General features: G+C 71.7%; 50 protein-coding genes and 2 pseudogenes. 23 read left to right on the top strand and 29 right to left on the bottom strand.

The annotated features are described in order from the left end of the window. Both nthA and C3488_RS22405 read left to right on the top strand, forming a co-directional pair. Window positions 1–549 (top strand): nitrile hydratase subunit alpha (nthA, locus tag C3488_RS22410; protein WP_103842098.1); only part of this gene is annotated, 549 nt, incomplete at its 5' end. Further along, the gene (locus C3488_RS22405) at window positions 546–914 is read left to right on the top strand and encodes a nitrile hydratase accessory protein (protein ID WP_103842096.1); all 369 of its coding nucleotides are present in this window, start codon (window positions 546–548) and stop codon (window positions 912–914) included. The genes nthA and C3488_RS22405, both read left to right, overlap by 4 nt. On the opposite strand, the gene C3488_RS22400 is transcribed toward C3488_RS22405, so the two are convergent. After that, on the bottom strand, window positions 889–1,362 hold the full coding sequence (locus C3488_RS22400) for a VOC family protein (RefSeq protein ID WP_181139140.1): 474 nt from the start codon (window positions 1,360–1,362) through the stop codon (window positions 889–891). The genes C3488_RS22405 and C3488_RS22400 overlap by 26 nt on opposite strands. Window positions 1,363–1,604: 242 nt before the next feature. Continuing rightward, a complete protein-coding gene (locus C3488_RS22395) occupies window positions 1,605–2,264 on the bottom strand; it encodes a TetR/AcrR family transcriptional regulator (protein WP_103842092.1) in 660 nt (219 codons plus the stop codon). Window positions 2,265–2,418: 154 nt separating this feature from the next. Here C3488_RS22395 and C3488_RS22390 point away from each other — a divergent pair, with 154 nt between their 5' ends. Then, entirely contained in the window at window positions 2,419–3,669 is a 1,251-nt protein-coding gene (locus tag C3488_RS22390) for a YncE family protein (RefSeq protein WP_103842090.1), read from the top strand. Here C3488_RS22390 and C3488_RS22385 read toward each other — a convergent pair. The 6 genes from C3488_RS22385 to C3488_RS22360 form a co-directional block, all read right to left on the bottom strand. After that, window positions 3,662–5,530 carry a cellulase family glycosylhydrolase gene (locus C3488_RS22385; RefSeq protein ID WP_103842114.1) on the bottom strand — a complete coding sequence of 623 codons (1,869 nt, stop codon included), beginning with the start codon at window positions 5,528–5,530 and terminating at the stop codon, window positions 3,662–3,664. The genes C3488_RS22390 and C3488_RS22385 overlap by 8 nt on opposite strands. Window positions 5,531–5,599: 69 nt before the next feature. Beyond that, complete coding sequence (locus tag C3488_RS22380) at window positions 5,600–7,612, bottom strand: translation factor GTPase family protein (protein WP_103842088.1); 2,013 nt, start codon at window positions 7,610–7,612, stop codon at window positions 5,600–5,602. Window positions 7,613–7,747: 135 nt separating this feature from the next. Beyond that, window positions 7,748–8,671 (bottom strand): aminoglycoside phosphotransferase family protein, encoded by a 924-nt coding sequence (locus tag C3488_RS22375; protein WP_181139139.1) that lies wholly within the window; start codon window positions 8,669–8,671, stop codon window positions 7,748–7,750. 17 nt (window positions 8,672–8,688) lie between these two features. Then, window positions 8,689–9,210: a metallophosphoesterase gene (locus C3488_RS22370; protein WP_103842086.1), complete on the bottom strand. Its 522-nt coding sequence runs from the start codon at window positions 9,208–9,210 to the stop codon at window positions 8,689–8,691. A gap of 21 nt (window positions 9,211–9,231) precedes the next feature. After that, the gene (locus C3488_RS22365; protein WP_103842084.1) at window positions 9,232–11,655 is read right to left on the bottom strand and encodes a SpoIIE family protein phosphatase; all 2,424 of its coding nucleotides are present in this window, start codon (window positions 11,653–11,655) and stop codon (window positions 9,232–9,234) included. Between the two features lie 276 nt (window positions 11,656–11,931). Next, on the bottom strand, window positions 11,932–13,380 hold the full coding sequence (locus C3488_RS22360; RefSeq protein WP_181139138.1) for a S1 family peptidase: 1,449 nt from the start codon (window positions 13,378–13,380) through the stop codon (window positions 11,932–11,934). 663 nt (window positions 13,381–14,043) lie between these two features. Here C3488_RS22360 and C3488_RS22355 point away from each other — a divergent pair. From C3488_RS22355 to C3488_RS22340, 4 genes and pseudogenes are all read left to right on the top strand, one after another. Continuing rightward, window positions 14,044–14,259, top strand: a complete 216-nt coding sequence (locus C3488_RS22355; RefSeq protein ID WP_103842082.1) for a type A2 lantipeptide — start codon at window positions 14,044–14,046, stop codon at window positions 14,257–14,259. 92 nt (window positions 14,260–14,351) lie between these two features. Then, window positions 14,352–15,158, top strand: a complete 807-nt coding sequence (locus C3488_RS22350) for an HlyD family efflux transporter periplasmic adaptor subunit (protein ID WP_103842080.1) — start codon at window positions 14,352–14,354, stop codon at window positions 15,156–15,158. Continuing rightward, on the top strand, window positions 15,155–17,389 hold the full coding sequence (locus C3488_RS22345; protein WP_103842078.1) for an NHLP family bacteriocin export ABC transporter peptidase/permease/ATPase subunit: 2,235 nt from the start codon (window positions 15,155–15,157) through the stop codon (window positions 17,387–17,389). The genes C3488_RS22350 and C3488_RS22345 overlap by 4 nt, the downstream gene beginning before the upstream one ends. A 2-nt stretch (window positions 17,390–17,391) precedes the next feature. Further along, window positions 17,392–20,209 (top strand): annotated as a pseudogene (locus tag C3488_RS22340) (NHLP bacteriocin export ABC transporter permease/ATPase subunit). 3 nt (window positions 20,210–20,212) lie between these two features. Here the strand turns inward: C3488_RS22340 and C3488_RS22335 are convergent. Further along, entirely contained in the window at window positions 20,213–20,743 is a 531-nt protein-coding gene (locus C3488_RS22335) for an SRPBCC family protein (RefSeq protein WP_103842076.1), read from the bottom strand. A 92-nt stretch (window positions 20,744–20,835) separates the two neighbouring features. After that, window positions 20,836–21,318 (bottom strand): VOC family protein, encoded by a 483-nt coding sequence (locus C3488_RS22330; RefSeq protein WP_103842074.1) that lies wholly within the window; start codon window positions 21,316–21,318, stop codon window positions 20,836–20,838. 122 nt (window positions 21,319–21,440) lie between these two features. Between C3488_RS22330 and C3488_RS22325 the strand changes: the two genes are divergently transcribed. The 3 genes from C3488_RS22325 to C3488_RS22315 all read left to right on the top strand — a co-directional run bounded on the left by C3488_RS22325 (window position 21,441) and on the right by C3488_RS22315 (window position 23,995). Next, window positions 21,441–22,640, top strand: a complete 1,200-nt coding sequence (locus tag C3488_RS22325) for an epoxide hydrolase family protein (RefSeq protein ID WP_103842108.1) — start codon at window positions 21,441–21,443, stop codon at window positions 22,638–22,640. Window positions 22,641–22,752: 112 nt separating this feature from the next. After that, the gene (locus C3488_RS22320) at window positions 22,753–23,391 is read left to right on the top strand and encodes a ClpP family protease (RefSeq protein WP_103842072.1); all 639 of its coding nucleotides are present in this window, start codon (window positions 22,753–22,755) and stop codon (window positions 23,389–23,391) included. A gap of 1 nt (window position 23,392) precedes the next feature. Then, on the top strand, window positions 23,393–23,995 hold the full coding sequence (locus C3488_RS22315) for a ClpP family protease (RefSeq protein ID WP_103842070.1): 603 nt from the start codon (window positions 23,393–23,395) through the stop codon (window positions 23,993–23,995). A gap of 80 nt (window positions 23,996–24,075) precedes the next feature. Here C3488_RS22315 and C3488_RS22310 read toward each other — a convergent pair whose 3' ends face one another. Continuing rightward, window positions 24,076–24,507: a helix-turn-helix domain-containing protein gene (locus C3488_RS22310; RefSeq protein WP_103842068.1), complete on the bottom strand. Its 432-nt coding sequence runs from the start codon at window positions 24,505–24,507 to the stop codon at window positions 24,076–24,078. Between the two features lie 396 nt (window positions 24,508–24,903). Between C3488_RS22310 and C3488_RS22305 the strand changes: the two genes are divergently transcribed. After that, on the top strand, window positions 24,904–26,190 hold the full coding sequence (locus tag C3488_RS22305) for a streptophobe family protein (RefSeq protein ID WP_219822329.1): 1,287 nt from the start codon (window positions 24,904–24,906) through the stop codon (window positions 26,188–26,190). Window positions 26,191–26,209: 19 nt separating this feature from the next. Here C3488_RS22305 and C3488_RS22300 read toward each other — a convergent pair whose 3' ends face one another. Then, window positions 26,210–26,620: a hypothetical protein gene (locus C3488_RS22300; RefSeq protein ID WP_103842104.1), complete on the bottom strand. Its 411-nt coding sequence runs from the start codon at window positions 26,618–26,620 to the stop codon at window positions 26,210–26,212. Between the two features lie 368 nt (window positions 26,621–26,988). Here C3488_RS22300 and C3488_RS22295 point away from each other — a divergent pair, with 368 nt between their 5' ends. Continuing rightward, a complete protein-coding gene (locus tag C3488_RS22295) occupies window positions 26,989–27,378 on the top strand; it encodes a nuclear transport factor 2 family protein (protein ID WP_103842066.1) in 390 nt (129 codons plus the stop codon). Window positions 27,379–27,412: 34 nt separating this feature from the next. Here C3488_RS22295 and C3488_RS22290 read toward each other — a convergent pair whose 3' ends face one another. Both C3488_RS22290 and mgrA read right to left on the bottom strand, forming a co-directional pair. After that, window positions 27,413–29,944 (bottom strand): ATP-dependent Clp protease ATP-binding subunit, encoded by a 2,532-nt coding sequence (locus C3488_RS22290; RefSeq protein WP_103842102.1) that lies wholly within the window; start codon window positions 29,942–29,944, stop codon window positions 27,413–27,415. A 351-nt stretch (window positions 29,945–30,295) separates the two neighbouring features. Beyond that, window positions 30,296–31,285, bottom strand: a complete 990-nt coding sequence (mgrA, locus tag C3488_RS22285; protein WP_103842064.1) for an L-glyceraldehyde 3-phosphate reductase — start codon at window positions 31,283–31,285, stop codon at window positions 30,296–30,298. Window positions 31,286–31,410: 125 nt separating this feature from the next. Between mgrA and C3488_RS22280 the strand changes: the two genes are divergently transcribed. After that, the gene (locus tag C3488_RS22280; RefSeq protein ID WP_103842062.1) at window positions 31,411–32,310 is read left to right on the top strand and encodes a LysR family transcriptional regulator; all 900 of its coding nucleotides are present in this window, start codon (window positions 31,411–31,413) and stop codon (window positions 32,308–32,310) included. 58 nt (window positions 32,311–32,368) lie between these two features. Further along, window positions 32,369–32,884 (top strand): DUF664 domain-containing protein, encoded by a 516-nt coding sequence (locus C3488_RS22275; RefSeq protein WP_103842060.1) that lies wholly within the window; start codon window positions 32,369–32,371, stop codon window positions 32,882–32,884. Here C3488_RS22275 and C3488_RS22270 read toward each other — a convergent pair. From C3488_RS22270 to C3488_RS22255, 4 genes are all read right to left on the bottom strand, one after another. Then, window positions 32,866–33,936 carry an adenosine deaminase gene (locus C3488_RS22270; RefSeq protein ID WP_103842058.1) on the bottom strand — a complete coding sequence of 357 codons (1,071 nt, stop codon included), beginning with the start codon at window positions 33,934–33,936 and terminating at the stop codon, window positions 32,866–32,868. The genes C3488_RS22275 and C3488_RS22270 overlap by 19 nt on opposite strands. Before the next feature lie 48 nt (window positions 33,937–33,984). Continuing rightward, a complete protein-coding gene (locus tag C3488_RS22265) occupies window positions 33,985–34,377 on the bottom strand; it encodes a VOC family protein (RefSeq protein WP_103842056.1) in 393 nt (130 codons plus the stop codon). 130 nt (window positions 34,378–34,507) lie between these two features. Then, window positions 34,508–35,437 carry a M56 family metallopeptidase gene (locus C3488_RS22260; RefSeq protein WP_103842054.1) on the bottom strand — a complete coding sequence of 310 codons (930 nt, stop codon included), beginning with the start codon at window positions 35,435–35,437 and terminating at the stop codon, window positions 34,508–34,510. Further along, window positions 35,434–35,805, bottom strand: a complete 372-nt coding sequence (locus tag C3488_RS22255) for a BlaI/MecI/CopY family transcriptional regulator (RefSeq protein WP_103842051.1) — start codon at window positions 35,803–35,805, stop codon at window positions 35,434–35,436. The genes C3488_RS22260 and C3488_RS22255 overlap by 4 nt, the downstream gene beginning before the upstream one ends. A gap of 175 nt (window positions 35,806–35,980) precedes the next feature. On the opposite strand from C3488_RS22255, the gene C3488_RS22250 reads away from it, so the two are divergent. Continuing rightward, window positions 35,981–36,661, top strand: a complete 681-nt coding sequence (locus C3488_RS22250; protein WP_103842100.1) for a phosphatase PAP2 family protein — start codon at window positions 35,981–35,983, stop codon at window positions 36,659–36,661. 48 nt (window positions 36,662–36,709) lie between these two features. Here C3488_RS22250 and C3488_RS22245 read toward each other — a convergent pair whose 3' ends face one another. Both C3488_RS22245 and C3488_RS22240 read right to left on the bottom strand, forming a co-directional pair. Then, window positions 36,710–37,621, bottom strand: a complete 912-nt coding sequence (locus tag C3488_RS22245; protein WP_103842049.1) for an aldo/keto reductase — start codon at window positions 37,619–37,621, stop codon at window positions 36,710–36,712. Between the two features lie 42 nt (window positions 37,622–37,663). Continuing rightward, the gene (locus C3488_RS22240; RefSeq protein ID WP_103842047.1) at window positions 37,664–39,028 is read right to left on the bottom strand and encodes an RICIN domain-containing protein; all 1,365 of its coding nucleotides are present in this window, start codon (window positions 39,026–39,028) and stop codon (window positions 37,664–37,666) included. 179 nt (window positions 39,029–39,207) lie between these two features. Here C3488_RS22240 and C3488_RS22235 point away from each other — a divergent pair, with 179 nt between their 5' ends. Further along, a complete protein-coding gene (locus tag C3488_RS22235; RefSeq protein ID WP_103842045.1) occupies window positions 39,208–40,266 on the top strand; it encodes an acyl-CoA dehydrogenase family protein in 1,059 nt (352 codons plus the stop codon). On the opposite strand, the gene C3488_RS22230 is transcribed toward C3488_RS22235, so the two are convergent. The 5 genes from C3488_RS22230 to C3488_RS22220 all read right to left on the bottom strand — a co-directional run bounded on the left by C3488_RS22230 (window position 40,243) and on the right by C3488_RS22220 (window position 43,105). Next, the gene (locus C3488_RS22230) at window positions 40,243–41,385 is read right to left on the bottom strand and encodes an LLM class flavin-dependent oxidoreductase (protein ID WP_103842043.1); all 1,143 of its coding nucleotides are present in this window, start codon (window positions 41,383–41,385) and stop codon (window positions 40,243–40,245) included. The two genes, C3488_RS22235 and C3488_RS22230, sit on opposite strands and share 24 nt — an antisense overlap. Before the next feature lie 112 nt (window positions 41,386–41,497). Continuing rightward, entirely contained in the window at window positions 41,498–41,647 is a 150-nt protein-coding gene (locus C3488_RS40685; RefSeq protein ID WP_181139137.1) for a hypothetical protein, read from the bottom strand. An 11-nt stretch (window positions 41,648–41,658) separates the two neighbouring features. Then, a complete protein-coding gene (gene ssuE, locus C3488_RS22225; RefSeq protein WP_103842041.1) occupies window positions 41,659–42,213 on the bottom strand; it encodes an NADPH-dependent FMN reductase in 555 nt (184 codons plus the stop codon). A 222-nt stretch (window positions 42,214–42,435) separates the two neighbouring features. Next, the gene (locus C3488_RS42665) at window positions 42,436–42,513 is read right to left on the bottom strand and encodes a putative leader peptide (RefSeq protein WP_374955448.1); all 78 of its coding nucleotides are present in this window, start codon (window positions 42,511–42,513) and stop codon (window positions 42,436–42,438) included. A gap of 403 nt (window positions 42,514–42,916) precedes the next feature. Next, window positions 42,917–43,105, bottom strand: a complete 189-nt coding sequence (locus tag C3488_RS22220; RefSeq protein ID WP_103842039.1) for a hypothetical protein — start codon at window positions 43,103–43,105, stop codon at window positions 42,917–42,919. Window positions 43,106–43,262: 157 nt separating this feature from the next. Between C3488_RS22220 and C3488_RS22215 the strand changes: the two are divergent. The 5 genes and pseudogenes from C3488_RS22215 to C3488_RS22195 all read left to right on the top strand — a co-directional run bounded on the left by C3488_RS22215 (window position 43,263) and on the right by C3488_RS22195 (window position 48,614). Then, window positions 43,263–44,755: pseudogene (locus C3488_RS22215) on the top strand (SDR family oxidoreductase). Window positions 44,756–44,810: 55 nt separating this feature from the next. Further along, entirely contained in the window at window positions 44,811–46,187 is a 1,377-nt protein-coding gene (locus C3488_RS22210; protein ID WP_103842037.1) for a deoxyribodipyrimidine photo-lyase, read from the top strand. 124 nt (window positions 46,188–46,311) lie between these two features. Next, a complete protein-coding gene (locus C3488_RS22205; RefSeq protein WP_103842035.1) occupies window positions 46,312–46,752 on the top strand; it encodes an SPW repeat protein in 441 nt (146 codons plus the stop codon). Window positions 46,753–46,857: 105 nt separating this feature from the next. After that, a complete protein-coding gene (locus C3488_RS22200; RefSeq protein ID WP_181139136.1) occupies window positions 46,858–48,078 on the top strand; it encodes an aminoglycoside phosphotransferase family protein in 1,221 nt (406 codons plus the stop codon). Between the two features lie 5 nt (window positions 48,079–48,083). Continuing rightward, window positions 48,084–48,614, top strand: coding sequence for a hypothetical protein (locus C3488_RS22195; protein WP_103842030.1), 531 nt, complete (start codon window positions 48,084–48,086; stop codon window positions 48,612–48,614). A gap of 183 nt (window positions 48,615–48,797) precedes the next feature. Here C3488_RS22195 and C3488_RS22190 read toward each other — a convergent pair whose 3' ends face one another. Further along, window positions 48,798–50,258, bottom strand: coding sequence for a hydrolase (locus tag C3488_RS22190; protein WP_103842028.1), 1,461 nt, complete (start codon window positions 50,256–50,258; stop codon window positions 48,798–48,800). Window positions 50,259–50,537: 279 nt separating this feature from the next. On the opposite strand from C3488_RS22190, the gene C3488_RS22185 reads away from it, so the two are divergent. Both C3488_RS22185 and C3488_RS22180 read left to right on the top strand, forming a co-directional pair. Beyond that, window positions 50,538–50,804, top strand: a complete 267-nt coding sequence (locus C3488_RS22185; protein ID WP_103842026.1) for a GlsB/YeaQ/YmgE family stress response membrane protein — start codon at window positions 50,538–50,540, stop codon at window positions 50,802–50,804. Window positions 50,805–50,830: 26 nt separating this feature from the next. Continuing rightward, window positions 50,831–51,172, top strand: a complete 342-nt coding sequence (locus C3488_RS22180) for a WHG domain-containing protein (RefSeq protein ID WP_146067906.1) — start codon at window positions 50,831–50,833, stop codon at window positions 51,170–51,172. 57 nt (window positions 51,173–51,229) lie between these two features. Here the strand turns inward: C3488_RS22180 and C3488_RS22175 are convergent, their stop codons facing one another. From C3488_RS22175 to C3488_RS22165, 3 genes are all read right to left on the bottom strand, one after another. Beyond that, entirely contained in the window at window positions 51,230–52,006 is a 777-nt protein-coding gene (locus tag C3488_RS22175) for a GNAT family N-acetyltransferase (protein WP_103842022.1), read from the bottom strand. 198 nt (window positions 52,007–52,204) lie between these two features. Further along, window positions 52,205–53,059 carry a GNAT family N-acetyltransferase gene (locus C3488_RS22170; protein ID WP_103842020.1) on the bottom strand — a complete coding sequence of 285 codons (855 nt, stop codon included), beginning with the start codon at window positions 53,057–53,059 and terminating at the stop codon, window positions 52,205–52,207. A gap of 441 nt (window positions 53,060–53,500) precedes the next feature. Next, a partial coding sequence (locus C3488_RS22165) for a chaplin (protein WP_146067905.1) occupies window positions 53,501–53,842 on the bottom strand: 342 nt, incomplete at its 5' end.

Raw genomic sequence — 53,842 nt, 5'->3', positions numbered from 1 at the left:
GAGGCACTCGAGCAACTGCTCACCGAGCGGGGCCTGATCGACCCGAAGGTGGTGGACGGGATCATCACCACCTATGAGACCATCGTGGGCCCACTCAACGGCGCCAAGGTCGTCGCCAAGGCGTGGACCGACCCGGAGTACCGGCGGCGGCTGCTCGAGGACGGCACCGCGGCCATCAAGGAGCTGGGATTCTCCGGACCTCAGGGCGAGCACATCGTCGTGGTGGAGAACACCGCGACCACCCACCACGTGGTGGTGTGCACGCTGTGCTCCTGCTACCCCTGGCCGGTGCTCGGGCTGCCGCCGAGCTGGTACAAGGACCCCGCCTACCGTGCGCGCGTGGTGAAGGAGCCGCGCACGGTGCTGGCCGAGATGGGACTCGAACTCGACGACGACGTGCAGATCATCGTCCACGACTCCACCAGTGAAGTCCGTTGGCTGGTGCTGCCCGAACGGCCGGCCGGCACCGAGCACCTGTCCGAGGACGAGCTCGTACCCCTGGTGACGCGGGACGCGATGGTCGGGGTGGCCAAGGTGACGGCACCATGAGCGCGCCGCTGGACATCGAGGGGCCGGCCGCACCGCCGCGCTCCAACGGCGAGCTGGTGTTCGCCGAGCCGTGGGAGAGCCGGGCCTTCGGCATGGCCGTCAGCTTGTACGAGGCGGGCGCTTTCACCTGGCCGGAATTCCAAGCCGCGCTGATCGCCCGCATCAGAGCGTGGGAGACCACATCGGCGCCGAAGGAGTCCTACAACTACTACCGCCTCTGGCTGGCCGCCCTGGAGGACGTGCTCGTCCGCCGGTGCGCGGTGTCCACGGACGAAGTCACCGCACGGACCCGAGCCCTGGCGCGACGCCCCTCAGGCCACGACCACCGGGACGATCCTGTCACCGGCCGGGCAGACGTTCCGTGATCTCCTGCAGCAGCCAGCCGTTGCCGTCCGGGTCGCTGAAAGCGGCGTAGGAAGCATAGGACGTGCGGTCGGGGTGCGGGCCGGCGATCCGCTCCTGGTCCGTGCCGCGGTGGACGGCGTCCCCGGCCTCGTGACCGTGATGGAGAAGCCCCCCGGCGTCGTGGAACACCTCGCTCACCTTGATGCCGCGGTCGACGAGCTCCGCGCGGGCCTGTTCGACGTCCGGGACGATGAGATACAGGCCCTGGGCCGAGCCGGGGGCGGCGGAGGTCATGGCCTCGCCGAACATGATCGAGCACTGGGAGCCGGGCGGCGTGAAATGCACCAACCGATAGCCGTCACTGAACGTGTTGTCGACGTCCAGGCGGAATCCCAGTGCCTCGTAGAAGCTCTTGGCCCGGTCGACGTCGGAAACGGGCAGCACGACGACTTCCAGTTTGAAATCCATCTTTTCGCTCACCTTCATGGATTCGGCGAAGGAGGAACCGAAGGGCGGCCGATCGACGCTCCCATCCAGCGTGCCCCGAGCACGACTGCCGCGCATTTTGGACGAGCGATGAGTTCACCGCATCCAGACGCTGTACGACAGCGCTGCCCATCCCGTCGATGACCGCGCCGATCGGCCGCAGCCCCTTCGCCTCGGCGGAGAAGCGCACCGGAGTCCGGCGGGTTCTCGAGAAAGCAGTGGGTTCAGGCGTCCGGCAGCCAGCCCGGTGGGCGCAGGATGGCCAGGAGCTGGCGGACCAGTTCCTCCACGATCTCGTCCAGGGTGGCCTCCACCCAGCCGGCCCGCCAGTCGTGCAGCAGGCCGTTGACGCTGCCGATGAACGCGGTGGCCGCGAGCCGGTAGTCGCGGGGCGCCGCCTCACCGCGCGCGGCCGCCCGGGCGGCCTCCGCACAGATGAAGTCCACCCAGCGGGAGCGGCGTTCGAGCCGCTGCTCCTCGAGGCGGGGGCTGACGCCGATGATCTCGACGAAGGCGATACGGATCCGGCGCGGGTCGGAGGTGACGTTCGCGGCGTACGCCCGGAACACCGCGGCGGCGCGCTCGGCGAGCGGCAGGTCGCCGGCCTCGGCGAGGGCGGCGGCCGCGGCCTGTTCCGCCCAGTCGTTGACCTGGAGGTGCAGCGCGGCCAGCACGTCCTCCAAGGTGTGGAACTCCTCGTAGAACTGCCGTGTCGACAACCCCGCCGCCTCGCTCAGCGCGGCCACCGTGGTGGACCGGTAGCCGGGGCCGGCGCCGAACAGCTCGAGTCCGGCCTCCAGGAACCGCCGGCGTCGCTCGGCCTGCCGCTCCTCGGCCGTCCTGCCGCCGTACCGGCCTGTCGGCTGCTTGAGCCTGCCCGCCACCCGCGCCCCCTCGCCGTTCGATGATCCGTTCGCCTGTCGCTCAATTTTGTCGTGCGCGGAGTCTTGTGAAGAGGGCCGCCGCTTCCTTACTTTCCAGTAAGTCACTTTGAACCCAAGTGTGTTCAGACTTCCACCCCAAGACAGGGACCCCACCATGCCTGTTCTCAGATCCCGGCACCTCTTCTCCCTCGCCGCCGCCCTGGCCCTGACCACGGGCGGCACCGCGACGGCCGCCGCCGCGCAGGACTCCGCCTCCTCGCTGCGCGAGGTGATGTTCGTGGGCGACAACTGGGACGGCACCGCCGATGTCATCAAGTCCAGCGGCGACTTCGCGAGGATCGGCCGCGTCAACGTGATCCCCGACAAGGAGGCGCGGCTGAAGGAGATCAACGCCGATCCCATCAAGTGGATCTACTTCATGGCCATCCGCAACAGCGTCGGCGAGGGCCACGACCAGTTCGTGGACGACATGTACTCCACGCCGGACGGCAGGTCGATGGTCGTCTCCAGGCCGAGCTTCGCGGACGTCGTCTCCATCGATCTCGCCACCGGGAAGATCAACTGGCGTTTCCCCGTGGCGGGTTACCGAGCCGACCACATGGCGGTCTCCCCCGACGGCACTCGGGTCGCCGTCTCCGCCTCCACGGCCAACAAGGTGCAGGTACTGGACATCGACACCGGTAAACAACTGGGCGAGTTCGCCACCGGTGACAAGCCGCACGAGAACATCTTCACCAAGGACGGCAAGTACATCTGGAACATGGCGATCGGCGACGTCAACACCTCGCTCGACGACCCGTCCCTGGACTGGACGAAGGGCGACCGCCACATCACGGTCGTGGACGCCACCACCTTCAGACAGGTGAGGACCATCGACATGCGCGACCGGCTGGACGCGATCGGGCTCAAGAGCTTCTCCGACGCGGTCCGGCCCGCCGTCTTCACCCCCGACGAGTCCACGCTCTACTTCCAGGTGTCGTTCTTCAACGGCTTCCTGGAGTACGACGTGGCCACCGACAAGATCACCCGGGTGAAGACCCTGCCGAAGAACCCGGCGACCAGCGAGGACCGTACGACGTGGGTCAACGACTCACGGCACCACGGCATCTCGATGAACCCGGCGGGCACCAAGCTGTGCGTCGCGGGCACCATGGACGACTACGCGACCGTGGTGGACCGCGCCACCCTCCAGGAGGGCCCGCTCGTCACCGCCTCCAAGCCCTACTGGGCCACGGTGAGCGGTGACGGCAAGGACTGCATCATCTCCGAGAGCGGTGCCGACCAGGTCACCGCGATCGACTTCGCGACGGGCCGGAAGGTGGTCTCGGTCCCGGTCGGAGACCACCCGCAGCGGGTGCGCCTCGCACACGTCCCCGCCGACTGGACCGGCCCGTCCGCTAGCTGAACTCCTTCGCCGCCCACGCCGCGAGCTCCGTCCGCGCCGCGCTCAGCAGGGACGCGGACGGAGTCGTGGCACCGTTCGTCACCAGTGCGTAGTGCACGGCGCCCGTGTCGGAGGCGGTCAGCAGCAGCCGCCTGCTTCCCGTGCCGCCCGGCTCGTTCGCCACGGCCACAGCGGCCGACCTGGTGTAGGCGGGCAGGCCCGCAGTGCTGCCGAGGTCGGAGACCACCGTGGTGGACGCGGCCGGGAAGGAGGCCGGCAGGTGCAGTTCCGTGGGCGCCGCCGAGCCGTTCGACCGCCACACGTACAGCCCGTACTGCCCCGAACCGACCAGCCGTGCCACGTTCGGCAGCGAACTCGGAACCGGGTTCCAGGTCAGCGTCGTCGAGCCGTCCCGGGAGCGGTCCTCGTAGGTGAAGGCCACCGTCCTACCGGCGGTCGCGCTCGGGTAGAGCCGGTCCAGCAGCCGGGCGTCCTGGCGCAGCACCGGGGCGCCCGAGTCGTCGAGGGCGACGGCGGAGAGGTCCTCGTCGTTCCAGGCGTCACCGGAGGTGAGGACCTTGTCGGGGTTGCCGTTCATCAGCTCGTGGTGGCGGCCGTTGTAGAGGTCCCACTGCCACTGCGTGCCGGAGAGGACCGGGCCGGAGTCCGCCGGGTCCGACCACCAACTCGCGCCTTTCACATGGGAGTCGAGCGCCTGGTACATCGCCTTCAGCACGGTCGGCGCCTTGTCGGCGACGGAGCCGGACAGCGGGTGGCCGAACTCGCTGACGATCGCGGAGGTGCCCAGGGCGCCGGCCCGGGCGCGCACCGTGCCGAAGTCCGTCGCGTACTGCCCGTCGCCCGCCTTGCCCCACATGAGGATGCCGGAGATGGCCTTCTGGTCGTAGAAGTGGGTGTTGAAGACGTACCGGGGACCGATCGTGCCGGCGTCGAGGAGTCCGCCCTGCTGCTTCTGGCCGGCGATGTTGGCGTTCCAGAAGAGGTTGGGCTCCACGAAGGCGGGCTTGTCCTGCCAACCCGCCGCGTCCATCCGCGCGCGGAACCTGGCGTAGAACGGCCAGAGGACGTCCCGTTCCCAGGCGCGGCTGGTCTGCCCGGAGTCGTAGGTGCCGGCGTAGGGCTCGTTGAACGGGTCGAAGCCGACGACTCGCGCGAACTCGTCCTCGGCCAGGTGCTGCTGGATGTACGCCATCGTCTTCTGCGCGGTGGCGAGGAAGGCGTCCTGCACCCCGTACGCGTCGTGCCAGAAGTCGTACGACGCCTTCGTCACCGCCTGGTTCTGGGTGATGTTCTGGCCCCAGAACAGGCAGACCCCGCAGGACTCGGCGGGGTAGTTCCCGGCTTCCACGGCCCACTCGGGGGCGCCGTCGCCGGTGTACCAGCTGCCCTGGTCGAAGAGATGGCGGGAGTAGAGGTCCTGGTGGAAGTCGGGGTAGACGCGGATACCGGCGTCGAGGAACGCGCGCATCTGGTCGGTGACGGCGGAGAGGTAGGCGGTGTCCACCTGGCCGCGCACCGGCTCGGCGTGGGCCCAGGAGAGCAGGAAGCGGACCGTGTTGCCGCCGCCGAGGGTGCGCAGCGCGTTCGCCGACCTCCGGGCGTCGGCGACGGAGGCGAACGGCAGTCCGCCGTTCTCCTCCAGCTTGGTCTCGCCGGAGACGTTGTAGCCGCGCAGCACGACCTCGCGGCCGAGGCCGTCGGTGAAGCGGCCGCCCTGGACGGTGAGGGTGGCGGACGCCTGGGCGTCGAACCAGAGGGAGTCGGGAAGGGAGTCGGCGGCCGCGGGCCGTGCGCCCGGGGCCGCCAGGAGGCCGGTGAGAGCCACGAGAACGCCGCACAGACGCACACGTAACTTTGCCATGTACATTACACTCGCGGCGCTTTACGACCTATGTCAACACCCGTGCACCCTGCGATGTGTTCGCCGTGTTCAGGACGGCACGCCCGCCGCGCGCCCCGGCACCCTCCGCATCACCCGCAGCAGGTACTCCTCCCGGTCGAGCGGGTTGTGGTCGGTGCGCGGGCGGCTCGGCACCGCGCCACCGGTCACCGGGGCGTAGTGGTCGAACGCGGACTCCAGCTCGCCCTCGCCGTGGGTCAGCCCCGGCAGCGTCTGCTCCAGCTCGTGCACCTGGGCGGCAGGCACCCGGCCCTCGAGAACACAGGTGCGCCCGCGCAGTGAGGTGGTCCCCGGCACCGCACGCAACCGGGTGAGAACCGGCAGCAGTGCGCCGAGCGTGTCCGCCGGGGCCTCGATCCGGAAGCGGTGCATCGGCTCGTACACACGGGTACCCGCCCGCCGGAGCGCGGTCACCACGACCAGCGGGGTCAGGCCCCGGAAGTCCGCGCCCGTGCTCGACATGCTCTTGTCGAAGCCCTGGTGGGCGTGGCTCTGCCGCGGCGAGTAGCCCGAGTGGGTCATGGTGACCGTGCAGTCCGTCACCTGCCAGCCGTGCAGGCCCTGTGCCAGGGTCTCGTTCACCGTGTCCTCCACCGCCTTGAAGAAGGCGTACGGCATCGATCCGAGCTCCACCTCCAGACGGAACGTGACGCCCGCGCCGACCGGGGTGGGGTCGATGCGCAGTCCCACGGTGGCCAGGAAGGGGTTGGGATCCTTCTTGTTGAACTCGACCGCCGCGCCCGTGCCGACGGGTCGTTCGACACACAGCGGCGTCGTCTCGCGGAAGGTGACGGCAAGTCCGTACTCCTCGGCCAGGGTCGCCTGGATCACCTCCTTCTGGACCTCGCCGTACAGGGAGACGGAGATCTCCTGGCGGAGCTCGTCCTGCCGCAGCGCGATGAGCGGGTCCTGTTCGGCGAGCTGTGTGAGCGCGAGGTGCAGCGCTCCCCTGTCACGCGGGCGGGCGGGGACGACGACGGTCTCCAGGGTGGGCGGTGAGAAGTGCTGCGCGGGCTGCCCGGCGTTCGGCGCCTCGCCGAAGGTGTCGCCGATACGGACGTCGGCCAGGCCCCACAGCTTGCCGATACGGCCCGCCGCCACCGATGCCTCGCGGTCCGCTCCGCCCCGGTGGAAGACGCTGATCGCGGTGACCTTGCCCTCACGTCCGTCACGGAACACCAGCCGGTCGCGGGTCCGCAGGGTCCCGGAGAACACCCGCGCGTACGCGATCTTCTCCCCCGCCGGTCCCCGCTCGACCTTGAAGACGGTGCCGGAGGCAGGTCCCTCGGTGTCGTCCTCGGCGGCCGGCAGCAGTTCCGTGAGACCGCCGATCAGCTCGCGCACACCCGCTCCCGTGATCGCCGAGCCGAAGAACACGGGGTGCACCAGGGCGTGCCGGGTCTGCTCGACGAGGGCGCGGCGCAGCCGCTCGGAGGACACCGCGTCCTCGACGTACGCGGCCAGCAGCCCCTCGTCGTGCTCGGCGAGGACGTCGAGCAGCCGTGCGGTGAACGCGGTGTCGTGGGTGTCGTACGGCACCACGTGCGCGTCGCGGGTGCCGAGTCCGTACGGCCGTCCCATCGGGACCATCGACGGGGTGAGGCGCTCGGCCAGGGCGGTGAGGGTCCGGCCGTCGTGCGCGCCGCCGCGGTCGATCTTGTTGACGAAGACGAGGGTGGGGATCCGCAGCCGTCGCAGGGTGCGCATCAGGATGCGTGTCTGGGCCTGGACGCCCTCCACCGCGGAGACGACGAGCACCGCGCCGTCGAGCACACCCAGCACCCGCTCGACCTCGGCGATGAAGTCGGGGTGGCCGGGGGTGTCGATCAGGTTGACGGTGACATCGTCGAGCGCGAACGAGACGACGGCGGACTTGATGGTGATGCCGCGCTGTCTCTCCAGCGCGAGGGTGTCGGTCTGGGTGCTGCCGTCGTCGACGCTGCCGATCTCGTCGATCACTCCGGCGGCGTGCAGCAGCCGCTCGGTGAGGCTTGTCTTACCCGCGTCTACGTGCGCGAGGATTCCCAGGTTCAGCGTGGGCACAGAGCGTCATGTCCTTAGGGAGGGTGCTGGTTTCGTGCCGGGTGGACATGAACGCTGTGCGCATGGGGGCTCCTCGGTTCGACGACTCTGTCCCGTGCAGTCCAGCAGGACCGCGGCGGTGACAGCAACGGATTTTCAGGCGCGCTCACTCCTGTGGTCGGCGATGAGCTGCTCCAGTTGGTGCAGGGCGGCGCGCACCCTGGCCGGGTCCTGCCGGTAGTACGGGTCGTCGGGCACCGGCAGGGAGCCCGCGAGGGCCCAGCCCCGGCCACGGGCCCAGGTGGCCTCGTCGACACCGAGCGCGGCCCGGAAGTCGCCGCGCACCTCGTCGGGCAGGAACTTCCAGGCGACGAGCAGGTCGACCGCGGGGTCGGCGACGGCGAGGGTGCCGAAGTCGATGACGGCGCTCAGCCGGCCGTCCACGGCGAGCAGGTTGCCGACCGAGAGGTCTCCATGGACCCAGACGGGCGGCCGGTCCCAGGCGGGCGCGGCGAGGGCCGCCTCCCAGACCTCCGTCACCGCGTCGGCATCGATCAGGCCGGACCGTTTCAGCGCCTCGATCTTGGGCCGTACCCGTGCCTCGGAGGCGAGCGAGTCCCGCTCGTCGCCCATCGGAACGCCCCGGAAGGCGTTGCTCTGCTCGGGAGCGGGACCGCCCGTGGGATCGATCGCCTGGAGAGCGGTCAGGAACGCGGCCAGGTCGAGTGCGGTGCGGCGGGGGTCGGCGAGGCCCTCGGGGGTGGCCGTCTCGCCGTCCAGCCAGCGGTAGACGGACCAAGGGTAGGGGTAGCCCTCGCCGGGTTCCCCCTTGGCGACGGGTTCGCTGACGGGCAGCGGCAGATGGGGCGCGAGCCGGGGCAGCCAGGTCTGCTCCCGCTCGACCTGACCGGCCCAGTGCGGGTAGCGCGGGAGGCGTACGGACAGCTCCTCACCGAGGTGGAAGGTCGCGTTGTCCAGACCGGAGCGGGCCACCGGTGCGATCGGCAGGTGGGTCCATCGCGGGAACTGGGCCGCCAGCAGACGGCGTACGAGGTCGGCATCGATCAGCACCCGGCCCATCTCACCCGAACGGGTCGTCAGGACTCCACTGGTTTTCCGGTGCGCGGGGGCAGCCGGTGCAGCCGGACGTCCGTCAGTTCGCCGCCGGTCACGGTGGCCGTCATGTACGTGCAGTGGGGCTGGCGGCGGCGGTCGGTCGGGGAGCCGGGGTTGAGCAGGCGCAGGCCGGTGTCCGTGGTGGTGTCCCAGGGGATGTGGCTGTGGCCGAACACCAGCACGTCGAGGTCCGGGAACCGGTCGGCACAGCGGCGTTCCCGGCCCTGGGCGGGTCCCGTCTCGTGGACGACGCCGAGGCGCAGGCCGTCGAGGTCGGCGCGGGCGACTTCGGGGAGCCGGGCGCGCAGGGCGGGGCCGTCGTTGTTGCCGTACACGCCGATCAGCCGGGCGGACCGGCTCTGCAGCAGGTCGAGGGTGGCGACGTCCACCCAGTCGCCGGCGTGGATCACGACGTCGGCGCGCGCGAGTTCGGCGAGCAGCGGCGCGGGCAGCGCCTTCGCGCGCTTGGGGAGGTGGGTGTCGGACATCATGAGCAGGCGCACGGCACCAGGGTGTCATCCAGGTCAGGTCTGCGCGTCGGCCGGCGAGTGCCCGAGGACGATGTCCGCCCACACCTGCTTGCCGCCGCTGACCGGGAGTGTCCCCCAGGTGTCGGACATGGCCTCGACGAGCAGGATGCCACGGCCGCCCGTCGCCTCCCAGCCGATGCTGGTCGGCTTGACGGGCGTGCGCGGAGAGGAGTCGGCGACCGCCACGCGCAACCGGTGGTTGGACAGGGTGAGGTCGAGCCGGACCTGGCCGTCGGTGTGGACGAGGGCGTTGGTGACGAGTTCGGAGACGACGAGGAGCACCGTGTCGGTCTCCTCCCGCACGCCCCAGGAGCGCAGGGTGCGCCGGGTGAAGCGGCGGGCGTGCCGGACCGCTTCGGGAACGCGCCACACCGTCCAGCTCTCGCGCAGCGGGAGCATCGCCATGCCGTCGTAGCGCACGAGGAGCAGCGCCACGTCGTCGCTGCGGTTGGCCTCGGCGAGCAGGGCGTCCGCGACGAGCCCGAGGTGCGCGGGGTCGGCGGCGGACAGCTCACCCGCGATGCGTGCGAGGCCGTCCTCGATGTCGACGTCGGCGGACTCGACCAGGCCGTCCGTGGTGAGGGCGACGACCGTGCCGGGTTGCAGCCTGAGCGGGCTCATCGGGTAGTCGGCCTGGGTGACGACCCCGAGGGGCGGTCCGCCCTCCGATTCGGTGATCTCCGTGCTGCCGTCCGGGTGGCGCAGCAGGGGCGGGAGGTGCCCGGCGCGGACGTACCAGGCGGTGCCCTGCTCCATGTCGACGTCGACGTAGCAGCAGGTCGCGAAGAGGTCGGACTCCATGTCCACGAGGAGCCGGTTGGCGTGCGAGACGACGACGTCCGGGGGGTGGCCCTCGGCCGCGTAGGCGCGCAGCGCCGTCCGCATCTGACCCATCAGGGTGGCCGCGCCGGCGCTGTGGCCCTGGACGTCGCCGATGACGAGGGCGACGTGGTTGTCGGGCAGGGGGATCACGTCGTACCAGTCGCCGCCGAGCTCCAGACCGGCGGTGGTGGGCAGGTAGCGGGCGACGGCGACGGCTCCGGGCAGCGACGGCAGGCGACGCGGCAGGAGGGCGCGCTGGAGCATGCCGATCAGCTCGTGCTCGGCGTCGAAGGCGTGGGCGCGCATGAGTGCCTGTCCGGCGAGACCGGCGACGGCGGTGAGCAGGGCGCGTTCGTCGGGGCCGAAGTCGTGCGGGCTGTCCCAGCCGACGAGGCAGGCGCCGGCCATGCGCCCGCCGGCGGGCAGCGGCAGCACGGCGAGACCGCCGGGGCCGACCTCGGCGAGCGCCGGTTCCAGCGGGGTGCCGGCGGGCCAGATCGTGGCGCGGCCCTCCCTGAGCGCCGTGGCGAGGGTCGGCATGGCGCGGACGGGCGCGTCGGGCCACTCCGAACGCCACTCGCTGCGCCACAGCTCCGGCCAGGCCTCCGGTTCGGGCGGGTCCAGGACGGTGACGACGAGGCGGTCGGACTCCAGCTCGGCCAGCGCGATACGGTCCGCCCGCAGGGGCCCGCGCAGGGCGGCGACCACGGCCCTGCTGACGTCGCGGACGGTGCCGGCGGTGGCGAGGGCCGCGGCGAGCCGCTGGATGCGGGTGACGTCGCTGACGCCGGGACGCAGTTGGGACGCGTCGGTGACCGTGCCGACGAGCCGGACCGGGTGGCCCTCCCCGGCGGGTTGCAGGCGTCCGCGCAGCCGCAGCCACCTCGGCTCGCCGGAGGGCTGGAGGATGCGGAACTCCAGTTCGCGGTCGCCGATGGACATGTGGTCGGCCTCGACGACGGACATCACGGAGGGCAGGTCCTCCGGAACGGTCCGGGCGAGCAGGGTCTCGACACGGCCGTCGAACTCGCCGGTGGCGATGCCGAACAGCCTCAGCATCTCGTCGTCGACCTGCACCCGGCCGCTGTCCATGTCGAGCGTGAAGGAGCTGCCGGGCAGCCCTCCGGTGTCGACCGCGCCCGGGGGCGGGCAGGTGACGGCCTCGGCGAAGAGCTGGAGGCATGCGCGGTCGTCGGTGTCGAAGCCGTCCGGGCCGTCGCTGACGGCGGCCAGGCATCCGCCGCCGCGCAGCGGCAGGACGGCCAGGGAGAAGTCCCCCGCGGGCATCCGGCGCGCGTCGGCGCAGCGGCCGATGTCCTCGGGGGTGAGCCACCTGGCCTGCCCGGAGCGGTGCACCTCGGCGGCCGGGCCCGTGCCGGAGAGGGCGTAGACGTCACGCAGCCCGTACAGCGTCCGCGGCACGCCGGCCGACTCGGTGAGGGTCAGCTGGTCGCCGCCCTCCTCCGGACTGTAGACGACGGCGAGGGTTGCCCCGGTGAAGACGAGCACCTGTTCGAGCACGCGTCGCAGGCGCTCGCGCGGGTCAAGATCCGCCGCGAGCGTCTTGAGGGCAAGTTCCGCGCGCAGCGTTCTCATTCTGCGTCCCGCAGTGCCCTCACTGCCCACTCTGCAATTAGAGCGCGTCCCGGACTCTCGCGCAGCCCCTGTGAGCGCACGGACCGACGGCTCGCGGGTGCACGGCGGAGCGGGCGCGGGGTACGGCGGAGCGGGCGCGGGGTACGGCGCGCCCGCTGCGGAGGGTGACGGGCCGTGCACGGGTCCAGCGGGCAGCCCCGGAAACGGAGCGGTCCGGCCCTCCCGCCGGAGGGCCGGACCGTTCCACTGACCGGGGGAACCGCTGCTGCTTCCCGGTCAGTGGCTCGACACCAGTCCGGAGCCGTCGCCCACGCCGCTGCCCGACCGGTCTCCGGCGTTGCCGGACTGGTCGGCGGCCCCACCCGACTGGTCGCCGGGGCTCGCCGACTGCTGACCGGCGCCGCTCTGGTCACCCGCACCGGCACCGCTCTGGTCACCCGCACCGGCACCGCTCTGGTCGCCGGCACCGGCACCCGCACCGCTCTGGTCACCGGCACCCTGCTGCCCACCCGGGCTCGCCGACTGGTCGCCCGCACCGGCACCGCTCTGGTCGCCGGCACCGCCCGCGCCGCCCGCGCCGCCGGCACCGAGCGTCGCGCCGGTCGCCTGCAGCGCCGTGGTCACCGGCTGGAAGAAGGTCTCGCCGCCGGTGGTGCAGTCGCCGCTGCCGCCCGAGGTCAGGCCGATGGCGCTGCCGTCCTGGGTGAACAGCGCGCCTCCGCTGTCACCGGCCTCGGCGCAGACGTTGGTCTGGATGAGCCCGGTGACGGTGTCGACGCCGCCCGGGGTGGTCTCGCTCTGGAAGTTGACGGTGGCGTCGAGCCCGGTGACGGTGCCGTCGTGCAGCCCTGTGGTGCTGCCCATCCGGAAGACCTGCTGGCCCACCACCGCGTCCGCGGCCTTGTTGATCTGGACCGTCTGCCCGTTGCCGACGTTGACCTCGCTCGGGGCCTGGGTGTTCGGGTCGTCGTACTTGACGAGGGAGAAGTCGCCCTTGCCCGGGAAGGTGGCCTGGTCGACGGTGGCGATGGGCCGGCCGTTCTGGGAGTCGGACCACTGCTTGGCCGCGACTCCGCAGTGACCGGCCGTCAGGAAGGCGGGGCTGCCGTCGCCTGCGGTGACGTTGAAGCCGAGGGAGCAGCGGACGCCGCCGCCGTTCGCCTGAGCGAAGATGGCGTCGCCGCCCGATACGAAGGTCTTGAAGGTGCCCGACGACTTCTTGACGCTCGCCACGCCCGAGCCGAGGCTCCTGACCGTCGACTGGAGCGTGTTCCACCTGGAGCCGGTGACCGTGCTGTCGGCGGTGACCCGGATCTCGTTCGTCCTGGGGTCGACGGACCACGCGGTGCCGGGGATCGTCGCCCTGGTGCGCAGCGTCCTGGCGGCGGCCTGGAGCGTGGCGGTGCTGTTGTGCACCTGGTTGGGGACCGCGCCCGCCTTTCTGACGGCGTCGACGACGTTGCTGTCGTTACCGACCACGTTGACGACGACCTGCTGCTTTTCGGCGTTGTAGTAGGAGCCCGCGAAGGCATCACCCAACTGCGATGCGAGCTGCCTGGCGACGAGCGAGACATCGGCCGACTTGAACGTCTTCGGCGTGTCGCCCGACGCCGAGTCCGTCTGGGACGCGTTGGCGTTGGGCAGCAGAAGGGCCGCAGCTCCGAGCGCCGCCACGCTTCCAACCGCGATCGCGGCCTTGCGCTTGGGTATGCGTTTGTGACTCAACTCTCGACCTCCTGGGGACGGGGTCCGTTGCCGCCGTCCGGCAGCTGACTGGGGCGCCTGGATGCCAGTTGATACGCGCGCTTCGGGTGGGGTGTTCAACGGACTTTGCAACTGGCCGAGTTGGCGTATGCGAAAGCGTGAAATAGGTGGCAAAGGCACCCGTCGAGCCCGGCCGGGGAGAAGAATCGACCCGACAGGGGGCTGCGGACACGGTCAGTTACCTGTCGGTAACCCTGGGTTCGTCATGTCGGGCCGAATCCTGGCTCCAGGGAATCTGCACATCGAATGCGCAACCGGGTCACCGCGCGCGGCGGATCTGCACAGACGTCGACGGTGCCCCGCGCCATTGAACCCGGACTGTCCCATTCCTTGCCGGGGCTGCAAGAGGCCGTGCGCGACGATGCCGCGCAGCATGTGAAGAAGTCGCCGCCAAGACGTGCGCACACCTGCACGGATCGACGCTCCGGAACGCCAATTGCCCAGGTGGGAGCGGTGGTTGATTGGAATCGCCGCGCGCCGCCGTGCTTTGATCCGTTGCACCGCGGGGGTCACCCCAGGGGTCCCGGCAACGGGGTGCCCGGCGCTCGCGGATCGCGGCCGACCGTCTGTCTCCAGAAGGGGCCGCTCCCCCTTGTGAATATCCATACGAAGGGAAGTTCCATCATGAACTCCACCCCCCAGGTTGAGACCGCCGAGATCTCGGACGCCGAGCTCGACGCCGTGTCCGGTGGCCTGTCGATCAACGCCGTGGGCACCGCGACCGGCCTGGTGGACGGCATCGCCCCGGTTTCCGGCCTGGTCGGCACGGCCGTCGGCACCGTCGAGGGTGTCACCGGCCTGAACACCGCGCCGGTCACGAACCTGGTCGCCGGTCTCTGATCGCACCCCTGTACCGCTGAGTCCCGGAACCGCTCCCCGGTTCCGGGACTCTCGGATGCCGTGAATCTTCTGGAGTAGGTGAGGGAAGTTCCGTGCAGTTCCGCCAGCAGGCCCTCGCCAAGCTGCAGTCGCCCGAGGAGCTCGATCTCCCGGTGCGCTTCGCCCGCCCCCAGGGCTGGCTGGTCCTGACCGTGACGGTGGTCGCCATGGCCGCCGCGTCGGTGTGGGCCGTCACCGGCTCGGTGGCCTCCACGGTCACCGCGCCCGCCGTCCTCACGCACGCGGAGGGCAGTTACCTCCTGCAGAGCCCGGTGGCCGGACAGGTCACCGCGATCCTCGCCGAGCAGGGCGAGCGGCTGCCCGCGAACGCGCCCGTGATCAAGGTCCGTACCGAGCAGGGCGAGTCGGTGGTCCGCACGGTCGCCGCGGGCCGTATCACCGAACTCGCCGCCACGATCGGCCAGATCATCCGCACCGGGGCGAATGTCGCCGCCGTGGAGAAGGTGGAGCACGCGTCCGACCCCCTGTACGCGACCGTGTACGTGCCCGCCGAGAACGCCGCGTCGATTCCCGCGAACGCCGCCGTCGACCTCACCGTCCAGTCGGTGCCGGCCCAGCAGTACGGCGTGCTGCGCGGCCATGTGCGGTCCGTCGACCGCACGGCGCAGTCGGCCCAGCAGATCGCCGCGTTCCTCGGGGACGACCAGCTGGGCGAGCAGTTCACCAAGAAGGGCCGCCCGGTGGCCGTGCTGGTACGACTCGACACCTCGTCCGGCACGAAGAGCGGCTACGAGTGGTCGTCCGCGGACGGCCCGCCGTTCCCCCTCTCCTCCATGACCCTGGCCACGGGCTCCATCCGCATGGCCGATCAGCGTCCCGTCGATTGGCTCCTGCCATGACCGCTCCCCAGGACACCCTGCCTCCGGTACGGGGCAGGCGCCGCGCCGCACCACCGAAGCGCACCGTGCCCAAGTCCCGGCGCAGGACGGTCCGCACCCCCACCGTGCTGCAGATGGAGGCCGTCGAGTGCGGCGCCGCCTCCCTGGCGATGGTGCTCGGCCACCACGGACGGCACGTCCCGCTGGAGGAGCTGCGCATCGCCTGCGGGGTGTCCCGGGACGGCTCACGCGCCAGCAACCTCCTCAAGGCGGCCCGCAGTTACGGTCTGACGGCCAAGGGCATGCAGATGGACACGGCCGCGCTCGCCGGGGTGAACGCGCCCGCGATCCTGTTCTGGGAGTTCAACCACTACGTCGTCTACGACGGCATGGGACGCCGCTTCGGCCGCCGGGGCGTGTACGTCAACGACCCGGGCAAGGGCCGCCGTTTCGTGCCGATGGAGGACTTCGACACGAGCTTCACCGGCGTGGTCCTGGTGATGGAACCCGGCGAGGGCTTCACCCGGGGCGGCCGCAGGCCGGGAATCCTCGGCGCGATGCCGGCCCGGCTGCGCGGCACGGCGGGCACCCTGCCCGCCGCGGTCCTGGCCAGCCTGCTCCTGGTGGTGGTCGGTGCCGCGCTGCCCGCGCTGAGCCGCACGTACATCGACATGTTCCTGATCGGCGGCCAGACCTCGCTGCTGGGCGTGCTGTTCACGTCGATGGCGGCCTGTGTGCTGCTGACGGTGGTGCTGACCTGGTTGCAGCAGGCGAACCTGCTGCGCGGCCGGATCATCTCCTCCACGCTCTCCAGCGCCCGTTTCCTGCGGCATCTGCTGCGGCTTCCGGTGACGTTCTTCGCCCAGCGCAGCCCCGCCGACCTGGTGCAGCGGCTGCAGTCCAACGACGCGGTCGCCGAGACCCTCGCCCGCGACCTCGCGGCGGCGGGCGTCGACGCGATCGTCGTGGTGCTGTACGCGGTGCTGCTGTACACCTACGACCCGCAGCTGACGTTCGTCGGCATCGGGGTGGCGCTGCTGAACGTGGTGGCGATGCGGGTCGTCGTACGGCTGCGGGCGACCCGTACGGCGAAGCTGCGCGCGGACACGGCACGGCTGACCAACACCGCCTACACCGGCCTGCAGCTGATCGAGACGATGAAGGCGACGGGCGGTGAGGACGGCTACTTCCGCAAGTGGGCGGGCCAGCACGCCACGACCCTGGAGGAGCAGCAGCGGCTCGGTGTGCCGAGTGCCTGGCTGGGTGTGGTCGCGCCGACGCTCGCCACGCTCAACAGCGCGCTGATCCTGTGGATCGGCGGCCTGCGGGCGGTGGAGGGGCACATCTCGGTGGGGCTGCTGGTCGCCTTCCAGGCCCTGGTGACCCGGTTCACCGCGCCGCTGACGCGCCTGAACGGGGTCGCGGGCCGCATCCAGGACTTCGCCGCGGACGTGGCCCGCCTGAAGGACGTGGAGAGCTTCCAGGCCGACCCGCTCTACGGCCGTTCGGGCGGCGGGGCGTCGACGCGCCGGCTGCACGGTCATGTGGAGCTCGAGAACATCACCTTCGGCTACAGCCCGCTCGACAAACCGCTGCTGAGCGGCTTCAGCCTGACCGTCGGCCCGGGCCAGCAGGTGGCACTGGTCGGTGGCTCGGGCAGCGGCAAGTCCACGGTGTCCCGGCTGATCGCCGGCCTGTACGCGCCCTGGGAGGGCGAGATCCGCATCGACGGGCAGCGTCTGGAGGACATTCCGCGCGGCGCGCTCGCCGCCTCGGTCTCCTTCGTGGACCAGGAGGTCTTCCTCTTCGAGGGCACGGTCCGCGACAACGTGGCGCTGTGGGATCCGTCGATCCCGGACGAGGCGGTGGTCGCCGCGCTGCGGGACGCGGCCCTGTACGACGTGGTGATGCGCCGCCCGGGCGGTATCCACAGCCGGGTCGATCAGGACGGGCGGAACTTCTCCGGTGGGCAGCGCCAACGCCTCGAGATCGCACGGGCGTTGGTGCGCGACCCCAGCATCCTGGTGCTCGACGAGGTGACCAGCGCGCTGGACGCGGAGACCGAGCAGACCGTGATCGACAACCTGCGCAAGCGCGGCTGCGCCTGCGTGGTGATCGCGCACCGGCTGAGCACGGTGCGCGACAGTGACGAGATCGTCGTGCTCCAGCACGGCACGATCGTGGAACGCGGGCGGCACGACGCCCTGGTGGCGGCCGGCGGGGCGTACGCCGAGCTGGTCAGGGAGCGGTGAGGATGACGGCGGTGCACGAGGGCGACGTCGTCCTGGGCGCTCTGGGCGCGATGGGAGCCCCCATCGACTGCTCGGGCCTGAGCCGGCTCGACCTGGAAGGGCCGCAGGTGCTGTGGCTGGTGGCGTCCGGCGCGCTGGACCTGTTCGCCGTCGACGCGGCGGTACAGGGCCACTGGCACCACCTGGGCCGTCTCGAGCCGGGCTCCCGTCCTGCTCGGCCCGGTCGCGGGACCCCAGCACACCCTGGTCGCCCGGCCGGTCCGCGACTGCGTGGTGCGCCGCATCCAGCTGCGCGAGCTGTACCAGCAGGCCGACACCCAGACCTGGTCGTACGACGAGTACGGCCACCCGCAGTACATACCGCCGACGACGAGCCCCCTGGAGTACGCCCTCGCTCTCGGTGTCGGCCGGAGCCTGTCGATCCTGTTCCAGGCGCCGATGGCCACCGAACGGGCCGCCGACATCACCGACGACGACGTCTTCTGGATGCAGGTGCCGCCGGGCAGTGTCCAGTACGGCTCCCTGTACGGGACTGAGGCCGCTGCCGACCTGCTGATGGACCCTGCCGTCTGGCAGGGCATGGTCGACCAGCAGTACCGCCTCCTCGCCACCCTGGACCGGTGGATCGAGCAGCTGGAGCGCACCCACGAGACACGTACCGCGGCCGGTATCAAGGCGGGTGAGGCGGTCCGTGCCCAGGCCGACCGGACGTTGCTGGCGTCCATCGGGAAGTCCTCGGAGCGGCGCACCACCGCGGCCGACGCCGACGCCACCTACGCAGCGTGCAAGCTCGTGGCCCGCGCGGCCGGCATCACCCTCGCCGAACCCACGCGGAGCGGCGCCGAGAGCGACCGCCTCGACCCGGTGGAGCGCATCGCCGTCGCCTCCCGCGTCCGCACCCGGGCGGTACGGCTCGACGGGCGCTGGTGGCACGAGAACGTCGGTCCGCTGGTCGGTCACCGGGCCCTGTCGGGAGCACCGGTGGCGCTGCTGTGGCGGCGCGGCGGCTATGTCGCCGTGCACCCGTCGTCGGGACGCGAGACACCGGTCGAGAAGGCGAACGCGGCGGAGTTCGCCCCGCGGGCCGTGATGTTCTACCGCCCACTGCCCGACCAGCGGCTCGGTCCGCTCGGGCTGCTGCGGTTCAGCATGCGCGGCATGAGCGGGGATCTGGTCAACCTGCTGATCAGTGGCCTGGTGACCGTCGCGATCGGCGCGCTGGTGCCGATCGCCACCGGCAAGGTGCTCGGCGAGTACGTGCCGAAGGCGCAGGAAGGGCTGATCGTCCAGGTCTGCCTCGCACTCATGGTCACCGGGGTGGTGGCGGCCGCCTTCATGCTGCTGGAGAACCTGACCGTCCTGCGCCTCGAGGGGCGGATCGAGGCGACCCTCCAGCCGGCGGTCTGGGACCGGCTGCTGAGGCTGCCGACGAAGTTCTTCGCCGAGCGGTCCACCGGTGAGCTGGCGAGCGCCGCGATGGGGGTCAGTGCCATCCGGCGGCTCCTTGCCGGAGTCGGTCCCACGGTGGCCCAGTCGGTGACGGTCGGCGCGATGAACCTGGCGCTGCTGCTGTGGTACAGCGTGCCCATGGCCATGGCCGCCATCGGCATGCTCGTCGTCATCGCCGCCGTCTTCCTCGGGCTCGGACTGTGGCAGGTGCGCTGGCAGCGGCGGCTGGTGCAGCTCACCAACAAGCTGAACAACCAGGCCTTCCAGACCCTGCGCGGCCTGCCCAAGCTGCGGGTGGCCGCGGCCGAGAACTACGCCTACGCCGCCTGGGCGCGGGAGTTCGCGCGCAGCCGCGAACTGCAGCAGAAGGTGGGCCGGATCAAGAACCTCACCACGGTGCTGGGCGCGGTGTATCTGCCGCTGTGCTCCCTGCTGCTGTTCATGCTGCTGGCGGGGCCCGCGAAGGGTGCCCTGTCGGCCGCCGACTTCCTCACCTTCAACACCTCGATGACCATGCTGCTCACCGCGGTCACCCAGCTGACCGGCGCGTTCGTGTCGGCGGTGGCCGCGCTGCCGCTGTTCGAGGAGATCAGGCCGGTGCTGGACGCCACACCCGAGGTGCGCACGGCGAGCACCCGGCCGGGGGCCCTCTCCGGAGCGATCGAGGCGCGCCGGCTCTCGTTCCGGTACGCCGACGACGGTCCCCTGGTCCTCGACGACGTCTCCTTCGAGGTGAAACCGGGCGAGTTCGTGGCGATCGTGGGCCCGAGCGGCTGCGGCAAGTCGACGCTGCTGCGCCTGCTGATCGGCTTCGACAAGCCGGTGTCCGGCAGTGTGCTCTACGACGGCCAGGACCTCGCGGCGCTCGACCAGTCGGCGGTGCGCCGCCAGTGCGGGGTGGTGCTCCAGCACGCGCAGCCGATGAACGGGTCCATCCTGGACGTCATCTGCGGCACCGAGCCGTACACCCCCGAGGAGGCGATGGCGGCGGCCGAGATGGCGGGCCTCGCCGAGGACATCCAGCGGATGCCGATGGGGCTGCACACCATCGTCCAGGGCAGCGGCGCGATCTCGGGCGGCCAGCGGCAGCGGCTCATGATCGCTCAGGCGCTGATCCGCCGGCCGCGCATCCTGTTCTTCGACGAGGCGACGAGCGCGCTGGACAACGAGACGCAGCGCAAGGTCATCGAGTCCACCCGCGCCCTGAACGCCACCCGGATCGTGATCGCCCACCGCCTGTCCACGGTGCTGGACGCGGACCGGGTCATCGTGATGGAGGACGGCAGGATCACCCAGCAGGGCCCGCCCGCCCTGCTCCTCGCCGACACGACCGGCCGGCTGCACGAGCTGGTGCGGCGGCAGATGGCATAAGGGTCAGGCGCCGGAGCCGGGAACAGGCGCACCGGAGGGGACCCCGGCCTCGACGTAGGCCTCGTAGTACTCCTGCCAGGACGCGGAGGGCCCGCCGTGCGGCCCCTCGGAGCGCTCACCGCGGGACTCGGCGTCCAGGGCGGCCAGGCAGACCTCCCAGCCGGCGGCGTTGCGGGCGGCCGCGTTCCGCTCGCCCAGGACGTTGGTGAGGGTGAACCGGGTGCGCCCGTCGCCCGGTTCCTCCAGGTCGAAGCGGAGTTCGTCACCGCCCCACGCGAACGAGAGGTGCCGGGGCGGGTCGACGGCGAGGACGGTGCCGCGGGACTCGGGCATGTTCGGGTCCCCGCTGAACCGGACGGTCCCGCCGGGGCGCAGCTCGAACTCGGCACGGGAGGGGAACCATGCGGCGAGTTCGTCCGGATCGGTGACGAACCGCCACACCCGGTCGATCGGGTGGTCGTGGACGCGGGTGAAGCGGACGGCGGGGCGGCCGTCGTCGAGGGTGAGACAGGTGCCGGTGAGGTCGGCGGCCATGACGCATCAGTCCTCCCGGTCGTGGGCGCGCCGCAACGATCGCTCAGGCCGGCTCACCCCGCCCGGGTCGACCGGCCGTCGCCCCGCGGCGGCTACTCGCCCGCGTACGCCTTCTCCAGGGCGGCGATGTCGAGCTTGCCCATCGACAGCATCGCGCGCGTGGTGCGGGCCGCCTTCTCCTGGTCCGGGTCGCCCACCATGTCGAGGAGCCCGTCGGGGATGACCTGCCAGGACACGCCGTACCTGTCCTTGAGCCAGCCGCAGGGGCCCGGCTGACCGCCATCCTCGGTGAGCTTGGTCCAGTAGTAGTCGATCTCCTCCTGGTTCTCGCAAGTGATCTGGAAGGAGATCGCCTCGTTGAACGTGAACTGGGGTCCGCCGTTCAGCGCGACGAACTTGTGGCCGTTGGCCGTGAAGTCGACGGCGATCACGGAACCGGCGGGGCCGGGGCCGGCCTCGGTGTAGCGGCCGACCTGCCCGATGCCGGAGTTCTTGAAGATCGACACGTAGTAGTGCGCGGCCTCCTCGGCCTGGCCGTCGAACCAGAGACAGGTGGTGAATCCCTCGGTGGCCATGTGTACCTCCTGGAGTGTGGAAGCGGTCACCTGTGCAGACCGATCCTCGCCCCGGAACTCATCGGCCGAGCCGCGGATCAATCCGTGTGGCGGTCCCGGTGCCCGCCACTAGCATCGCCGCCATGACGTCCTCGCCCGCCGAGAGCATCCGGCCCTTCCGCCTCGCGATCCCCCAGAGCGACCTCGACGATCTCCATGACCGGCTCGACCGCACCCGCTGGCCGGACGAGCTGCCCGGCGTGGGGTGGGCGTACGGGGTGCCCCTCGACTATCTGAAGGAGCTCGTGCGGTACTGGCGCCACGACTACGACTGGCGGGCCGCCGAGGCGCGGCTGAACGCGTGGCCGCAGTTCACGACGGAGATCGACGGCGCACACGTCCACTTCGCCCATGTGCGCTCCCCCGAGCCGGACGCGACCCCGCTGATCGTCACGCACGGCTGGCCCGGGTCGATCGTGGAGTTCCTCGACGTGGTCGGGCCGCTCACCGACCCGGCCGCCCACGGGGGTGATCCGGCCGACGCGTTCCATGTGGTGGTGCCCGGCATTCCGGGGTTCGGCCTGTCCGGACCGACCCGGGAGACCGGCTGGGAGGCGGGCCGGGTCGCCGACGCGTGGGTGGAGCTGATGGACCGGCTCGGCTACCCGCGCTTCGGCGCCCAGGGCGGCGACTGGGGCGCGGCCGTCTCCCGTGAGCTGGGCCGCGCCCACCCGGAGCGGGTGATCGGCATCCACCTGAACCTGCTGCCCGGCGCTCAGCAGCTGACCGAACCGACCGCCGAGGAGCTGGCCGCGCTCAGCCCCGAGGAGCGGGAGCGTACGCTCACCTCGTGGCAGCGCTGGTCCGAGTGGCAGCGCGAGGGCGCGGGCTACGCGATGCTGCACTCCACCCGGCCCCAGACGTCGGCGTACGCGCTCACCGACTCGCCCGTCGGGCAACTCGCCTGGATCGTGGAGAAGTTCCGCGAGTGGACGGACTCCGCGGAGCTGCCCGAGGAAGCCGTCGACCGGGACCTGCTGCTGACGAACGTGATGCTGTACTGGCTGACCGGGACCGCCGGTTCGTCGTCCCGGATCTACTACGAGCGGGCGCACGCCACGGGCCGGGCCGCCGCGCCGGCCGAACCCTCGACCGCGCCGACCGCACTGGCGGTCTTCCCCGCCGAGATCCAGATCCCGCTGCGGCACAGGGCGGAGCGGACGGAGAACCTCGTGCGCTGGACGGAGTTCGACCGGGGCGGGCACTTCGCGGCCATGGAGGAGCCGGACCTGCTGGTGGAGGACGTGCGGGCGTTCTTCAGGCAGCTGCGCGAGAAGGGCTGAGCCATGGCCTCTGCCCGTGGCGAATCTGCGGCGGGCAGAGAAACCGCATCCGGGGGTCTCCCGAGGCCAAGAGTGGAGTCGACGGCATCCACGCCACAGACAAGGAGATCCGATGACCCCACTCACCACGCTCTCGCCGCGGGCGGAGGAGGGCGACACACCGCCCAGCCGCTTCGACGACCACCTCGCCGCGCAGCTGCTCGCCCAGCGGATCGTCTTCCTCGGCACTCAGGTCGACGAGGTGTCGGCCAACCGGGTGTGCGCGCAGCTGCTCCTGCTGTCGGCGGAGGATCCTCGTAGCGACATCAGCCTGTACATCAACAGCCCCGGCGGATCGGTCACGGCGGGGCTCGCGATCTACGACACCATGCGGCTCGTCCCGAACGACGTCTCGACGCTCGTGATGGGGTTCGCGGCGAGCATGGGGCAGTTCCTGCTCACCGTGGGAACGCGGGGCAAGCGGTTCGCGCTGCCGAACGCACGGGTCATGATGCACCAGCCCTCGGCGGGCATCGGCGGCACCGCCGCGGACATCGAGATCCAGGCGGAGAACCTTCAGTTCACCAAGAAGGCCATCGAGCGGATCACCGCCGAGCACACCGGGCAGAGCGAGGAGACGATCGCCAGGGACGGCGACCGGGACCGCTGGTTCACGGCCGATCAGGCCAGGGAGTACGGGATGGTGGACCGGGTGGTGGAGTCGCTCGCCGACGTCCGCCCGGCCGCGTCGCGCCGGCGGATGGGGTTGTGACATGGGGTCGTACACGGTTCCGTACGTCATCGAGCGGACCGCGCAGGGCGAGCGGTCCTACGACGTCTTCAGCCGGCTACTCAACGAGCGGATCATCTTCCTCGGCACCGAGATCGACGACGGGGTCGCCAATGTGGTCATCGCGCAGCTCCTGCACCTGGAGTCGTCGAATCCCGAGCAGGAGATCTCGATCTACCTCAACTCGCCCGGCGGATCCTTCACTTCCCTGATGGCGATCTACGACACGATGACGTTCGTGCAGTCCCCGATCTCCACGTTCTGCGTCGGCCAGGCGGCCTCCACGGCGGCGGTGCTGCTGGCCGGCGGAGATCCCGGGCGGCGGTTCGTGCTCCAGCACGCGCGGGTGCTGCTCGGCCAGCCGGCCAGCGGCGGACGGCAGGGCACGGTCTCCGACCTCAGCCTGGCGGCCAAGGAAATGGTCCGCATCCGCTCCCAGGTGGAGGAGGTCCTGTCCCGGCACACCCACCACGACGTGGCGACGCTGCGCGCGGACATGGACCGCGACAAGGTGTTCACCGCCGACGAGGCTGTCGCCTACGGGCTCGCCGACGAGGTGCTGAGCCGACGGCTGGCGTTCGTCTGAGCCCGGAGCAGTCGGACCCGGAGGCCGGCCGCGTGGGCCGGTACGGCGGGGCGCGCCCGCCGTACCGGCCCACGGTTCGGTCAGGCGGCGAGGCAGAGACCGTCGTACTGCGCCGTCGGGGACCTGCGGCCCCGGCCCACCCGGCTCCGGGCGTACCGGGCCAGCTCGTCCTGGGCGAGCGAGAGCAGGTCGGCGAGACCGAGCCCGAGGGCCTGGGCGGCGGCCGCGAGGACCTCGGAGGAGGCCTCCTTTCGGCCGCGTTCCAGCTCGGACAGGTACGGCATCGAGATCCGGGCCGCCTCCGCGACGTCCTTCAACGTGCGCTCCTGTGCGAGCCGCTCGCGCCGCAGCACATCACCGACGAGGTCCCGCCACAAGGGCTCCTTGGGCGCGGGTGGCTGCGGGGCCCCCGTCGGTCGCTGCGGGGTGCGGGTCGCCGCACCGGAGCCGGGCGGCGCGGTCTGCGGGCGCAGGGGGATGACGCGGGCTTCGTTCGGCGCATGAGTGCTCACCCCTTCAGCCTAGGGATCCGGGGCGCCACGGGAAGGGAGCGGCGTTCTGCCCTGGGTGAAGCCGTGCGGCCGACATGGTGGCGGCAGTTGACGGGTGCCGCGGCCCGGCCGTTCGACCGATGCGGCCGTCGACGCGCTCGCGGAGGACATCGATGCGCTCGCCAAGGAGGCGGGCGTGGCCGTACGGGGCGTCGTGAGGCTGCCCGGTGCTGTGACCGGAAAGGTTTGCCGGAAAGCCCGCGGCGTCCGGTGCTGGGGGTGCCCCACGCCGTTCAGGCAGTGGTGGAGCATCGCCCGCGTACTGGATGTACGCGGGCGATGCGACAACGCGGCGAGGTCCCCTGCCGGGCGTCGCGAGCCGGTGAACCTTTCCGGTCACGGCACTAGCGTGGCAGTGTGAGCGTCACGAGCCCGTCCGGCCGGGCCGCCGCGCGCACCGGCGGACCGGCACTCGCACCGCACGGCTGGGTGCGGGCCTGCGTGACGGTGCTGGCCGGGCTGGTCGTCATGGGCGCGCTCGCCGCGCTCGGGCTGTGGGCGGCGGGCGGCAGCGCCATCCCGGAGGGCGGGTTCCCCCGTGTGGTCGTGGCCGTGGTCGTCGTGGCTGTCGGCGGCAGTGTGAGGCTGGCGGGCGACGCCGGTGCGTCGGCCGGCGCACGGGCGGGGCTGACGGTGATGCCGTTGTCGGTGACGCTGTCCGGGGCGCTGGTGATCGCCACGGGATTCCTGCGCCCGCTGCGGCACCGGGCCGTCGCCGGCGGGCGTGAACTGGCGGGCTGGGCAGGCCGGATCGCCGTGCTGTGGCTGGTGGCGCTCGTCGGTCTCGCCCTGGTGGCCCGCCAGACCTTCGCGGTTCCGCTCGGCACCGGAACGATCGGCGACATCGGCAGCCTGTTCGGGATCTCCCCGAGGATCGGCTTCACCACGGACCTCTGGCCGACCGTGCTGTTCGGTCTGCTGTGGCTGGCGGGCGTGCTCGTCCTCGCCCTGCTGGTGTCACGGGGTGCGCCGCTGCCGGCCCGGCTGCTGCGCTTCCAGGATTCGGTGCGGCCCGCCGCCTTCGCCATGGTGGCCCTGCTGCTCGCCTGCGTCGCCCTGGGCGCCGTCGTCGCGCTGGTGGTGGCGGCGACCCGCGGGCACCCGGCCGAGACGTTCGCGCTGATCCTGCTGGGCCTCCCCAACCTGGTGTGGCCGGTGCTCACCCTCGGCATGGGCGCCACCTGGCACGGCCGGGTGGACGGGCCGTTCGGGCTGCCCATGCCGCATCCGCTCGACGAGGTGCTGCGGACTCCGTACCTCTCGACGCTGAACCTTCGTACGCTCGCCCGGTACGACGGCCGGGTCTGGTGGCTCGTGGCCGTGGACGCCGTGCTGCTGATCACCGCCGGGTTCGTGCTGGCGGTGCGCTCACCGGCGTCGGTGCGGCCGTGGCGGCACGCCGTGCACATGGCGGTCGCGCTGATCGCGGCGGTTCTCGCCGTCTGCCTGCTGTGCCGGGTCTCGGCGCACTACGGCCTGTCGCTCATCGGGGTCGGCGACCTCGGCGGAGGGCTCTCCGGCGTGCTGTTCCTGAGACCCCGGCCGGGGACGGCGCTGGGGCTCGCCATGGTGTGGGGACTCGCGACCGGGTTCGTGGGCGGGCTGCTCGCCCAGCGTGTGCGGCGACGGGGCGAGGTTCCGTGACGCGGCGCCCCGCCTCCGGTCAGGCCACCGGGGTGGACAGCGCGGGCACGAACCGTTGCATCCGCAGCGCGTCCACGGACTCGGCGAGCAGTTCGTACTCGGTGGTGTCGTCACTGACGGCGACACGGACCAGCCGGCCGGCCGCCAGCTCCTCGGCCACCCTCTCCTGCTGCCCGACGTCCTTGCACCAGGCGCGCAGGACGGCCGGCACGTCGGGGACCGTGTCGGCGACGGGGGCGACGGAGTTCGGCGGGTAGAGCGGGTTGTCGGGGGCCGGGTCGAGCCGTTCGGCGATCCAGGAGGCACGGTCGCGCATCCACCACAGGGCGAGGGCCAGGGTCGGGGCGCGGTAGGTGCCGAGAGGGACGCCGACCCGTTGCCCCCCGCAGACGCCGTATGCCGTGACATGGCACAGGAACTCGTCGTGCACGATCGCTCCCCCCGTGCGGTGCTCGGTGCCGGATCGGCCCGTGGTGCCTTGCGTTCGCTCGCTGTGCACGTGGGCGTCCCGCTGTCGGCGCGGTAGCGCTTTCTATCGTGTCCCGGGTCGCCCGCTCTTTCGAGTATCGCCACTCCTGACCCTCTGTCACCATGCGATTTCAGCCAGTCTCCTGGCATATTCACGGCCGCTTCTGGCGCAATCGGGCCACTCCGCCCGGTGTGCCCGCGCTTACCCGGGAGGTAATCGACGCCCCCACGGGTGTCCGGGCATGGTTGCGGTGTCGGCTCCCGCCAGGCACCAGACTCCGGGATCCGGCCCCTGACCAGTGCATGTGACCTCGACGGAGGCTGATCGTCATGACCGCAGAGACCAACCGTTACGAGACCGCCGTCGCCCGGTACTTCGAGGCGTGGAACACCCGTGACGCTCAGGCGCTGGCGAAGGCGGTCGCCGCCGCCTGGACCGCGGACGGAACCTACACCGACCCTCTGGCCGACGTCAGCGGGCACGAGCAGATCGTCGCCCTGATCGCGGGAGCGCACGCGCAGTTCCCGGGGTTCTCCTTCCGGCTCACGGGCGCGGTCGACGGTCACCACGAACTCGCCCGCTTCTCCTGGGAGTTGACGAGCGACGCGGACGGCTCGGCGCCCGTCGCCGGCTCGGACGTGATCACCCTGGACGGCGAGGGGCGTATCCGCAGCGTGCACGGGTTCCTGGACCGCGTCCCCGAGGGCGCGGCGGGTTAGGGCCTGTTGCCAAAGTGGCGCCTGCCTCGCGGCACTAGGAAATCGGTCCCGGCCAGCTCGGAGGCTCCTCCTCGGTGTCCTCCGGGCTGCCGCCCGGCGCTCCCTGCTCCTGGGCCGCCGCCTTCGCCTTGAGGCTCAGGCCCAGTTCACCGTCCACGACGTCGACGACGACGGTGTCGCCCGGGTTGAGCGTGCCCTCGAGCAGCATGTTCGACAGCCGGTTGTCGAGTTCGGTCTGGATGGTGCGGCGCAGCGGCCTGGCCCCGTACTCCGGCTGGTAGCCGCGGTTCGCCAGCCACTCCTTGGCCGTCTCTGTGACCTCCAGGCCGATCTGCTGGGCGCGCAGCCGGCGGCGGCTGCCCGCCAGGAGCAGGTCGACGATCCGCACCAGGTCCCGGCGGCCCAGGGCGTGGAAGACGATGACCTCGTCGATCCGGTTGAGGAACTCCGGGCGGAAGTGCGCCTGGAGTTCCGCCGTCAGGTCGTCCCTGATCTCGTCGATGTCGCCGTGGTGGTCGAGGATGTGCTTGGAGGCGATGTTGCTGGTCATGATGACGACGGTGTTGCGGAAGTCGACCGTGCGCCCCTGCGCGTCGGTGAGCCGTCCGTCGTCCAGGACCTGCAGCAGCAGGTTGAACACGTCGCGGTGGGCCTTCTCCACCTCGTCGAACAGCACGACGCTGTACGGCTTGCGCCGCACCGCCTCGGTGAGCTGTCCGGCCTCCTCGTAGCCGACGTAGCCGGGCGGGGAGCCGATGAGCCGGGAGACGGTGTGCTTCTCCTGGAACTCGCTCATGTCGAAGCGGATCATGCGGTCCGGGTCGCCGAAGAGCAGTTCCGCCAGCGCCTTGGCGAGTTCCGTCTTGCCGACGCCGGTGGGGCCGAGGAAGAGGAAGCTGCCGGTGGGCCGGTTCGGGTCGCCCATGCCGGCCCGGCCGCGGCGCACGGCCTGGGCCACGGCGGTGACCGCGTCGTCCTGGCCGACGACCCGCTCGTGCAGGACCTCCTCCAGCTTCATCAGCCGGTCGCGTTCGGTCTCGGTGAGCTGGGAGACGGGAATACCGGTGCGGGCGGAGAGGACTTCGGCGATGTCGTCGGGGGTGACGCTGGGCGTGGGTGCTCCGCCCTCGCCGACCGAGGCCAGCCGGCCCTCCAACTCCGTGATCTCCCGCTTGAGTTGGCTCGCGCGCTCGAAGTCCTCGGTGCTGACGGCCTCGTCCTTCTCCCGGCGCAGCCGGGTCAGCCGGCCCTCGAGGTCCGCGGCCTCCGCGGAGTCCCCCACGCTGCGCAGTCCGACCCGGGCTCCGGCCTGGTCCATGAGGTCGATGGCCTTGTCGGGCAGGAAGCGGTCGCTGATGTAACGGTCGGAGAGGGCGGCCGCGGCGTCCAGCGCCTCGTCGGTGTAGCGGACCTGGTGGTGGGCCTCGTAGGCGTCGCGCAGTCCGCGCAGGATCTCGACCGTCTCCTCGACGGTGGGTTCGGGCACCATGACGGGTTGGAAGCGGCGTTCCAGCGCGGCGTCCTTCTCGATGTGCTTGCGGTACTCGTCGATGGTGGTGGCGCCGACCACGCTGAGGTCGCCGCGGGCGAGGGTGGGCTTGAGGATGTTTCCCGCGTCCATGGATCCCTCGCCGGTGCCGCCGGCGCCGACGACCGTGTGCAGTTCGTCGATGAAGAGGACGACGCTCTTCTCTGCCCCCGTGACTTCGTCGATGACCTTCTTGAGCCGCTCCTCGAACTGGCCCCGGTACTGGGAGCCGGCGACGAGGCCGGCGAGATCGAGGGCGACCACGCGGCGGTCCTTCAGCGCCTTGGGGACCTCGCCCGCCACGATGCGCTGGGCCAGCCCTTCGACGATCGCGGTCTTGCCGACGCCGGGATCGCCGATCAGCACCGGGTTGTTCTTCGTGCGCCGGGAGAGTACCTCGATGGTCTGCTCGATCTCGGCCGCCCGGCCGACCACCGGGTCCAGGTGTCCGGCGCGCGCCTCGTCGGTGAGGTCGCGCCCGTACTCGTCGAGCGTCGGTGTGTCGGGGTGCCCGCCCGCCTCCCTCCCCTGCCGGGGCGCGCCGCCGAGCGCGCCCGGCGTCGCTCCCTCCGTCCTGAGGGCCCGGGCCAGCGGGGAGCGCGGATCGTCCAGGATCGCGGCGAGGATGTGCTCGGGGCCGATGTATGAGGCGCCGGCCGCCTGGGAGCGGGCGTGCGCCGCGAGCAGGGCACGTTTGGCCGCCGGCGTCAGCGCGGGCTCACCCGTGCCGGTCCCGGAGGGCAGGGATTCCCGCAGGTCGCCGGCGAGCTTGCCGGGGGCGGCGCCCGCCTGCTCCAGCACCTGGCGCGCGGCCGGCACCTGGGTCGCGGCCCACAGCAGGTGGACGGTGTCGAGATCGGACCCGTCCTCGGCCGCCCGTGCGCCGGCGGTGGCGAGCAACTCGTGCGCGGAGTCGCTGAGGAGACGTCCGATGGGGACACGTTGGACGGCCGGCGGTGAGGTCGCCGGACTCATGCCGAAGAAGCGGTTGAAGAGTTCGGAGAACGGGTCGCCTGACCCGAAGGGTGAGATCGTCACGATGAACCACCCGTCCGCGGCCGACACGGCCGCGTCGCCCGCCGTAGTCGATTGCCCGTACCTGCCCAGTCTTGGACACGCGGAACTGCCCCTCAACCGCAGGGCTGCCGCGGCACCGGGCCGATTGGGAACGGGATCCGGGGGTACCGGCGCCGACGTCCGGCGTCAACCGCCCGAGGAGGCGCGGACGCCGGGCGGGCCGGGCGCCGCAGCCCCGGCGTCCTCGGTACACGCTCGGCCGGAGGCCGCGCCCGGCTCCGGGAGCCGGGCGAACGCGCACGGCTTGATCGCCCTGCGGCCGCATGGCCCGGCGGCAGGGCGACACCTGCCGCCGGACCCCTCGTGGTCACCTCACTGCAGGACGAGCGCGTCGATCCGCGCCAGCTCCTCCGCCTCGAAGTCCAGGTTGCCGATCGCCGCGACACTGTCCTCCAACTGCTGCGGGCTGCTCGCGCCGACCAGGGCGGAGGTGACCCGGCCGCCGCGCAGCACCCAGGCCAGGGCCATCTGGGCCAGGGACTGGCCGCGGGACTTGGCGATGTCGTCGAGGGCGCGCAGCCTGCCCACCAGCTCCTCGGTGACCGCGTCGGAATTGAGGAACGGGCTGTCGCTCGCCGCGCGCGAGTCCTCCGGGATGCCGTCGAGGTAGCGGGCGGTGAGCAGGCCCTGCTCCAGCGGCGAGTAGGCGATGGAACCGATCTGGAGTTCGTCCAGGGTGTCCAGCAGCCCGTCCTCGGGACGGCGGTCCAGCATCGAGTAGCGCGGCTGGTGGATCAGCAGCGGGGTGCCCAGCTCGCCGAGGATGCGGGCGGCCTCACGGGTCTGCTCCGGGGAGTAGTTCGAGACGCCGACGTACAGCGCCTTGCCCTGCTGGACCGCCGAGTGCAGGGCGCCCATCGTCTCCTCCAGCGGAGTGTCGGGGTCCGGGCGGTGCGAGTAGAAGATGTCGACGTAGTCCAGGCCCATCCGCTTCAGGCTCTGGTCGAGCGACGACAGCAGGTACTTGCGCGAGCCCCACTCGCCGTACGGCCCGGGCCACATCAGATAGCCGGCCTTGGTGGAGATGACCAGCTCGTCGCGGTAGGCCGCGAAGTCCGCCTTCAGCGCCTCGCCGAGGGCGGACTCGGCGGCACCGGGCGGCGGGCCGTAGTTGTTCGCCAGGTCGAAGTGCGTGACGCCGAGGTCGAAGGCGCGGCGCAGGATGGCGCGTTGGGTGGCGACCGGGCGGTCCGGGCCGAAGTTGTGCCACAGGCCGAGCGACAGCGCGGGCAGCTGCAGGCCGCTGCGTCCGGTGCGGCGGTAGGGCATGGCCTCGTAGCGGTCGGGATGGGCGGTGTACAACGCGACTCCAGAAGGGTTGGCGCACGGGTGAGCGGTTCCGGGAACCGGTCACCACTCTCGCCCTGCCTGCGGGCAGTGGTCCAACAGAAGAATCCGATGGAATTCAGCGGATACGCTTCTCAATCATGGAACTGCGCCACCTCCAGCACTTCGTCGCCGTCGCCGAGGACCAGCACTTCACCCGGGCGGCGGAACGCCTCATGGTGTCCCAGTCGGGCCTGTCGGCGTCGATCCGGGCACTGGAGCGGGAGCTGCGGGCCCCGCTGTTCGTGCGCACCACCCGCCGGGTGACCCTGACGGAGGCCGGGCGCGCCCTGCTCGGCGAGGCGGAGCGCATCCTGGCACAGGTCCGGGCGGCGCACGAGGCGGTGGCCGCGGTGCAGGGCGTCCTGCGCGGCACGCTGGCGCTCGGCACCGAGCAGTGCATCCCGGGAGTGCATGTGGCCGGGCTGCTCGCGGCGTTCCGGCGGCGCCACCCGGATGTGGAGATCCGGCTGCGGCAGGCGGGCTCGGGCGCGCTGGCCGAGGAGGTCGCCGCCGGGCGGCTGGACCTGGCCTTCGCCTACCGCACGCAGGCGGACACCGAACAGCTGCGGTCCGTGTCGCTGACCAGCGAGTCGATGACGGTTTTGTGCCATCCGGACCACCGTCTGGCATCGCGCGGAGCGGTGCTCACGCCCGAGGACCTGCGCGGGGAGGTCTTCGTTGACTTCCACCCGGACTGGGGGCCGCGCCGCACCACCGACGCGGCGTTCTCCGCGGCGGGCGTACGGCGCACGGTGGCGCTGGAGGTCAACGACGTGCACAGCCTCCTCGACCTGGTCGACGAGAACCTGGGCATCGCGGTCGTACCCCGGCACTTCCGGCACAAGCATCCGTCCCTCACCGCTCTCCCCCTCACGACCGCCGCCGGGCCGGAGTACGAGACCGTCGCCCTGCTCCCACCCGAGCGGGCCACCGGGCCTGCGGCCCGTGCGCTGATCACCCTGCTGGACGTCGAGGGCTTGGCGTCACCACCGCCGTGACGGGCACGGGTGCCGGGCTCCGGACGCACGAGGGGCGGCGATGCGGGATGGTGGAGCCATGCATGCCAAGGACATCCTCATCGACGGCTACAGCCGCATCCAGGAAGAAGTCCACGCCGCCGTCGACGGCCTGGATCCGGACGACCTCGACGCCCGGCCCACCGCCGACACCAACTCCGTCGCCTGGCTCGTATGGCACCTCACCCGCGTCCAGGACGACCATGTCGCCGACGCCTTCGACCTCGACCAGGTGTGGCTGTCACAGGGTTGGGAGAAGCGTCTCGGCCTCGATCTGCCGCGCCACGACACCGGGTACGGGCACAGCCCCGCGAAGGTCGCCAAGGTCCGGGTGGACTCCGGTGACCTGCTGACCGGGTACTACGACGCCGTGCACGAGCAGACCCTTCAGGCGCTGCGGGGGCTGGCCGCCAAGGACCTCGAGCGCATCGTCGACGAACGCTGGGACCCGCCGGTCAGTCTCGGCGTTCGCCTGGTGAGCGTCCTGTCCGACGATCTGCAGCACGTCGGACAGGCCGCCTACGTACGGGGACTGCTTCAGAGCGCGGCCTCGTAGCCGGGCAGGACGACGTCCCGGATGAGGGCGCTGCGCTCGTCGAACGGGATGAAGGCGCTCTTGACCGCGTTCACCGTGACGGTGCGCAGGTCCTCCAGGGTCCAGCCCGCCTCCTCGACCAGCAGGGACATCTCCCGGGTCATCGTCGTGCCGGAGACCAGACGGTTGTCGGTGTTGAGGGTGACGCGGAAACCGAGGTCCTTCAGGGCGGTGATGGGGTGCTCGGCGATCGAGGGTGCGGCGCCGGTCTGGAGGTTGGAGGTCGGGCACATCTCCAGGGCGACACGGCGGTCGCGCACCCAGCCGGCCAGGCGGCCGAGCTTTCCGTCGACGATGTCCTCGGTGATGCGGACGCCGTGGCCGATGCGCTGGGCGCCGCAGACCTGCAGGGCCTGGTGGATGCTGGGCAGGCCGTGCGCCTCGCCCGCGTGGATGGTGAAGGGGACGCTCTCGAGACGCAGGTGCTCGAAGGCGGCCAGGTGGTCGGCGGGCGGGAAGCCGTCCTCGGCGCCGGCGATGTCGAAGCCGACGACACCCGCGTCCCGGTAGGCGACGGCCAGGTCGGCGATCTCGCGGGTCCGGTCGAACATGCGCATGCCGCACAGCAGCGTGCCCACGCGCACCGGGGTACCGGCGGCCGCCGCCTTCGCCATGCCGGCGGCGAGCCCCTCCTGGACGGTCTCGACGACCTCGTTCAGGGTCAGCCCGCCCTTGACCATCAGCTCGGGGGCGTAGCGCACCTCGCCGTAGACGACGCCGTCCTCGGCGAGGTCGAGGACGTACTCCTCGGCGGTGCGCAGCAGGCCCTCGCGGGTCTGCATCACGGCGAGGGTGTGCTCGAAGGTGGCTATGTAGCGCACCAGGTCGCCGGAGTTGGCGGCGTCGTAGTACCAGGCGGCCAGTTCGCCGGGGTCGGTGGTGGGCAGGGTGTGGCCGACCTCCCGTGCGAGCTCGACGACGGTCGCGGGGCGCAGGCCGCCGTCGAGGTGGTCGTGCAGGACGGCCTTGGGCAGGCGGCGGAGGGTGTCGGTGTCGATGCGCGGGGCGGTCATGTGCGGTGGTTCCTCGACGGGTTGTTCTTCAGGGGGATCGGCCGGGGACTACTCGGCGGGCTGGAGCAGGTCCCAGCGGTTGCCGTACAGGTCCTGGAAGACGGCGACCGTGCCGTACGGCTCGTGCCGCGGTTCCTCCAGGAAGGTGACGCCGGCCGCGGTCATCCGGGCGTGGTCGCGGGCGAAGTCGTCGGTGTGCAGGAAGAAGCCCACGCGCCCGCCGGTCTGGTCACCGACCCGGCCGCGCTGCGCCTCGTCCTTGGCCCGGGCGAGCAGCAGCCCCGTGCCGTGGCCGTCGGCTCCCGGCTCGACCACGACCCATCGGGACCCGTCGCCCCGGGGCTCGTCGGCCGCGAGCCGGAACCCCAGGGCGTCGGTGTAGAAGCGGATCGCGGTGTCGTAGTCGTCGACGACGAGGGTGACCAGGGCGATGCGTCTCATGGGGCCTTCCGGGTGCGGCGTCCGGCGCCGGAGCGCAGGACGTTATACGTAACACGTAGCGTACGGCATACCGACGGGCGCACCGGTGTGGGCTGCGCCACCCCCGGTGCGACTCAGTGATGGTGCGCTTTCAGTGCGCCTCTTCGCCCTGGGCGACCTCGACCTCGTGATGGAAGCCGATGACGCCTGTCGCCGAGGCGCAGGCGGACACGGCGGCGCAGGCGACGAGGAGGGCGGCGATCGAGCGGGCGGCCCGGTGCGGGGTGCGCGGGGCGGCCAGGAGGGCGGCGACCCGTTGGGGCACGGGTCCGGCGGTCGCGGCAGGCGTGAAGGCGGGCCGTTCGTCGGGGGTGGCGCGGGTGGCGAGGGCGGCACGGCCGATCGCCCGGGCGGTGAGCCGCCGGTCGCCGACCACGACGGCGGCGGTCTCGTCGGCGGCGCGCTCGACCGCGAGCCGGATGACCGGCGCGACGGACCGCAGCCCGGGGTGACAGAGGGCGGCCAGTTCGGCCACCGCGAGGAAGTAGTGGTGACCGGCCGCGTTGTGGGCCCGCTCGTGCGCGAAGAGCGCCTCGCGCTCGTCGGGGTTGAGGCTGCGCAGCATCCCGGTGGTGACGACGATGCGGTGCGGCCGCCCGGGCAGCGCGTACGCGTCCGGGCGCGGGGAGTCGATCACGCACAGGTCGCCCGCGGTGGTGCGGCGGTCCGCCTCAGTGGTGGCGGCGCGGAACGCCCGGGCCTGCCGCAGCACGGTACGGCACAGGGCCCACAGGCACACGGCGAGCCCACCGACCGAGAACGCCGCCGCCGGAACGACGAACAGGTCCGATCCGGCGCGCAGCGGGCGAACCAGGTCGCCGAGCGCGGCGAACAGCGGCAGCTTCAGCAACCCGGTGAGCACGAACGCGCCGAGCGCGGTCAGGGAACAGCACGCGAGGACGACCGTGCAGCAGGTCACCACCCACAGCGCGGCCTGGGGCGCGAGCCGTTCCAGCGCGCGCCGCGCCAGCGGGGGCATCGCGAACGGCAGTGCGAGCGGGAGGAGCAGCAGGAAGGTCACTGCTCACCGGATTCCAGCAGGTCCCGCAGGACGCGCTCGTCGTCTTCGCTGAGCTGGGCGACGAAGCGGGCCAGCACGGTGTGCCGGTCGCTGTCCCGGTCCAGCTCGGTGTGCATGCGCCGGGCGGTGAGCCCGTGGGCGTCCTGGACGGGGAAGTAGGCGTAGCCGCGGCCCTCGCGGCGGCGGCCGACGATGCCCTTGTCGTGCAGCCGGGACAGGATCGTCGTGACCGTCGTACGGGCGAGGCCGCTGCCGAGGCTCTGCTGCACCTGGCCCGGGGTCCGGGGGGCGTCCGCGGCCCACAGGGCGGCCATGACGCTCGCTTCCAGCTCGCCCGCCGGACGGCGCTCGTCCTTCGCTTCGGCCATGGAACCTTCCTCACCCCGGTTTTCGTCTACATTCCTGTAGACCGTCTACAGAAGTGTAGTCTTCGCGGATCCGGCCGACCGGATCCGCACGTCCATTATGAGAGGGGCTCACTCCCATGGGCGCCGTACCGCGCACCGCACCGCCGCACCCGGCCCCCGCACCCGGGCCGCGGTCGTGAGACGGGCGGCCACGGCCGACCTCGCCGGTTCCACGGCGCTCGGCACCCTAATGGCGTTCGTGCTGCTGGCGCTGACCGTGACGGGGCACGGCGGCGCCCCGTTGTTCGGGGACGCGGACCTGCTGCACTGGTCGCTCGCCCATCGTCCGCCCGTCGCGGTCGCCGTGGCGCGCGCGGTGACGTACACGGGCACCGGATTCGTCCCCTACCTCCTGGCCACCGCGGCAGGCCTCACGACGGGCCGCACGGCCCGCAGCGGCGCTCTCGCCGCCGCTGCCTGTGTCGCCTGTCTGGCCATGGGCCAGACCGTGCGTTACGGGGTCATGTCGCTGGCCGCGCGTCCGCGCCCGGAGCGCACGGACTGGGTCACGCACGCCTCGGGCTGGTCGTTCCCCTCGGGCCATACGACGACGGCCGCGCTCACCGCCGGGCTGCTGGCGCTCGCGATCCTCGTCCGTGCCCCGCGCGGCAGAGTCGGCCTGGTGGCCGTCGTGCTCACCTGGGGCGTCTCGGTCGGCCTGACCCGTGTGTACCTGGGGGTGCACTGGTTCTCAGACGTCCTGGGCGGCTGGCTGCTCGCCCTGTGCTGGCTGAGCCTGTGCGCGTACGCCGCCGCCCGGCTGGCTCCACGAACGTTCGCCGACGCCAGGGAGCCGGTGCGGTCCTCGGCGCCCTGAAGGCTCGGAGCCCGTGTCACATCCGGCTGGGGGATGTGACACGGACCCTCACTCGGCCTGGCGGTGCAGCGCGTCGAGACGGGCCATCTCCTCAGCGGTCAGGCGCAGCGCGCCCGCCGCCACGTTCTCCACCAGGTGGTCGGGGTTGCCGGTGCCCGGGATGGCCAGGACGTGCGGGCCCTGCTGGAGCGTCCACGCCAGGCGGACCTGGGCGGGGGTGGCGCCCTGGGCCCGCGCGATCGCGTCGACCTCGTCCATCTCGTCACCGGACGGGCCGCGCTCGGCGCCCTTGCCCGCGATGGCGAAGAACGGTACGAACGCGATGCCCTGCTCGCCGCAGATCCTCAGGAGTTCGTCCGTGTCCGGGTCGAACTCGTGCAGCCCGTACCTGTTCTGAACGCTCACCACCGGCGCGATCGCCTGCGCCTCCACAAGGTGGCGGGGTTCGACGCCGGAGATGCCCAGATGGCGGATCAGGCCCGCCTCACGCAGCTCGGCGAGAGCCCCGAAGTGCTCGGCGATCGAGTCCCACCGCTGCTGCGACCTGCGCAGGTAGACCATGTCCAGGTGGTCGCGGCCGAGCTGGCGCAGGTTCTCCTCGACATGGCCGCGCAGTTGGTCGGGGCGGGCCCATGTGCCCCACTCCCCCGAGTAGTCGCGGAACGGGCCCACCTTCGTGGCGATGACCAGGTCGTCCGCATACGGCGCCAGCGCGCTGTTGATGATCTCGTTCGCGGAGCGCAGCGAGGAGAAGTAGAAGGCGGCCGTGTCGATGTGGTTGACGCCGAGTTCGACCGCCTTGCGCAGCACGGCGATCGACCGTTCGCGGTCACTCGGCGTCCCGAGGTGGAAGGCGGCGCTGCCCGTCAGCCGCATCGCGCCGAAGCCGATGCGGTGGACGGGCAGGTCGCCGAGTTTCCAGGTGCCCGCGGCGTCCGCGCTGATCGTCTGTGAGGTCATGGGTGGATCATGCACACACTCCGGGGCTCCGGCGCACGCCCTTTAGGGATAGGTATACGTGTTCAGGGTGCTGACGGCCAAGGCCGGGTCTCCGAGGTCATAGCGGTCCACGGCCAGGTAGTTGGGCTTCTTGCGGGCGGCCGGCTGGCAGAACCGCTGGGCGCGGTCGGTGAGTTTGGTGTTGTCCGTGCGCGCGGTGGACGTGATCGTCGCGTCCCGGAAGTGGTTCATGACGAACAGCGGGCGGAAGCCCGGTTCGGTACGGGTCAGCGGAATGTTCGTGTTCGCGTCGTACCAGCGGCTGTGGCAGGACCAGTCGGAGGAGCCTATGCCCGAGCCCATGGACCAGTGGTTCTCGACGGTCCAGTCCTTCTGGTACATCACACCGAAGCTGTCACGGGTGAGCCCGGCTGCCTCGTCGGAGGAGCGGCTGTGGTCGGTGAAGATCAGCAGTCGGTGGTTCGCGGCGATCAGTTCGGCCATCTTCGGCCAGCCGTTCTGTTTCACTCCGCTCCGGTCGGGCCGGTAGAGGACATCGGACAGGCCGCTCACCCGGGCCAGTTCACCGCGCAGGACGCCCGGGTCGACGTAGTCCTCGAGGAAGACGGTGATGAACTGATCGGGGTGGGCCTTGAGGAAGTCCACCATCCGCTGGACGTCCACCCACAGGGCGACCGGACGGCTGACCAGGGTGCAGCTGTTGTGGCAGAGGATCGCACCGTCGGGGGTCTGATGGATGTCCAGCATGAAACCGCGGACACCGTCGGCGAGTTGCTGGTTGATCCCGCGTGCCTGGTTGGGTACGAGGTTGACGAAGGGCGGGGCGAAGCCGCCGTCGACGCCGTTGGCGTAGGCGTTGTGCGCGGTGAGGAAGGTGACCTGGTCGAGGGTGCGCCGGTCGGGGGACGGCATCGGGCTGGTGGGCGAGGCGACCGGGGTGAGGTACCAGGAGGCGAGGCCGCTCGCGGAGCCGATGGTGAGCTGGGCAGGGTAGTCGGCACCGGAGGCCTTGGCGGCCACGGTCAGGTAGCGGTCGGTTCCGGGCACCTTGAGTGTGTACTGGTCGTCTCCGGCCTGTGTGATGTCCCAGGCCGCGTCGGCGCTCGCGCAGGCGACGGTGCGGGCCTGGTCGCCCGAGCGGCCGAGGCAGATGCCCACCGTGTCGGCGCTTTCCAGGACGTACGAGGATCCGCTCGCTCTGAGGTTCCACTGCTGGTGGTCCTCGTTGCCCTTGGGGTTGTGCTGTTCGACGGCTCCCCCGTGGTCGGCCGCGTTGAGCCCGGTCGTGACGCTCTGGACGTAGTAGGCGCCGGCGGCGGGAAGCGCGGCGGCCGCATGGGACGGAGAAGCCACGGTCGCCGCGGCCAGCACGGTGGCGGCGGCGAGCAGGGCGTGGGGGGTTCGCATGAGGTGACCCTTCGGTCGAGGATCAGGATGGTCAGGTGCATGACACCACGGCAGATGGCCGGGCGTCAGGAGGGGGAACGTCCACGGGGTGAAATCCGCAGCCATGCGACCGCATGACTCGGCGGCACTGCGTGGCGTCCTGCGCCAACCCGGCTGCCGCGCATCGGACAATCGTCGTCATGACCACCACAGCGCACCCTCTCGTCGCCCGTGCCCGACAGCTCGCCGCCGACGTCCTGGCGCCTCAGGCGGAGCGTGTCGACCAGGAGGGCGTGCCCGTGAGCCACATCGAGGCCGTCAAGCGGTCGGGGTTGCTCGGGGTGAGCGCCCCGGTGGAGTACGGCGGCTCGGGCGCGCCCGTCGCGGTGGCCCGTGAGACGGCGGAGCTCCTGGCGGGGGCGTGCTGCTCGACGTGGTTCGTGCAGACCCAGCACCACACACCGGTACTGACGCTGGCGCAGAGCGAACTGCCCGTGCGGGAGCGGCTGCTCGGCCCGCTGGCGCGCGGGGAGCTGCTGTCGGGGGTGGCGTACGCCCATCTGCGGTCGTATCCGCGCGTACCGGTGCGGGTCACGCGGGAGCGGGATGGATGGCGGTTCGACGGGACCGTGCCCTGGTACACCGGATGGGGCCTGAACGACGTGATGCTGCTCGCCGGGGTGACCGACGCCGGCGAGGCGCTGTTCGCCTTCACCGAGGCGCGCGACCAGCCGGGGCTGCGGGCGTCGGCGCCGCTGCGGCTGGCGGCGCTCACCGCGGCCCGCACGGTCTCGCTGGAGCTGGACGGGCTGCGGCTGCCGGAGGAGGCGGTGGCGCTGCGGACGCCGTACGAGCGGTGGGCGGCCGCCGACCGGCCTAAGACGGTGAACACCTCACCGGCGGTGTTCGGTGTGGCTCAGGCGGCGCTCGGTCTGCTGGACGACGACACCGCGGCGCCCCTGCGGCACCGGCTCGGTGAGGTGAGGGGCCGCGCCTACGCCCTGGCCGACCAGGCGGCCCCGCACGAACGCCTTCAGGAGCGGCTGGCGCTCAGGACGCAGGCGTACGAGGTGCTGCGCGCGGCCACCACGGCGGCGGTGGTGGCCGGCGGGGGCCGCGCGATGATGCTGACGAGCACGGCCCAACGGCTCGCCAGGGAGGGGATGTTCCTGCTGGTGCAGGGCCAGACGGCCGAGTCGCGCCGGGCACACCTCGACCACCTGGCGGCCCTGGGCTCAGCTCGCGAAGGGGACCTGTGACGCGAGGGCGTCCCGCGCCCTGGACGGATGCCGCCACAGCCCTTCCGCCGCCAGCCTCGGCAGCACCCCCTCCCCGAACCAGTACGCCTCCTCCAGATGCGGATACCCGGACAGCACGAACTCCTCGATGCCCAGCGCCGCGTACTCCTTGATCCGTTCGATGACCTCCTGGTGGCTGCCGACCAGCGCCGTGCCGGCGCCGCCGCGCACCAGTCCGATCCCCGCCCACAGGTTGGGGTGGATCTCCAGGCCGTCCCTGCTTCCGCCGTGCAGCGCGAGCATCCGCCGCTGCCCTTCGGACTCGCTGCGGGCGAGCCCGGCCTGGACGGACGCCACGGTCTCGGGATCGAAACCGTCGAGCAGCCGGTCGGCCTCGGCCCACGCCTGCTCGGAGGTGTCGCGGGTGATCACGTGCAGCCGGATGCCGAACCGCAGGGTCCGGCCCTCCTTCGCGGCGAGAGACCTGATCCGGGCGACCTTCTCGGCGACCTGGGCCGGCGGCTCGCCCCAGGTGAGGTAGACATCGACGTGCCGGGCCGCGATCTCCCCCGCGACGGGTGAGGACCCGCCGAAGTAGACCTCGGGGACCGGGTCGGGTACCCGGGCCAGTTCGGCGTCCTCGACCTGGAGGTGCTCGCCGTGCAGGTCGACGGTCTTGCCTTGCCACAACTCCCGGACGATCTGCAGGAATTCACCGGTACGCCGGTACCGCGCGTCCTTGTCCAGGAAGTCGCCGTAGGCGCGCTGCTCGTGGCTCTCGCCGCCGGTGACGACGTTGAGGAGGAGCCGTCCGCCCGTCTGACGCTGGAACGTGGAGGCCATCTGCGCGGCGAGGGTCGGCGAGACGGAGCCGGGGCGGAAGGCCACCAGGAACTTCAGGCGCTCGGTGTTCTGGCTGACCATCGCGGTGGTCAGCCACGCGTCCTCGCACCAGGCACCGGTCGGGGTGAGCGCTCCGACGAAGCCGAGGTCCTCGGCGGCGCGGGCGATCTGGGTGAGGTAGGCGACCGTCGGCGGCCGGTCCCGCCCGGAGGCGGTCGCCGGGGTGCCGTGGCCGCCGCCGACCACATGGCGGCTGTCGCCGTTGGTGGGCAGGAACCAGTGAAAGGTGAGGGACACGGGGGTCTCCGTTCAGCGGGTGTCCGTGGGAACAGGTCGTCGCGCGGCGGCCTCGTGCCGTTCCGCATGCCCGGCCGATGCGCGGCTGTCCCGGCACCGGCCGGTACCGGGATCAGTCGGCGAACAGGGCACCGGTGGAGCACCGCTTCTCGCCGCGGAGGCCGTACGAGCCGGGCTCCGTCGGGCGAGGATGTGCCACGGTCCGGAACCAGTCGGCCAGGGTGGTGGCGACGGCGAGGGCCTCGGCGTCGCCGGCGATCACATGGGCGATGGTCAACTCGCCGCTGCCAGGACAGGGCTGCTTCCGAGGACCGCCGAGAACTGGTCGACCACCTGCAGCAGCGCCTCGGTGGCGGCCGGCGCGATGGCCAGGGAGCCGTCCTCATGCACGGTGATGTCCTTGTCCAGGGTGAACCAGCCCTGCACTATATGGGCCGCCCCCATGGAGTTGAGGACCGGGCGCAGGGCGTAGTCGATGGCCAGCACGTGGGCGTGGGAACCGCCGGTGGCCAGCGGGAGCACGGTCTTGCCCGTGAGCGCGTACTGGGGAAGCAGGTCGAGCAGCGCCTTGAGGACACCGGAGTAGGAGGCCTTGTAGACGGGCGTGCCGACGACGACTCCGTCGGCGCGGGCGAACAACTCGGTCGCCTCCACGATGGCGGGGTGACGGAAGTCTGCGCCGAGCAGGGCCTCGGCGGGCACGGTACGGATGTCGAGCGGGACCACCTCGTGGCCCTGCGCGGTCAGCCGCTGGTCCAGATGGCGCAGCAGCCGGTTGGTGCGGGAGGCGGCGGAGGGACTGCCGGAGACGGACAGGACGGTGGCCATGGGGTCCTCTTTCGGGAGGGAGGGGCGCCTGCCCGGGTACTGCGGACATGCGGGCACTCCTGTTGCGGACGGTTCGCGGACATGCGCGGGGAACACCGGATCCACCGCCGCGAGAAAGCCCTGAATCGAGCTGGTGTCAGGAAGGCACCCGGCGCACCCGTCGCGTCGGGACAGGGGCGGTGCGGCGAAAAGAGGTGACGGCGGATCCGGCGGAAATGAGGATCACGTCGTGGGGCAACAGGAGGCGCTGGAGACGCGCGCGAGGTCGACGTGGCGTCGCCGCGTGAGGTCCAGTCGCATGTCCATGTCGTCGATCGTGGCAGCCGCCGGATGGAGCAGTCAAGGGAATCCCGACCGTTCTCGCATCGCGGACCTTTGCATTCCACGACGCCCTGACGGGAAACCCTTGAACGACCTCCGCGGCGGTCCGCACTCCGCGCGACGGTGCACGTGGGCAACGACGGGAATGTGCCGCGGCCTCGCCGGCCATGCGTCAGGACACGTCACAGCCGGCCGGCTTCGGACGGCTTCGGCGTCAACTCGGCGGCGTGGCGTGGTGGCCGGCTCGACGGGCCCAGCGGGGGCCGTACGCGGGCGGCGGGTTGCCGCCGGGCCCGGCGTCTCGGCCGGGGCGCACCGAGTCGGTCCACGCCTCGGAGTCCAGGGGGCGGTGGGCGTCGGCACGCTCGCACCGCCGCCCCTCTCAGTCGTCGTCGCGGGCCGGGACCACCACGAGGAACGCGTCCGACTTCAGGTCCATGACCACTTTGGCGGGCTCACCCTCGGCGCGGCGCTCCGCCGCGTACTCCTCCGCCGGCCACGATCCGCGGGGAGCTCCCGCAGGAAACCGCTCCAGCACCTTCGCGCCCATGGGGTTCGACACCTCCAGCATCGATCATCGACTCGAACCGACAACTTCCTGCGTATCGCCTGCCCGGAAGGGACGCCGATATGTCTCTCTCGCGGAAAACATCCCTTCGCCGCATCCGGAAGCGCTCGTTCTGTGGAAGTGATCGCTGAGAGGACTTCGACGCGAGGGAGCGAGGCGGATGGACACAGGCCGTTCCGGGCCGGGGCTGCGCTGCCTGGTGACCGGCGCCACGGGATACATCGGCGGCCGGCTCGTCCCGGAACTGCTGGCAGCGGGGCACCAGGTGCGCTGCCTGGCCCGCTCCCCGCAGAAGGTGAGCGGCCACCCGTGGGCGGCCCAGGTCGAGGTGGCGGCCGGAGACGTCACGCGGGCCCGGTCCGTCGCCGACGCGCTGCGCGGCATGGACGTCGCCTACTACCTGGTCCACGCACTGGGCACGGGCCGCGGCTTCGAGGAGACGGACCGCACGGCTGCGCGGATCTTCGGGGAGCAGGCCCGTGCCGCGGGTGTGCGGCGCATCGTCTACCTGGGCGGTCTCACCCCGGCGGACGTGCCCGAGCGTGAGCTGTCCCCGCATCTGCGGTCGCGCGCCGAGGTGGGCCGCGTCCTGCTGGGCTCCGGCGTGCCGACCACGGTACTGCGGGCCGCGGTCATCATCGGCTCGGGCTCCGCCTCCTTCGAGATGCTGCGCTATCTGTTCGCACCCGGATCCAGCCGATCGCGGTCCGGGACGTGCTGCGGTTCCTGGTCGGCAGCGCGACGATGCCGTACGGCATCAGCCGCGCCTGCGACATCGGAGGGCCGGAGGTGCTGACGTACCGGGACATGATGCTCAGGTACTCGGCTGTCGCGGGCCTTCCGCGCCGGCGCATCGTCTGCGTCCCGGTCCTCACCCCGCGCCTGTCGAGTCTGTGGATCGGTCTGGTGACTCCCGTTCCCCCGTCGATCGCACGGCCGCTCACCGAGTCGCTGCGCCATGAGGTCGTCTGCCGCGAGCGCGACATCGAGCGGTACGTCCCCCTCCCCGCGTCAGGTCCGATCGGTTTCGACGAGGCGGTCCGGCTGGCCCTGCAGCGCGTGCGCGACGCCCAGGTCACCACCCGCTGGTCGTCCGCCTCGCCGCCCGGGGCGCCGAGCGACCCGTTGCCGACCGATCCCGACTGGGCGGGCGGCAGCCTCTACACGGACCGGCGCGAAATCGTCGTCGACGCCTCGCGCGAGGCCCTGTGGCGAGTCGTCGAGGGCATCGGCGGCGAGAACGGCTGGTATTCCTTCCCGCTCGCCTGGGCGGCACGGGGCTGGCTCGACCGGCTGGTCGGAGGCGTCGGGCTGCGCCGGGGACGACGCGACGCGCAGCGCTTGCGGGTCGGGGACTCGCTGGACTTCTGGCGGGTGGAGGAGATCGAACCCGGGCGTCTGCTGCGTCCGCGGGCCGAGATGCGGCTGCCGGGCCTCGCCTGGCTGGAGCTGTACGCCGAACAGGACGAGAACGGACGGACCCGGTATCGCCAGCGGGCCCTGTTCCATCCGCACGGGCTGCTCGGTCACGCCTACTGGTGGGGAGTCTCCCCCTTCCACGCCGTCGTGTTCGGAGGCATGGCGCGCAACATCGCGCGGGCCGCCGCCAGGGCGCCGCGAACCGGTCCGGCCGAGCCCCAGCCCTCCTCGTGACGTCCGCCCCGACGGGGAGCGCACCGCGGCCGGCCCCTTTCCTGGAGTTGACGTCATGCACGTCTCGGTCGTCCTGTTCACCTCCGACCTGCGTCTGCACGACCACCCGCCGCTGCGGGCCGCCCTGGCCGGCTCCGGTCAGGTGGTGCCGCTCTTCGTACGAGACCGGGGAGTGGCGGCCGCCGGATTCGCCGTTCCCAACCGGCTGGCATTCCTCGCCGACTGCCTCCACGACCTCGACGCGGGACTGCGCGCCCGGGGCGGGCGTCTCGTCGTCCGGTCCGGGGACGTGGTCGACGAGGTGTGCCGGGTGGTCACCGAGGTGGACGCGGTCGAGGTTCACCTGGCGGCAGACGTCAGCGCCTACGCGCAGCGACGCGAGGCGCGGCTGCGGCAGGCGCTGGAGGCCCAGGGGTGCCGGCTGTGGGTGCACGACACCGTCAACGCGGTCGTGCCGCCCGGAACGGTGGCCCCGGTCGCCTCCGACCACTTCGCCGTCTTCGGCGCGTACTTCCGGCGGTGGACCGGGCAGCGGCTGCGCGACACGTCGGGCGCGCCGCGTGCCGTGCGGGTGCCGGACACCGCCGGATCGGAGGGACTGCCCGTACGCGAAGGTCCTGCGGCGGTCTCGGAAGGGCTGCCCGCCGGTGGCGAGACGGAGGGCAGGAAGCGGCTGGCGGCGTGGCTGCGCGGCGGCCTCGCCGCGTACGGGGACCGGCAGGACGACCTGGCGGGCGACGCCACCTCCCGTCTGTCACCGCACCTGCACTTCGGCACCCTCTCCCCCGTCGAGGTCGTCCACCGGGTGCGGCAGGCGGGCGGCCCGGGCGCCGATGCCTTCGTACGGCAGCTGGCGTGGCGGGACTTCCACCGTCAGGTGCTCGCGGCGCGGCCGGACGCGGCCACCGCCGACTACCGCACGCGAGGGGACCGCTGGCGATCCGAGCGCGCGGCGCGCACGGACGTCGAGGCGTGGCGTGAGGGCCGTACGGGCTATCCGGCGATCGACGCGGCGATGCGGCAGCTGCGGCACGAGGGGTGGATGCCGGGCCGGGCCCGGCTGCTGGCCGCGAGCTTCCTCACCAAGACCCTGTACGTGGACTGGCGCGTGGGAGCGCGCCACTTCCTGCGGCTGCTGGTCGACGGCGACATCGCCAACAACCAGCTGAACTGGCAGTGGATGGCCGGAACGGGAACCGACACCAGGCCCAACCGGGTCCTGAACCCCCTCGTCCAGGCCAGACGGCACGACCCTGACGGCATGTACGTGCGGCGCTGGGTCCCCGAACTCGCCGGGCTGCACGGGCCGGCGGTGCATGAGCCATGGCGCCTGCGGGGCCGGGAACGGGCCGCGTGCGGCGCCTACCCGGACCCGATCGTCGACCTGTCCGATGGTCTGGCGCGCTTCCGACGGGCCCGCGGACTGGACTGAGATCCCCATACCATCAGAGCCCTACACATAAAGAACAGATAAGAGCACAATGAGCGTACGCGGCCCTCCGCCGCATTCCATCCCGGATGCGGGCAGGCCGTGCACAGTCGAAGGAGAGACAGTCATGGCTGACGTCTCACACAGCAGAGGGGACATGGCGACCCACCCCGATGTCTCCGAAATGCGGACCCGCTACGCCCGCATGCTCGGTGGTCGCGATGTGGCGCTCGTGGACGGACCGGTGTTCCTGCTCGGTCTGTACTGCGCCGCGTCACCGTGGATACTCCACTACACGACGAGCCAGCCGCCGCTTGCGACGCACAACCTCATCATGGGGATCGCGTTCGGCCTGCTCGCCCTCGGATTCACCATCATGCCGGAGCGGATGTACGGCCTGAGCTGGGCCATGTGCGCGATGGGGACATGGATGATCATCTCGCCGTGGATCGTCGGCACCGGTCCGGACACCGGAGTCGTGGTCAACAGCATCGTCATCGGCGCACTCGCCGTGGTGCTGGGTGTCCTCTGCGCGGGCGCGGCGGCCAAGAGCCCGCCTCGCCCGTGACGGCCACCTGCCGGCCGGTCCGCAGCCGCGGACCGGCCTACCGGCCTCATGGCCCGGCGGAATAACCGTTCGCCTGGGTCCCCTCGTAAGCCGCACACTGGCGCGATGGGTCGAACCGTCAGTGCGTGGGTGACGTCCGGCGAGGACGTCCTCGGTGTCACGGGGCCGTTTCCCGTGGATGTTCCCTGGTGGTCGGAGGTCGAGCAGGTCGTCGGGCGGCTGGAGGAGCTGCTCCGGGTCCCGGTGACGGTGCTGCGGCTGCTGACGGTGGACGGCGGTGAAGGCGGACGGGACGGCCACGCGACCTACCACGTGGAGGCGTGGGAGCGCCCGGCGTCCGGGCTGCTCGGTCAACGGGCGGCTCCCGAGGGGCTGTTGGCTGGGGACGCGGCGCTCCGAATGCCGTGGGCGCGTGCGGACGGCCTGCGGGAACTGCTCGGCTGGGGCATCCGTACGCTCCAGGCGGCGGGACGCCCCGTCACCGGCCGCGTCGAGCAGCGACGGACCTGGAACCTGGCCTGCCTGTTCCGGCTGCCCACCGCGTCCGGCCCCGTCTGGCTCAAGGCGACGCCGCGCTTCGCCACGGACGAGGCGGCCGTCGCCGACGAGTTCGCCCGGGTGGACGCGGGGCTGGCGCCGACAGTCGTCGGCCGGGGCGAGCGGCGGATGCTGATGGAGCACGTGCCCGGCACGGACTGCTGGGGGGCGTCCACCGATACCGTGACGGCGGTGATGCAACGGTTCGTGGCGGCCCAGGCCGCGCTCGCGCGCAGCCGTCCCGCCGCGCTCCGGGACTGGCGCGTCCCGGTGCTCGCGGCCCGGGGGCAGGCACTGCTCGACGGGCCGGTCGGGGCGGAGCTCGACGGTGAGGAGAGGCAGGCCGTGCGGGACCTGGCGGGCCGCTGGCGGCAGATGGAGGACTGCGGTCTGCCCGACACGGTGGTGCACGGCGACTTCCATCCGGGCAACTGGCGCAGTGACGGCGGCCGTCCGGTCGTTCTGGACTTCGCGGACGCCTACTGGGGCAACCCGGTGGTGGACGGCCTGCGCGCCATCGACTACCTCCCCGAGGCGGACCGGCCTGCGGCGGCCCGCGCCTGGGCCGACGCCTGGGCGGCACACGCGCCGGGAAGCGCCCCGTCCCGCGCCCTCCGTCTCGCCGAGCCGCTCGCCCATCTCATGCACGCCATCCGCTATCAGGAGTTCCTCGACGGTATCGAGGCCTCGGAGCGGCCCTACCACGAGGGTGATCCGGTCGCGGTGATCCGCAGAGCGGTGCACACCGTGCGTCACCCGGGCCCGTTCCTCACGGAAGCCGGGGGCTGAGGGCGATGGATCACGCGGAAGCGCTGCTCATCGGTGGACGCGCCGGTGTCGGCAAGACGACGGTGGGCTGGGAGGTCTCGGCACGGCTGCGGGCCGCCGAGATCCCACACGCCGTGATCGACGGCGACTTCATGGGACAGGTGCACCCGGCGCCGGAGGGTGATCCCCACCGCGCCGAGATCACCGAACGCAACCTCACCGCCGTGTGGCGGAACTACGCCTCGCTCGGCCATCGGCGGCTCGTCTACACGAACACGGTCAGCGTGCTCGACGAGTCCGCGGGCATGTTCCGGCGGGCGATGGGCCCGCAGGCGCGGCTCGTCCGTGTGCTGCTGACCGCGGCCGACGACACGATCGCCCTCCGGCTGAAGGGCCGTGAACTGGGGTCGGAGCTGGAGCAGGAGCTGCGCACCAGCGCGTACAAGGCGCGACTGCTGGACGCGCGTGCGCCTCTCGACACCGTGCGGGTGGCGACCGACGGGCGTGAGGTCGTCGACATCGCGCGTGAGGTGCTGGCGGCCACCGGATGGGTGTGACTCCGCCGTCGAGTGGAGCCGACCTGCCACCGGGCGGTGATCCTGCCACGGGGTGCCCCTGCCACCGGGGGTGACCCTGCCCCGCCTCCACCCCGTCCCGCTCCGACGTGCCCGCCGACTCTACCTCCGCCGTCCCGCCCGCAGAAGGGGGTGGCCCTTGGGAGAGGCCCACCCCCGTGCGGCTCAGCTCACGTCGAGCGCTGTGTCGTCGAGGACGAACGACGTCTGCAGACTGGAGCCCTCGGTGCCTGTGAACTTCAGGGTGATGGTCTGTCCGGCGTAGCTCCCCAGGTTGAAGCTGCGCTGGGTGTAGCCGCCGGCGGCGTTGAGGTTGGAGTACGTCGCCAGAGTGCTCAGGACAGTGCCGGAACTGTTCAGGAGCTGGACCTTGAGCGTGTCGTACGCCGTACTGCTGGTGGTCTCCGCCGTGTCGATGTGCAGGTAGAAGCTCAGGGTGGCGGAGGTGCAGGCGGACGGGATGGTCACCGTCTGGGACACGGTGTCGGTGTGCGCGGAGCCGTAGCCGTCCAGCCAGGCGTAGTACGAGCCCGTACGGGGCGACTCGCCGCTGGAGTTGGTGATGACGCCGCTGCTGGTGGTCCAGGTGGTGCTGCCGGACTCGAAGCCGTTGTTGTCGAGGAGCTGGGCGGCGGTGCAGGAGGTCGAGCCTCCGCCGCCGGTTCCGCCTCCGCTGCTGCCGCTCGCTCCGGAGAGCCATTCGGTGGCGTTCAGGGCCAGGGCGGCGTTGGTGGCGCCGGAGTCGTTCCAGCCGTCGTACAGCGTGTTGCCGGACTGTCCGGTGCCGTCGTCGATGGGTGAGCTGTCGCCCCAGAAGGCGACACGACCGCTGCCGAAGGCGGACGTCAGGAAGAAGGCGCCGGTGTTGCCCGAGTAGCCGCTGCGGTAGAGCAGCCCCTTGACGGAGGAGTTGTCGGAGGGCTTGAGCGTGGCGGTGGTGCCGTTGGCGATGAGGCTCTTGGTGACGGTGCCGAAGGAGCCGTGCAGCACAGGGTCGGTGCTGTCACTGATCGCGGCCGGGTAGCCGGAGGTGATGTTCAGCGAGTCGATGGAGAAGCCGAACGGGTCGGTGGAGTCGACGCTGTTGTCGGTCATCAGGTCGTTGAGGATCTCGACCGCGTCGTAGCCGTCGTTGTTGCGATCGGCGCCGGTGTGGTCGGAGATCATGAACAGTCCGCCGCCGTTCTTGACGAAGTTCATGATCGCCGTCTTCTCCGCAGCGGTGAAGAGGGTGTTCGGTTCGGGCAGGACGAGGGTGTCGAAGTTCTTCAGGTCCAGCGAGGAGGAGCCGCCGTAGCTGAGGCTGGAGCCCGACGGCAGGGTCTTCAGGCTGTAATTCCCGGTCTTCTGCAGGGCGACGCCCCAGGACGAGAGGGCTCCGGTCCAGTCCGTCTCGGCGGAGGGCGTGGAGTCCTGGCCGAGCGGGTCGGGCTGGCTGGTGGAGATGATCCAGTCGGCGTTGCCGGCGGTCTCCGCGTGCGCGTTGTCGAACAGGACGCGGTGCGGGGTGGCCGCGTGGGCCTCGGTCGCGGCCGTGGTGGCCTGAACGGCGGTCCCCGTGGCGAGCAGGCCGCACACGGTGAGGACCGTGGCGAGTCTGTGGCGGGGCCTGGTGAGTCCGAGCATCCGGCGAACCTCCATGGGGAGTCGGGGAGAGGAGCGGTGCGGGTGCTGTCTGCGCGCGTAGATATTCGGCGCGGGTCTGCGCGCGTAGAGGTCCTTCATACGCCGCCCGCGCGACGGACTGTTGAACGGTACATGGCAGGACGGGGGCTGACCATGACAATGCCCTCCTGCCAGGCCGAGGATTGACCCTCCATTGACCCGCGATTGAAGCGAACAGGACTGTCGCCACGCAGAGCGGGCACATGTCGTACGACAGACGCTTCACAAAGAGGGGCGGAGATGGAGATCTCGGGCATCATCAGTGCCATCGTCATCGGGCTCATCATCGGCGTCCTGGGGCGGCTCGTAGTCCCCGGGCGCCAGCACATCGGCATCCTGTGGACGATCGTCGTCGGCATCGTGGCAGCTTTCATCGGCGCCGGGATCGCCGCCGCGGTCGGCGTGGCCGACACCAAGGGAGTGGACTGGATCGAATGGCTCATCCAGATCGCTCTGGCGGCACTCGGCATCGCGGCGCTGGACCGGGCGAAGGCGGCTCATCGCTGAACGGTCCATCATCGGGCGCTGCGTCCGTGGGTAAGCACCCTTGGACGCCGAGCCGCAACACCGACGGGGCCGATCGGGCCGGTGTCACGCCCGAGCGGCCCCGTTGCGTGCGGTCACCGGGCCAGCTACTGGCGGAACAGATGGCGGCCTGGGCGGCCGAGGACATGGCGGTGGCCCGGTGGGCCCGGAACCACGTCCCGGTGGGGAGCGAGGGAAGCGCCCCGGCCGGGGCCGTGCTGGCCTGGGCGCATCTGCACGGGGCCGTGGGCCTTGCGGTCGCCGGGCAGTTCCAGGGCAGGGGGCATGACGGGGGGACCCTGCTCACGGCGCAGATCGAGGCTCTGGCGGACGCGTTCGGCCTCGGCTGAGAGGGCGCCCCGTCGAAGGCCCCCGCGCCGCGTTGACCACGCTCGTGATCAATACGGCTAGGGCTTGTACACGTAGGGCGTCGTGGTGGTCAGGGGTTCGAAGCCGAGTCGGGTCAGGATCGGACGGCTCTGGTCGGTAGCGTCGACCTGGATGTAGCGGTAACCGCGGGAGGCCGCGATCTCGGCGCGGTGGGCGACCAGGGCCCGGTAGATGCCTCGGCCGCGCCAGTGGGGGACGGTCCCGCCGCCCCACAGTCCCGCGAAGCGGGTGCCGGGGACCAGCTCCAGGCGGGCCGAGCTCACCGGTTCGTCGCCCGCGAGGGCCACCACGGCGACGACGTTGTCCCGGTCACCGGCGAGCCCGGCGAGAAGCTGGTGGCGCAGCCGGGTGCCGTCCGTGCCGAAGGCCTTCTCGTGGACGTCCGCCACGAGGTCGACGCCCGCCGGATCGGTGACCGGCATGATCCGTATGCCGTCGGGCACCTCGACGTCCAGGGCCAGGTCGGCCACCTCCGCGACCATCAGTGCCTCCTCGGGCTCAGGGTCGAACCCCGCCGCCCGCAGCCGCTCGCCCAGATCCACCGGGAGGTCGTGCCCGTACAGCTTCCATTCGAACTCGCGGCCGAGCCTGGTGAAGTACGCGATCTGCTCGGCGATCGCCCTGTCCGCCGTGGTCTCGTCCAGGTCCGACCACACGACTCCGTTCCAGCCGTGCGGCGAGCCGGTCACGCGGACCACCGCCGCGTCCCGCTCGGCGCGGGCACCGGGCTCGTCGGGCCGCGCGCCCTCCCGCAAGTCCCGGTCGTACAGGGCAAGTACGGAAGCGTGATCCATGGCTCACTCCAGCATCCGGGGCATGTGCTGAAACCGTAATGCATCCTGAGACCGGGCGTTCGGCCCTCTTGCACCGACCGGTCCACCGACGCGTGCCGACAGACGCGGCGGGGCGTTCGGACGTACGCGGGTGAAGCGACAACACGACGAGGTGCCGCTCCGGGGATCGTGAGCCGGGGAGCCCTGCCGGCCACGGCACTAGCCGAGCTCCAGGGTGGTCACCCCGTACACACGCTCCTCGGCGAAGGCTCTGATCGGTCCCGTGTACATGCGCGCTGTTTCGAACGACGGGGTGAGGCCCGCGCGTTCGGCGAGGGCGACGGCCGCCGTGTTCGGTTCGGGCACGTCGACGGCGATCTCCCGTCCCGCGGCTTCGGCGGTCAGCGCGGCGAAGAGGGCGTCGGCGTCCTCGGCGCTGTCGGCGAACAGGGGGCCGATGCGCAGCGTGTCGCGGGCGGGCCGGATCACCGCGTAACCGGTGAGGCGGCCGTCGCCGGGGCGGACGAAGACCCGGTGGCCGGGGGTGGCGAGCCAGTGCTTCAGGAAGACCGGGCGGTCGGCGGGGCAGCAGGCGCTGTCGTATGCCGCGATGGCGTCGAAGTCGTTCTTCTCGGCTGGGCGCACTCCGGGCGCGGGCTCCCCGGCGGGGGCGGTTCCGGTGAACCGTACGGTGCGGTGGGCCAGTTCGAAACCGGAGTGCCGGTAGTTGTCCTGCTGGGCGACAACTCCGTCCAGGCCGACCGTACGGTCGCCGGCGTGGGCCAGCCCCGTCTTCCAGGTGATCAGGCCCAGGCCACGACCGCGCAGGTCCGGCCGTACGAGGTAGCAGCCCAGGAAGGCGTAGTCGGCGCCGTAGGTGACGACGGAGACAGCCGAGACCCGCTCGCCGCCGAGCCGGCCGATGAAGAAGCCCTCGGGGTCCTGGGCGAAGAAGGCGGCGCCGTCGGACAGACCGGGGTTCCAGCCCTCGTCCGCGGCCCAGCCGCTGATCACCGGCCAGTCGTCGAGCGTTGCCCGGGCGACGACCAGGTCATCGGGACCCGCAGAGGTCATCGTGGCGCTCCCTTCCAGGGGGTCGGGCGCGCCGGAGGGACCCGCCGCGCCGCGAGCATCCTTCCCGATGCCGGGGCTGTGCGCCACCGTGGGTCCGCTGGTCCCGCCTCGGTCAATTCCCGGTCGCCGGGCGGGTGTTGACACAGGAGGCCGAGAACGCCGGATTCACCCGTGAGGGCGTCACCGCAGCCTCGTGTTCCATGGCGGACGGTGGCGCGACGGCGTGCGCTGCGCCGTTCTCCGGGGCGATCCGGCCGCAGCCGGCCCAGTCAGACACCGACGGTGCCGAAGGCCCCGCCGCCGGTCGGTGCGGCGGGGCGTTCCGCTGATGCGCTCGGGTCGGCTGCGAACCGGCAGGCGGTGTTCGCCCGTCACGGAGCGCTGTCCGGTGCGCGCTCCTGGCCGGACCTCGCGACGCGGCGATCGCTGCCCGTGGCGGGGCTAGCGGGTCGCTGACGACCGAAAGCGCCGGTACAGCAGCGTGCCGCCGAGCAGCAGGGCCCCGCTTCCCGCGAGTGCGGGCAGGGTCACGTCCGCGCCCGTGTGGGCGAGGGTGACCCCGGCCTGCTGCACCGGGGGTGCCGTCCGTACGGGGGTGTGCGCCTTCGGCGGTGCGGCGGGGTGGGCCGTGCTCGAGGTGTTGGTGGAGGTGTTGCCCACCGACGCGTTGCCGGCCCCGGCCACGCTGACCGAGTTGCCGGTGACGTTCACGGGGATGTCGACCGGGACTTGCAGGCCGTTGCCCGCGAGCACGCCCGAGGAATCCTTTCCGCCGGTGTGCGC

Origin of the sequence: Streptomyces sp. Ru72 (genome assembly GCF_002920635.1) — a bacterium.
Classification (GTDB): Bacteria; Actinomycetota; Actinomycetes; order Streptomycetales; family Streptomycetaceae; genus Streptomyces.
This window is presented reverse-complemented; position numbering and strand designations above follow the sequence as displayed.

What these genes read in the sequence shown, in the direction of transcription:
- C3488_RS22405 (WP_103842096.1), top strand. Translation starts at nt 546, where the DNA reads ATGAGCGCGCCGCTGGACATCGAGGGGCCGGCCGCACCGCCGCGCTCC.
- C3488_RS22400 (WP_181139140.1), bottom strand. Translation starts at nt 1,362, where the DNA reads ATGGATTTCAAACTGGAAGTCGTCGTGCTGCCCGTTTCCGACGTCGAC.
- C3488_RS22390 (WP_103842090.1), top strand. Translation starts at nt 2,419, where the DNA reads ATGCCTGTTCTCAGATCCCGGCACCTCTTCTCCCTCGCCGCCGCCCTG.
- C3488_RS22385 (WP_103842114.1), bottom strand. Translation starts at nt 5,530, where the DNA reads ATGGCAAAGTTACGTGTGCGTCTGTGCGGCGTTCTCGTGGCTCTCACC.
- C3488_RS22375 (WP_181139139.1), bottom strand. Translation starts at nt 8,671, where the DNA reads ATGGGCCGGGTGCTGATCGATGCCGACCTCGTACGCCGTCTGCTGGCG.
- C3488_RS22365 (WP_103842084.1), bottom strand. Translation starts at nt 11,655, where the DNA reads ATGAGAACGCTGCGCGCGGAACTTGCCCTCAAGACGCTCGCGGCGGAT.
- C3488_RS22355 (WP_103842082.1), top strand. Translation starts at nt 14,044, where the DNA reads ATGAACTCCACCCCCCAGGTTGAGACCGCCGAGATCTCGGACGCCGAG.
- C3488_RS22345 (WP_103842078.1), top strand. Translation starts at nt 15,155, where the DNA reads ATGACCGCTCCCCAGGACACCCTGCCTCCGGTACGGGGCAGGCGCCGC.
- C3488_RS22335 (WP_103842076.1), bottom strand. Translation starts at nt 20,743, where the DNA reads ATGGCCGCCGACCTCACCGGCACCTGTCTCACCCTCGACGACGGCCGC.
- C3488_RS22330 (WP_103842074.1), bottom strand. Translation starts at nt 21,318, where the DNA reads ATGGCCACCGAGGGATTCACCACCTGTCTCTGGTTCGACGGCCAGGCC.
- C3488_RS22325 (WP_103842108.1), top strand. Translation starts at nt 21,441, where the DNA reads ATGACGTCCTCGCCCGCCGAGAGCATCCGGCCCTTCCGCCTCGCGATC.
- C3488_RS22320 (WP_103842072.1), top strand. Translation starts at nt 22,753, where the DNA reads ATGACCCCACTCACCACGCTCTCGCCGCGGGCGGAGGAGGGCGACACA.
- C3488_RS22315 (WP_103842070.1), top strand. Translation starts at nt 23,393, where the DNA reads ATGGGGTCGTACACGGTTCCGTACGTCATCGAGCGGACCGCGCAGGGC.
- C3488_RS22295 (WP_103842066.1), top strand. Translation starts at nt 26,989, where the DNA reads ATGACCGCAGAGACCAACCGTTACGAGACCGCCGTCGCCCGGTACTTC.
- C3488_RS22280 (WP_103842062.1), top strand. Translation starts at nt 31,411, where the DNA reads ATGGAACTGCGCCACCTCCAGCACTTCGTCGCCGTCGCCGAGGACCAG.
- C3488_RS22275 (WP_103842060.1), top strand. Translation starts at nt 32,369, where the DNA reads ATGCATGCCAAGGACATCCTCATCGACGGCTACAGCCGCATCCAGGAA.
- C3488_RS22270 (WP_103842058.1), bottom strand. Translation starts at nt 33,936, where the DNA reads ATGACCGCCCCGCGCATCGACACCGACACCCTCCGCCGCCTGCCCAAG.
- C3488_RS22265 (WP_103842056.1), bottom strand. Translation starts at nt 34,377, where the DNA reads ATGAGACGCATCGCCCTGGTCACCCTCGTCGTCGACGACTACGACACC.
- C3488_RS22255 (WP_103842051.1), bottom strand. Translation starts at nt 35,805, where the DNA reads ATGGCCGAAGCGAAGGACGAGCGCCGTCCGGCGGGCGAGCTGGAAGCG.
- C3488_RS22245 (WP_103842049.1), bottom strand. Translation starts at nt 37,621, where the DNA reads ATGACCTCACAGACGATCAGCGCGGACGCCGCGGGCACCTGGAAACTC.
- C3488_RS22240 (WP_103842047.1), bottom strand. Translation starts at nt 39,028, where the DNA reads ATGCGAACCCCCCACGCCCTGCTCGCCGCCGCCACCGTGCTGGCCGCG.
- C3488_RS22235 (WP_103842045.1), top strand. Translation starts at nt 39,208, where the DNA reads ATGACCACCACAGCGCACCCTCTCGTCGCCCGTGCCCGACAGCTCGCC.
- ssuE (WP_103842041.1), bottom strand. Translation starts at nt 42,213, where the DNA reads ATGGCCACCGTCCTGTCCGTCTCCGGCAGTCCCTCCGCCGCCTCCCGC.
- C3488_RS42665 (WP_374955448.1), bottom strand. Translation starts at nt 42,513, where the DNA reads ATGCGACTGGACCTCACGCGGCGACGCCACGTCGACCTCGCGCGCGTC.
- C3488_RS22220 (WP_103842039.1), bottom strand. Translation starts at nt 43,105, where the DNA reads ATGCTGGAGGTGTCGAACCCCATGGGCGCGAAGGTGCTGGAGCGGTTT.
- C3488_RS22210 (WP_103842037.1), top strand. Translation starts at nt 44,811, where the DNA reads ATGCACGTCTCGGTCGTCCTGTTCACCTCCGACCTGCGTCTGCACGAC.
- C3488_RS22205 (WP_103842035.1), top strand. Translation starts at nt 46,312, where the DNA reads ATGGCTGACGTCTCACACAGCAGAGGGGACATGGCGACCCACCCCGAT.
- C3488_RS22200 (WP_181139136.1), top strand. Translation starts at nt 46,858, where the DNA reads ATGGGTCGAACCGTCAGTGCGTGGGTGACGTCCGGCGAGGACGTCCTC.
- C3488_RS22195 (WP_103842030.1), top strand. Translation starts at nt 48,084, where the DNA reads ATGGATCACGCGGAAGCGCTGCTCATCGGTGGACGCGCCGGTGTCGGC.
- C3488_RS22190 (WP_103842028.1), bottom strand. Translation starts at nt 50,258, where the DNA reads ATGCTCGGACTCACCAGGCCCCGCCACAGACTCGCCACGGTCCTCACC.
- C3488_RS22185 (WP_103842026.1), top strand. Translation starts at nt 50,538, where the DNA reads ATGGAGATCTCGGGCATCATCAGTGCCATCGTCATCGGGCTCATCATC.
- C3488_RS22175 (WP_103842022.1), bottom strand. Translation starts at nt 52,006, where the DNA reads ATGGATCACGCTTCCGTACTTGCCCTGTACGACCGGGACTTGCGGGAG.
- C3488_RS22170 (WP_103842020.1), bottom strand. Translation starts at nt 53,059, where the DNA reads ATGACCTCTGCGGGTCCCGATGACCTGGTCGTCGCCCGGGCAACGCTC.